At 49.8% G+C, this 57,671-nt stretch carries 47 protein-coding genes, 3 tRNA genes, 1 pseudogene and 2 riboswitches (1 of these 53 running past the window's edge); of the genes and pseudogenes, 9 read left to right on the top strand and 42 right to left on the bottom strand.

From position 1 onward, the window contains the following. From tnpA to BLR50_RS08850, 12 genes are all read right to left on the bottom strand, one after another. The coding region (gene tnpA, locus BLR50_RS08795) for an IS200/IS605 family transposase (RefSeq protein WP_143008078.1) at positions 1–204 on the bottom strand (204 nt) is incomplete at its 3' end. A 213-nt stretch (positions 205–417) separates the two neighbouring features. Further along, positions 418–1,410 (bottom strand): ABC transporter ATP-binding protein, encoded by a 993-nt coding sequence (locus BLR50_RS08800; protein ID WP_092640794.1) that lies wholly within the window; start codon positions 1,408–1,410, stop codon positions 418–420. A 134-nt stretch (positions 1,411–1,544) separates the two neighbouring features. Continuing rightward, the gene (locus BLR50_RS08805; protein WP_092640797.1) at positions 1,545–2,519 is read right to left on the bottom strand and encodes an ABC transporter ATP-binding protein; all 975 of its coding nucleotides are present in this window, start codon (positions 2,517–2,519) and stop codon (positions 1,545–1,547) included. A gap of 123 nt (positions 2,520–2,642) precedes the next feature. Next, positions 2,643–3,548, bottom strand: a complete 906-nt coding sequence (locus BLR50_RS08810; RefSeq protein ID WP_092640800.1) for an ABC transporter permease — start codon at positions 3,546–3,548, stop codon at positions 2,643–2,645. A gap of 5 nt (positions 3,549–3,553) precedes the next feature. Continuing rightward, positions 3,554–4,570 (bottom strand): ABC transporter permease, encoded by a 1,017-nt coding sequence (locus BLR50_RS08815; RefSeq protein WP_092640803.1) that lies wholly within the window; start codon positions 4,568–4,570, stop codon positions 3,554–3,556. A gap of 206 nt (positions 4,571–4,776) precedes the next feature. Beyond that, a complete protein-coding gene (locus BLR50_RS08820; RefSeq protein ID WP_092640806.1) occupies positions 4,777–6,327 on the bottom strand; it encodes an ABC transporter substrate-binding protein in 1,551 nt (516 codons plus the stop codon). A 783-nt stretch (positions 6,328–7,110) separates the two neighbouring features. Next, positions 7,111–8,787 (bottom strand): peptide ABC transporter substrate-binding protein, encoded by a 1,677-nt coding sequence (locus BLR50_RS08825; RefSeq protein WP_092640809.1) that lies wholly within the window; start codon positions 8,785–8,787, stop codon positions 7,111–7,113. A 150-nt stretch (positions 8,788–8,937) separates the two neighbouring features. Then, positions 8,938–9,918: an ABC transporter ATP-binding protein gene (locus BLR50_RS08830; RefSeq protein ID WP_092640812.1), complete on the bottom strand. Its 981-nt coding sequence runs from the start codon at positions 9,916–9,918 to the stop codon at positions 8,938–8,940. Beyond that, positions 9,915–10,919, bottom strand: a complete 1,005-nt coding sequence (locus tag BLR50_RS08835) for an ABC transporter ATP-binding protein (RefSeq protein ID WP_092640815.1) — start codon at positions 10,917–10,919, stop codon at positions 9,915–9,917. The genes BLR50_RS08830 and BLR50_RS08835 overlap by 4 nt, the downstream gene beginning before the upstream one ends. A 16-nt stretch (positions 10,920–10,935) precedes the next feature. Continuing rightward, on the bottom strand, positions 10,936–11,979 hold the full coding sequence (locus tag BLR50_RS08840) for an ABC transporter permease (RefSeq protein ID WP_092640818.1): 1,044 nt from the start codon (positions 11,977–11,979) through the stop codon (positions 10,936–10,938). Positions 11,980–11,992: 13 nt separating this feature from the next. Continuing rightward, positions 11,993–12,910 carry an ABC transporter permease gene (locus BLR50_RS08845; protein ID WP_092640821.1) on the bottom strand — a complete coding sequence of 306 codons (918 nt, stop codon included), beginning with the start codon at positions 12,908–12,910 and terminating at the stop codon, positions 11,993–11,995. A 189-nt stretch (positions 12,911–13,099) separates the two neighbouring features. Further along, on the bottom strand, positions 13,100–14,173 hold the full coding sequence (locus BLR50_RS08850; RefSeq protein ID WP_092640824.1) for a M24 family metallopeptidase: 1,074 nt from the start codon (positions 14,171–14,173) through the stop codon (positions 13,100–13,102). Positions 14,174–14,495: 322 nt separating this feature from the next. On the opposite strand from BLR50_RS08850, the gene BLR50_RS08855 reads away from it, so the two are divergent. After that, the gene (locus BLR50_RS08855; protein ID WP_092640827.1) at positions 14,496–15,842 is read left to right on the top strand and encodes an MFS transporter; all 1,347 of its coding nucleotides are present in this window, start codon (positions 14,496–14,498) and stop codon (positions 15,840–15,842) included. 38 nt (positions 15,843–15,880) lie between these two features. Next, the gene (locus BLR50_RS08860) at positions 15,881–17,770 is read left to right on the top strand and encodes an alpha-glucosidase (protein ID WP_092640830.1); all 1,890 of its coding nucleotides are present in this window, start codon (positions 15,881–15,883) and stop codon (positions 17,768–17,770) included. 53 nt (positions 17,771–17,823) lie between these two features. Here the strand turns inward: BLR50_RS08860 and BLR50_RS08865 are convergent, their stop codons facing one another. The 12 genes from BLR50_RS08865 to alaS form a co-directional block, all read right to left on the bottom strand. Beyond that, entirely contained in the window at positions 17,824–18,585 is a 762-nt protein-coding gene (locus tag BLR50_RS08865) for an EFR1 family ferrodoxin (RefSeq protein WP_092640832.1), read from the bottom strand. Positions 18,586–18,690: 105 nt separating this feature from the next. Then, entirely contained in the window at positions 18,691–18,978 is a 288-nt protein-coding gene (locus tag BLR50_RS08870; protein ID WP_092640835.1) for an ArsR/SmtB family transcription factor, read from the bottom strand. A gap of 114 nt (positions 18,979–19,092) precedes the next feature. Further along, positions 19,093–19,719 (bottom strand): nitroreductase family protein, encoded by a 627-nt coding sequence (locus tag BLR50_RS08875; protein ID WP_092640838.1) that lies wholly within the window; start codon positions 19,717–19,719, stop codon positions 19,093–19,095. Between the two features lie 40 nt (positions 19,720–19,759). Then, positions 19,760–22,096 carry an alpha-galactosidase gene (locus BLR50_RS08880; protein WP_242871728.1) on the bottom strand — a complete coding sequence of 779 codons (2,337 nt, stop codon included), beginning with the start codon at positions 22,094–22,096 and terminating at the stop codon, positions 19,760–19,762. 131 nt (positions 22,097–22,227) lie between these two features. Then, positions 22,228–23,370: a DHHW family protein gene (locus tag BLR50_RS08885; protein WP_092640844.1), complete on the bottom strand. Its 1,143-nt coding sequence runs from the start codon at positions 23,368–23,370 to the stop codon at positions 22,228–22,230. 34 nt (positions 23,371–23,404) lie between these two features. Beyond that, complete coding sequence (locus BLR50_RS08890; protein ID WP_092640848.1) at positions 23,405–24,808, bottom strand: MBOAT family O-acyltransferase; 1,404 nt, start codon at positions 24,806–24,808, stop codon at positions 23,405–23,407. Positions 24,809–24,812: 4 nt separating this feature from the next. Next, positions 24,813–25,418 carry a ribonuclease M5 gene (locus tag BLR50_RS08895; protein ID WP_092640851.1) on the bottom strand — a complete coding sequence of 202 codons (606 nt, stop codon included), beginning with the start codon at positions 25,416–25,418 and terminating at the stop codon, positions 24,813–24,815. After that, complete coding sequence (holA, locus tag BLR50_RS08900) at positions 25,415–26,470, bottom strand: DNA polymerase III subunit delta (RefSeq protein WP_162840381.1); 1,056 nt, start codon at positions 26,468–26,470, stop codon at positions 25,415–25,417. The genes BLR50_RS08895 and holA overlap by 4 nt, the downstream gene beginning before the upstream one ends. Beyond that, a complete protein-coding gene (locus BLR50_RS08905; protein ID WP_092640857.1) occupies positions 26,454–28,730 on the bottom strand; it encodes a ComEC/Rec2 family competence protein in 2,277 nt (758 codons plus the stop codon). Before BLR50_RS08905 ends, holA begins: the two co-directional genes overlap by 17 nt. A gap of 54 nt (positions 28,731–28,784) precedes the next feature. Then, positions 28,785–29,324: a phosphoribosyltransferase family protein gene (locus BLR50_RS08910; protein ID WP_092640860.1), complete on the bottom strand. Its 540-nt coding sequence runs from the start codon at positions 29,322–29,324 to the stop codon at positions 28,785–28,787. A 37-nt stretch (positions 29,325–29,361) separates the two neighbouring features. Beyond that, the gene (locus BLR50_RS08915; RefSeq protein ID WP_092640863.1) at positions 29,362–29,700 is read right to left on the bottom strand and encodes a histidine triad nucleotide-binding protein; all 339 of its coding nucleotides are present in this window, start codon (positions 29,698–29,700) and stop codon (positions 29,362–29,364) included. 36 nt (positions 29,701–29,736) lie between these two features. Beyond that, entirely contained in the window at positions 29,737–32,379 is a 2,643-nt protein-coding gene (gene alaS, locus BLR50_RS08920) for an alanine--tRNA ligase (RefSeq protein ID WP_092640866.1), read from the bottom strand. Positions 32,380–32,811: 432 nt separating this feature from the next. Here alaS and BLR50_RS08925 point away from each other — a divergent pair. After that, positions 32,812–32,898, top strand: a tRNA-Leu gene (locus tag BLR50_RS08925). Between the two features lie 164 nt (positions 32,899–33,062). Here BLR50_RS08925 and BLR50_RS08930 read toward each other — a convergent pair. The 14 genes and pseudogenes from BLR50_RS08930 to BLR50_RS08995 all read right to left on the bottom strand — a co-directional run. After that, positions 33,063–34,211, bottom strand: a pseudogene (locus tag BLR50_RS08930) (Nramp family divalent metal transporter); the annotation flags it as partial. 26 nt (positions 34,212–34,237) lie between these two features. Next, positions 34,238–35,833 carry a recombinase family protein gene (locus BLR50_RS08935; RefSeq protein ID WP_092640872.1) on the bottom strand — a complete coding sequence of 532 codons (1,596 nt, stop codon included), beginning with the start codon at positions 35,831–35,833 and terminating at the stop codon, positions 34,238–34,240. Further along, positions 35,811–35,993, bottom strand: a complete 183-nt coding sequence (locus BLR50_RS08940) for a hypothetical protein (protein ID WP_092640875.1) — start codon at positions 35,991–35,993, stop codon at positions 35,811–35,813. The genes BLR50_RS08935 and BLR50_RS08940 overlap by 23 nt, the downstream gene beginning before the upstream one ends. Before the next feature lie 342 nt (positions 35,994–36,335). After that, positions 36,336–37,817, bottom strand: coding sequence for a MutS-related protein (locus tag BLR50_RS08945; RefSeq protein ID WP_092640878.1), 1,482 nt, complete (start codon positions 37,815–37,817; stop codon positions 36,336–36,338). Then, positions 37,814–39,358, bottom strand: a complete 1,545-nt coding sequence (locus tag BLR50_RS08950; protein ID WP_092640881.1) for a MutS-related protein — start codon at positions 39,356–39,358, stop codon at positions 37,814–37,816. The genes BLR50_RS08945 and BLR50_RS08950 overlap by 4 nt, the downstream gene beginning before the upstream one ends. 39 nt (positions 39,359–39,397) lie before the next feature. After that, positions 39,398–39,472, bottom strand: a riboswitch (Fluoride riboswitch). After that, positions 39,473–40,090, bottom strand: a complete 618-nt coding sequence (locus BLR50_RS08955) for a redox-sensing transcriptional repressor Rex (protein WP_092640884.1) — start codon at positions 40,088–40,090, stop codon at positions 39,473–39,475. It abuts the riboswitch before it with no gap. A gap of 4 nt (positions 40,091–40,094) precedes the next feature. Then, positions 40,095–41,306, bottom strand: a complete 1,212-nt coding sequence (locus tag BLR50_RS08960; RefSeq protein WP_092640887.1) for an MFS transporter — start codon at positions 41,304–41,306, stop codon at positions 40,095–40,097. Between the two features lie 83 nt (positions 41,307–41,389). Beyond that, positions 41,390–41,462: riboswitch (Fluoride riboswitch) on the bottom strand. A 583-nt stretch (positions 41,463–42,045) separates the two neighbouring features. Beyond that, positions 42,046–42,528 carry a metal-dependent transcriptional regulator gene (locus BLR50_RS08965; protein WP_092640890.1) on the bottom strand — a complete coding sequence of 161 codons (483 nt, stop codon included), beginning with the start codon at positions 42,526–42,528 and terminating at the stop codon, positions 42,046–42,048. A gap of 112 nt (positions 42,529–42,640) precedes the next feature. Next, positions 42,641–43,663, bottom strand: a complete 1,023-nt coding sequence (locus tag BLR50_RS08970; RefSeq protein ID WP_242871729.1) for an ABC transporter ATP-binding protein — start codon at positions 43,661–43,663, stop codon at positions 42,641–42,643. Between the two features lie 54 nt (positions 43,664–43,717). After that, positions 43,718–44,320 (bottom strand): ABC-2 family transporter protein, encoded by a 603-nt coding sequence (locus BLR50_RS08975; RefSeq protein ID WP_092640892.1) that lies wholly within the window; start codon positions 44,318–44,320, stop codon positions 43,718–43,720. Between the two features lie 12 nt (positions 44,321–44,332). Further along, complete coding sequence (locus BLR50_RS08980; protein WP_092640895.1) at positions 44,333–44,512, bottom strand: hypothetical protein; 180 nt, start codon at positions 44,510–44,512, stop codon at positions 44,333–44,335. Positions 44,513–44,553: 41 nt separating this feature from the next. After that, positions 44,554–45,354, bottom strand: coding sequence for an ABC transporter permease (locus tag BLR50_RS08985; RefSeq protein ID WP_092640898.1), 801 nt, complete (start codon positions 45,352–45,354; stop codon positions 44,554–44,556). A gap of 185 nt (positions 45,355–45,539) precedes the next feature. Beyond that, a tRNA-Glu gene (locus BLR50_RS08990) sits at positions 45,540–45,614 on the bottom strand. 45 nt (positions 45,615–45,659) lie between these two features. After that, positions 45,660–45,736, bottom strand: a tRNA-Met gene (locus BLR50_RS08995). A gap of 233 nt (positions 45,737–45,969) precedes the next feature. Between BLR50_RS08995 and BLR50_RS09000 the strand changes: the two genes are divergently transcribed. Together BLR50_RS09000 and BLR50_RS14485 are read left to right on the top strand one after the other, a co-directional pair. Next, positions 45,970–46,611: a hypothetical protein gene (locus BLR50_RS09000; protein ID WP_092640901.1), complete on the top strand. Its 642-nt coding sequence runs from the start codon at positions 45,970–45,972 to the stop codon at positions 46,609–46,611. A gap of 29 nt (positions 46,612–46,640) precedes the next feature. Further along, on the top strand, positions 46,641–46,790 hold the full coding sequence (locus BLR50_RS14485; protein WP_162840382.1) for a hypothetical protein: 150 nt from the start codon (positions 46,641–46,643) through the stop codon (positions 46,788–46,790). Positions 46,791–46,876: 86 nt separating this feature from the next. Here the strand turns inward: BLR50_RS14485 and BLR50_RS09005 are convergent, their stop codons facing one another. Next, positions 46,877–47,704, bottom strand: a complete 828-nt coding sequence (locus tag BLR50_RS09005; RefSeq protein WP_092640904.1) for a YhfC family intramembrane metalloprotease — start codon at positions 47,702–47,704, stop codon at positions 46,877–46,879. A gap of 330 nt (positions 47,705–48,034) precedes the next feature. Here BLR50_RS09005 and BLR50_RS09010 point away from each other — a divergent pair, with 330 nt between their 5' ends. After that, entirely contained in the window at positions 48,035–48,505 is a 471-nt protein-coding gene (locus BLR50_RS09010; protein ID WP_423230286.1) for a methylglyoxal synthase, read from the top strand. Positions 48,506–48,627: 122 nt separating this feature from the next. Then, complete coding sequence (locus tag BLR50_RS09015; RefSeq protein ID WP_092640910.1) at positions 48,628–49,101, top strand: zinc ribbon domain-containing protein; 474 nt, start codon at positions 48,628–48,630, stop codon at positions 49,099–49,101. Between the two features lie 145 nt (positions 49,102–49,246). Here the strand turns inward: BLR50_RS09015 and gap are convergent, their stop codons facing one another. Beyond that, entirely contained in the window at positions 49,247–50,266 is a 1,020-nt protein-coding gene (gene gap / locus BLR50_RS09020; RefSeq protein ID WP_092640933.1) for a type I glyceraldehyde-3-phosphate dehydrogenase, read from the bottom strand. A 558-nt stretch (positions 50,267–50,824) separates the two neighbouring features. Here gap and BLR50_RS09025 point away from each other — a divergent pair. Both BLR50_RS09025 and BLR50_RS09030 read left to right on the top strand, forming a co-directional pair. Next, positions 50,825–51,964, top strand: coding sequence for a sensor histidine kinase (locus tag BLR50_RS09025; protein WP_162840383.1), 1,140 nt, complete (start codon positions 50,825–50,827; stop codon positions 51,962–51,964). 289 nt (positions 51,965–52,253) lie between these two features. Further along, positions 52,254–53,864, top strand: coding sequence for a CTP synthase (locus BLR50_RS09030; RefSeq protein WP_092640917.1), 1,611 nt, complete (start codon positions 52,254–52,256; stop codon positions 53,862–53,864). Positions 53,865–53,933: 69 nt separating this feature from the next. Here BLR50_RS09030 and srtB read toward each other — a convergent pair whose 3' ends face one another. Together srtB and thiI are read right to left on the bottom strand one after the other, a co-directional pair. After that, on the bottom strand, positions 53,934–57,380 hold the full coding sequence (gene srtB / locus BLR50_RS09035; RefSeq protein WP_092640920.1) for a class B sortase: 3,447 nt from the start codon (positions 57,378–57,380) through the stop codon (positions 53,934–53,936). Positions 57,381–57,471: 91 nt separating this feature from the next. Continuing rightward, positions 57,472–57,671, bottom strand: partial view of a tRNA uracil 4-sulfurtransferase ThiI gene (thiI, locus tag BLR50_RS09040; protein ID WP_092640924.1) — the final stretch only. It continues 973 nt past the right edge of the window; only the last 200 of its 1,173 coding nucleotides appear in the window; the start codon falls outside the window, past its right edge; the stop codon is at positions 57,472–57,474.

Here is a 57,671-nt window from a genome sequence, read left to right on the forward strand (position 1 = left end):
TATGCTTACCATCATGTGTATATGGTCGCGGCATGCCTGTGCCTCTATTATTTCCACCCCTTTTTGTTCGCATAATTTCCTAAGTATCTGCCCTATATCCACCTTGATTTGTCCATATATTTCTTGTCGTCTATACTTCGGTGCAAATACTATATGATATTTACATCTCCATTTCGAATGTGTTAAACTATTTATGTCATCCATTGACATGTCCTCCTTTGTTTTTTGATGCGGTTGGTGAACCTTCATCATTCTATCACTGGAGGACCTCTTTTCGCTATAAGCGTTCTAATTCCACCAGCAGAGCTGGTGGTTTTTTGCGCTGAAGCTACAACAGAAACCCTCCGCTTTTAGGTTTAAGCGGAGGGTAATATTTTATCGATGGTGCCTGTTCGGTAAATATATAAAAGAGTGTTATTATGCGTCTTTCTTGATCTGCCCTTTATCGTAGAGCCTGCAGGCCACGCAATGGCCGCCGCCCACGTCGCTAAGCTCGGGGCAGATCTTGTCGCAGCCTTCAAACTCCTTAAAGCAGCGGGAGGCAAAGCGGCAGCCCTGGCCCGGGTTGATGGGGCTGGGCACATCGCCTTTTAGGATGATGCGCTCCTTCTTATGGGTAACATCGGTAACCGGAATTGCCGAAAGCAGCGCCTGCGTATAGGGGTTTAAGGGGTTCTGGTACAGCTCTTTTTTATCGGCAATCTCCATGAGCTTGCCGAGGTACATTACGCCTACGCGGTCACTGATGTGCTTCACCACATTCAGGCCGTGCGCAATGAACAGGTAGGTTAAGCCGAACTCCTCCTTCAGGTCATCCAGAAGGTTGAGCACCTGTGCCTGAATGGATACGTCCAGCGCCGAAACCGGCTCGTCGCATACAATCAGCTTGGGTTGTACGGCAAGAGCGCGCGCTATTCCCACGCGCTGGCGCTGGCCGCCAGAGAATTCGTGCGGGTAGCGATTGCGGTGGTGGTTTGCAAGGCCTACACAGTTTAACAGGTAGTTTACCCTGCCCTCCACCTCATTGGACGGCATCAGCTTGTTAATACGGATAGGTTCCGCGATGATATCGCCGATGGTCATACGCGGGTTGAGCGACGCATATGGGTCTTGAAAGATCAGCTGGATGTCCCGGCAGTATTCACGGCGTTTGGTATCGCTTAGCTTGGTAAGGTCGGTGCCGTTAAAAAGGATGCTGCCGGACGTAGGCGTATAAAGGTTTACAAGCATCTTGCCTATGGTAGTTTTTCCGCAGCCCGATTCGCCAACAAGCCCAAAGGCCTCGCCCTTATAGATATCAAACGAAACATCGTCCACCGCCTTCAGCACTGCGGTAGGGCGGCCAAGCAGGTCTGTTTCCATGGTGAAGTATTTCTTTAGGCCCTTTATTTGAACCAGTGGTTCACTCATGATTGGATCATTCCTTTCAGGCGCTTGCGCCTGAAAGGCACAAAACGTCATTCACTATCTAAAATTGCGGTGCGGCTATGCCGCAGGAGCAGTAATGCTCCGACAGCAATTCGGAAGTTTGAAAGATTTAACTTTCAAACTTTACCCTCCTCTGCATCACTGTATAAGAAGCACCTTACCTTAGCACCGTTTACCTCGATAAGGGCGGGTATATGTTCCTTGCATTTCTCCATGCACTTTTCGCAGCGGTCGGAGAACGAGCAGCCCTTGGGCATCTTCAGCGGGTTGGGCACCATGCCCTTAATCATATAAAGGCGCTCGCGCTCATCGTCCATCTTGGGAATCGACTCCAGCAACCCCACCGTATAGGGGTGCTTCGGGTCGGTGAACAGCGTTTTTACGTCTGCCTCTTCCACAATCTTGCCGCAGTACATTACAATCACCCGGTCTGCCGCTTCGGCCACCACGCCAAGGTCATGCGTAATCAGCAGCACCGCCATTCCAAGTTTCTCGCGCAGACTGTATAACAGCTCGAGTATCTGCGCCTGTATGGTAACATCAAGTGCTGTGGTCGGTTCGTCGGCAATCAGCAGCTCGGGGTGGCAGGCCAGCGCCATAGCGATCATCACCCTCTGGCGCATACCGCCGCTCATCTGGTGCGGGTAGTCGCCTGCTCGCTTTTCGGGGGAAGGAATGCCTACCAAATCAAGCATTTCCACCGTGCGCTTGAGAGCCTCTTCTTTCGAGAGCTTCATGTGGGTCATAATGCTCTCCATTATCTGATCCTTCACGCGGTATACGGGGTTTAAGGAAGTCATCGGCTCCTGAAAGATCATCGAAATCTGGTCGCCGCGAATCTTTTGCAGCTCGCTTACGGGCAGCTTGGTAAGGTCGGTTCCCTTAAAGAGAATCTCACCGCCCGCTACCTTTCCAGGTTCGGCAATCAGCCCCATAATCGAAAGCGAGGTAACGCTCTTGCCGGAGCCGGATTCTCCCACAATGGCTAAAATCTCACCCTTATCAACCGAAAAGCTGATATCATCTACGGCGTTTACCACGCCTTTTTTAAGCTTAAATTCAGTTTTTAAGTTCTTAACTTCAAGCAGCATATTGATGATTCCTTTCTTCAACTGCCGGGGAATTGCGCGGTTTCGGCGTAGCCGAAATTTAGGTTATATACCTAAAAGTGCAAAACCTAAGTTTGAAAGATCTATCTTTCAAACTACTTCCCCCTAAATTTTTCTGGACTTGGGGTCAAGCGCATCACGCAAGCCGTCGCCCAGCAGGTTAAACGCAAGCACCGTAATGGTGATGGCGATACCGGGGAATATCAGGGTGTAAGGGGCCGAGAAGATAAACCCGCGCGCACGCCCGAGCATATCACCCCACTCGGCGAAGGGGGGCTGTACGCCAAGGCCTAAGAAGCCTAATGCTGCGGTATCCAGCACCGCGGAGGAGATACCCAGGGTAGCTCTTACCACGATAGAGGAAAGAACGTTTGGCAAAATATGCTTAAACACAATGCGGAAATCCTTGTTGCCCACTACCCGTGCTGCCTGCACATAGTCGTTTTCCTTTACCGAAAGGATGCACCCGCGTACGATACGTGCATATTCCGGAATGCATACAAGGCCGATGGCGATAACCGCCTTATCAATACCCTTGCCCAGTGCCGCCATAAAGGCGATAGCAAGCAGGATGGAGGGGATGGCAAGCATCATGTCCATGATACGCATGATTACGGTGTCGATTTTGCCGCCGCGGTAGCCCGCAATGGCACCCAGTATAGTACCGATGGTAAGCGAAAGCGCAACCGCAGAGATACCAACAGTGAGGGAGATATGCGTACCGTCGATGATTCTGGAGAAGATATCTCGTCCCAATTGGTCGGTGCCGAACCAGTGCGCGGCACTCGGGGACTGAAAGCTGATGGTCATATCGGAGTAGTTCGGGTCGTACGGCATAATAAAGCGTCCAAACACCGCAACCAAGGTAAGCAGAAGAATGATGACAAGGCCCGCCACAGCGCCCTTGTTGGCGATTAGCGAGAACCACATCTCCTTGAGCTGAGATTCGGGCTTTTCCAATACCACCTCGGAGGCTTGTTCATTAACAACGGCATCCAGTTCATTTTGCATATCGGTTAAGCCTCCTTCTTGGAATACTTGATACGCGGGTCAACCATCGCGTAGATAATATCCACCACAAGATTGATTAGTACAAAGGTGATGGCTACGAGCATTACCACGCCCTGCACCACGGGAAAATCTGATTTCAAGATACAGTCAACCGTGTAGGAGCCGATGCCCGGCCATGAGAATACCGTTTCGGTAAGCACCGCGCCGCCCAGCAGTGAGCCTAGCTGCAAGCCGATTACCGTAACAATCGGAATCAAGCCGTTGCGAAGCGCATGCTTTCTGATAACCTTGCCCTCGCTCACACCCTTGGCACGGGCAGTGCGGATATAATCCTGCCCCAGCGTTTCAAGCATGCTGGAACGTGTCATACGCGCAATAATCGCCATAGAGTACATGCCAAGCGCACTGGCAGGCAGTATCAGGTGGGCAAGCGTATCGCCTATCGACTGAATATTGCCGGTCAAAATACCGTCGAGCAAAAAGAAGCCCGTTACCTTCATGGGCTGCATCAACGGGTCGCCTCTGCTGCCCGAGGGCAGAATGTGTAAGGTTCCCGAAAAGATAATAATCAAAATAATACCCAGCCAGAAGATTGGCATCGATACACCAATGAGTGCGGTAACCATACCGGCGCTGTCAAAAATCGTGTTCTTCTTTACCGCCGAGATGGTGCCGATGATAATGCCAAAAACCGAGGCAAGGATGATCGCCGCGATGGCAAGCTCAATGGTTGCGGGGAAACGGCTGAGAATCTCTTTTAGCACCGGTGTTTTGGTGTAATAGGAGGTACCTAAATCCCCCGTAAAGATACCCTTGATAAAGTTGAGGTACTGGATATAGAGGGGGTCGTTCAGGCCGTTGGCCACACGCCACGCATCAATCTTATCCTGTGTAGCATGCTGGCCCAGCACGATGGGCGCCGGGTCTGGCGAGAACACGCGCATAATGACAAACACAATAATTGAAACACCGATGAGTACCGGTATCAGCATCAGCAAGCGCTTAATGATATATTTTAGCATCTGCAACAAACCTTTCGATGGATTTTGAACATATCAAGTTTTGCATGTGCCGGAGCTTCCGGCATATGCAAAGCATAACATGAACTTTGCCTGCTTATATTTGATTTTGTCTCAAAATCAAATATCAAACACCGGAAAACAAAGCTTAGGCCGAAAGCCGAGAATTGTGTCCCGGCTTTCGGCTGTCGGCTTCTATTGCTTCATTGTTATTTCGTTTTAGACATGCCGGAGAGGAATATGTTGCCGGTTACATGGTAGTAGTAGCCCTGAACAACCGGCCTGTAAGCGGAAAGTAGCTTGGAGTGAGAGATCGGCAGCCATACGCTGTTGTCTACCTGATTCTGCTCAAGCTGCGCATAGATGGCATCACGGTCAGCGCCTTCGGCAGCAGCCTTGCCCTTGGCAATAAGGTCAAGGTATGCAGCGTTGTCGTAACGGGAAACGTTCATGGAGGGATCCTTATCAGAGAGCAGCGACATGAAGTTATCGGGGTCGCCGTTATCACCGGTCCAGCCGTAGAAGCAGATATCAAAGTCGCCGGCCTTAACCTTTTGCTTGTAGGTGGTCCAGTCAAATACTTCGATGTTGCAGGTTACGCCAACCTTGGAAAGGTAACCCTGAACTGCCTCGGCAAGAGCCTTACCGGTAGCGGGGTTGTACGGTCTGGGGTTGGAGTATGTAATCACATGAACAGTGGTTACGCCGGCCTGAGCAAGCGCAGCCTTGGAAGCAGCTTCATCATAAGCAACCTGCTTAATGTCTTTGGAGAAGCCGGGAACGAAGCTGGGCAGGATGGTGTCTGCGGGGGTAGCATAGCCCTGATAGAGGCTCTTTACCAGCTCAGGAACATTGATAGCCTGAGAAAGGGCCTTGCGAACCTCGGGCTTGCCGCAGATAGAAGACTGGGTATTATAAGCCATGTAGTTGATGTTCATACCGTCGGGCTGGTCAACTGTATTGCCTGCCTTGGTAATCTCGTCCACTACGGTGGCATCGATTCCGTCGATCATATCAACCTCGCCGTTATTGAGTGCTACCACTCTGGCAGAGTTATCCTTGATAATACGGAAGATTACGTTCTTGGTCTTGGCCTTCTCGCCCCAGTAGTTATCGTTTCTGGTAAGAACAATAGACTGTTCTTTGTCCCAGCGAACAAACTTGTAGGGGCCGGTGCCAACAGGAGCCTCGTTTACGTTGTTATTATTCTTCTTGAGCGCTTCGGGGCTAACCATAGGCGCAGCCATGCTCATTGCAAGGTTGTATAAGAAGGGGGTACACTTATCCTTTAAGGTAATTACCACAGTGTTGGCATCCTTCGCCTCAACCTTGGTAACATAGCCGTACACGAAATCAGCGTAAGGCATATCCTCGGTAGCATTACCCTTCATCTGGCGCTCAATGTTGAACTTTACAGCATCAGCGTTAAAATCGGTGCCGTCCTGGAACTTAACGCCCTGACGGAGCTTGAAGGTGTAGGTCAGGCCATCGTCGCTTACTGTCCAGGATTCTGCAAGGCAGGGCTCCAGCTTAGTGGAATCCTTGGCATACTTAATGAGGCCTTCGTAGATGTTAACGATAACCTTGGAAGATTCGCCGTCATCTACGAGTGCGGGGTCAAGGCCGCGGGGGTCTGCACCCTGTGCAAAGATGAGGGTATCCTTGGGGTCGTTGGATGCGCCCTGTGCGCAAGCCGTTAAGGTTAGGCACAAAAGTGCAGCGGCAAGCACAACAGCAAGAACTTTCTTTACCGTGTTCATTGTTTTTCCTCACTTCATATATTATTTTGAAATAAAAAAGGACGCTAGCCATAAGATGGCAAGCGTCCTTGCTTGTAATGGGTATTAGAATACCACATAATAAGCTATTACGCAATTGTGAAATTGCATAAAAATGACGCCTGTTCGCACGAAATCAATTTGTGTAAAGCGTTTCATCTCATCTATTCAAGAGAATTTATTCCCTTAGGCAACAGATCGGAGATGATCTCATTAAACTTTATTGGATATGTAAAACTCACAACGATCTCGTTGTGCGGAAGTCGTTTCTTGGTTTAAAGCAGTAAAGGTTTAAAGTAAAAGCCCTTTAAATTTGTATAGTTTTAACTTGGTGCTCTTATGATAGCAACTTTTATGCTTATTTTCAAGAGTGGTTGTTAATAAAATAACCGCCGATTACCGAATTTATTAAATATGTCTGTTGTGGTTATGGTATTTTGTGAATGTATACAACACAATTTCGATTACATCTGTAGTGCGTTCGATAAGGCGCCGGTTACCATAATTGAGCAACCGGCGCCTTGTTATCAATATATTATGTGTACAGCCTGAAGCGTTAAAAAAAGCTTCAGGTAATACTAATCTCTGAAAATAGTATTGAATAGTCTGCGTCAAAACCCATATTTGAAAGGTTTTGATTCATTTCTTTTATTTGATATAAGTATAAGGTGCAATGCCTTTACCTTTATTGCTTAGGCGTCTTGTGCCTTAGTAAACCAAAAAGGCCGCTGCGCAGCGGCCTTTTTGATTGGTATATGGGGGTTATTACTCAGTAACATCTGCATACTGGAAGTACCAGTAGCTGCGCGGAGAGTACCAGGAACCGGTGATCTTCGGGCTCTGCAGATAGAATTCCTCTTTGTTGGTTAAGGGGATGCAGCCCATATCCTTCATCAGGATATCCTCGGCCTGATGCAGGTAGCCAAAGCGGGTCTTGGGGTCAGTTTCTGCGGCGGCCTTCTTCATCATGGCGTCGTAATCGGCGCTAGTATACTTACCGTCGTTGTTGCCGTTAGTGGTCATGAACAGATCCAAAATATTGGAGGGGTCGTTGTAGTCGAAGCCCCATCCGTTACGGCTGGAAATATAGTCGCCGGCGCGGCGCAGGGGGGTAAAGGTTGCCCACTCAACAATGTCAACCTTCACAGTAATACCAAGCTTCTGCCATGCCTGCTGGAGGTACTCGGCAACAGTCTTGTTATATCCGGCGTCATTGGTGGAGTAGGTGATAGCGGGGAAGTTCTTGCCATCGGGATAGCCGGCCTCTGCAAGCAGCTTCTTGGCCTGCTCCAGATTCGCTGCGGGGTCGCTGGAATCGATGTAGCCCTTGCCGCCGTTTGCATTGGCGGGGAAGCTGCTGCCGTCCCAGTCGGTGATACCGGTGCAAACGATACCGGTAGCGGGCGTATGAATACCGTTGAGCAGGGTTTCAGCCAGATACTTACGGTCAATGGCCAAGCTCAGCGCCTGACGAACCCTCGGATCGGAGAACTGCTTAAGGGTATCGTTTAGGCTGATATAGGAAACGCTCAGGGAAGGATCAACATGGAATTCGGGGTTGCCCTTCAGCGAAGGAATCTCAGCGGCGGGAACATACTTAATCATCATAGCCTCGCCGGTCTTATAGGCTGCGTAGGCTGCGTTGGAATCTTCAATGAGCAGCAGCTTGATGGAATCAAGCTTAATGGAGGCTGCATCCCAGTAGTTGGGGTTCTTTGCAAACAGGATGTAGGAGCTGGGAACCCATTCCTTGATGTAGAAGGGGCCGTTGCAGATGTAGGTTTCAGGCTTGGTAGCCCAGGCATCGCCGTTCTTCTCGATGGTGGCCTGGTTTACGGGGCTGAGTGTCTGGAAGGCAGCGAGCTTGTCGAAGTAGCTGCAGGGGTGATCCAGCACAACCACGAAGGTGGAGTCGTCGGGTGCAGAAACAGCGAGTGCATCGGGGTTACCGCCCGCAGCCTCTGCAAAGCCCTTTACCATACCCAGTACGGTCTCACCGTAGGGAGCGGCGGTTTTGGGGTCAGCTACACGCTTCCAGCTGTAAACAAAATCCTTTGCAGTTAAGGGGGAGCCGTCAGACCACTTAAGGCCCTTGCGCAGGTGGAAGGTCCAGGTCAGGCCGTCTGCGCTGGTTTCCCACTTTTCAGCGGCACCGGGGATAATTTTCTCACCCTTGTCGATGCCCAGCAGGCAGTCATAGGCAAACAGCAGCATGTTGCCGCCGTCTACCGAGCTGTTTAAGGCGGGGTCAATGGTCTCGGGGTTTGGGCCGAGCTGGGCAACCAGCTGCTTGCCGGCAGCGGTGTTGCTCACACTGGGAGCGGCACTGCTTGCGCCGGTGGCGGCGCTGCTAGCGCTGGGTGTGGCGTTACTGCCACAAGCGGTAAGAACTAATGCGAAGATCATAGTGAGTGATAACAAAAATGCGATTTTTCTTTTCATCAGTTGTTCCTCCTCTGATTGTAATATATTTACATTCATCGTGCGGGGTTGCACAATGAGTTGTAACATGTTTAACGCATTTCCTGCCGGTTAAGCCGATAGGTTTGGCTGTTAACCTCGGGAACACGGTGACAGTTTCACTAATATCTGTTATTTCACCCTGTCCAGATGGTGGCAGGCCGCGAAATGACCGGAAGAAATCTCTTTAAACTTTGGCTCTTCAGCGGCACAACGCTCGTCCGCGTAGGGGCAGCGGGTGCGGAAGCGGCAGCCGGATGGCGGATTCACTGGGCTTGGTACATCTCCCTCCAGTACGATGCGCTGGGTATTGCGGGAGGTTTCGGGGTCTGCAACAGGGATCGCAGAAATCAAGCTTCGGGTATACGGGTGTACGCTGTTAAAGGTCAGTTCATAGCTGTCGGCCAGCTCTACCAGCTTTCCAAGATACATTACGCCGATACGGTTTGAGATATGCTTAACCACGCTCAGGTTGTGGGCGATAAACAGATAGGTAAGCCCCATACGCTCCTGAAGCTCCTCGAACATATTTACCACCTGCGCCTGAATGGATACATCCAAGGCAGAGATGGGCTCGTCGCAGACAATGAACTCCGGGTTTACGGCCAGAGCACGAGCAATACCCACACGCTGGCGCTGACCTCCGGAGAACTCATGGGGGTATCGGTTCGCGTGCTCAGTGTTAAGCCCTACCAGACTCAGCAGCTCTACGATGCGGTCACGCCGCTCGTTTTTATTGGCCGCCAGATGGTGGATGTCAATAGCCTCCCCCACAATGTCACCTACTGTCATACGAGGGTCAAGGCTGGCGTAAGGGTCCTGAAATACAATCTGCATCTTACGGCGGTAAGGCAGCATATTCACATGGGTGATGTCTGTTCCGTCATAGATGATTTTACCGCCGGTGGGCTCATAGAGGCGTAGTAGCGTACGGCCGGCAGTGGTCTTGCCGCAGCCGGACTCGCCCACAAGGCCCAGTGTTTCGCCTTTGTTTATATAAAAGGATACATCATCTACAGCCTTTACAACCTTTTTTTCAAAAAGCTTTTCGCCGTTTACGGGGAAATATTGTTTTAAGTGCTGTACTTCAATTAATTTCTTGTCCTCCATCATGCCTGTACATCCCCCTGACTTTCAAATTTCGCCTTGTCAAGAAGCCAGCATGCACTGTAATGAGTGTCACTCAGCTGCGTGTAGTCAGGCATCTGTTTAAGGCAGATCTTCATGCAGGAGCCGCAGCGCGGCGCAAAGGGACAACCCTTCGGGGGGTTGAGCATGTCCACCGGCATACCCTCAATGGGCACCAAGCGTTTATGCTCACGTTCGTTTAAGTTCGGGATACTCTGAAGTAAGCCCTTGGTATACTCATGGGACGGATGATAGAATATCTCGTCTGTGGTACCGCACTCCACAACCTTTCCCGCGTACATAACGGCAATACGGTCGCACATGCCGGCCACAACACCCAAATCATGAGTGATGATGATAATGGACATACCCAGCTTCTTCTTTAAATCCATCATCAGTTCCAAAATCTGCGCCTGAATGGTTACGTCTAGCGCGGTGGTAGGCTCGTCGGCGAGCAGCAGCTTGGGCTCGCAAGCGAGGGCAATGGCAATCATTACACGCTGGCGCATACCGCCGGAAAGCTCATGCGGGTATTGTTTTAAGCGCTTATCCGGCTCGTTGATGCCCACCAGCTGCAGAAGCTCGCGCGCACGTTCGTGAGCCTGCTGCCTGTTCTTATCGGTGTGCAGCAGAATAACCTCCACAATCTGATTGCCAATGGTGTAAACCGGGTTTAAGCTGGTCATCGGGTCTTGAAAGATGATAGAGACCTCATTGCCCCTCATCTTTCGCATATCCCGCTCCTTCATCTCGTTGATATGGTGACCGTTGAAATAGAGGTCGCCGCCGACTAAACGGCCCGGGTGCGCTGTTAGCCCCATAAGGCTGTATGCGGTAACCGATTTGCCGGAGCCGCTCTCGCCAACAATACCCAGAACCTCTCCTTGGCGTACAAACAGTGAAACATCGTTGAGCGCCTTAACCTCGCCGGCGGGGGTGAAAAAGGAGAGCCGCTCATTGCGAACATCAACTAAATACTCGTTCATTGTGCTATCTCCTTTCTCAGCTCTTCATCTTGGGATCAAACGCATCCCGCAAACCGTCGCCGAACAGGTTAAAACTGAGAATGATTAAACAAATAAGCAAAGCCGGCGCAAGCAGCAGGTAAGGGTAGGTATTCAGGCCATTAAGACCGTCGCTGGCCAGTGAACCCAGTGACGGCAACGGAACAGCAACACCTAAGCCAAGAAAGCTTAAAAAGCTTTCGGTAAAGATAGCGGAAGGAATCTGCAGGGTGGTGGTGACAATTAATGTACCGATGCAGTTGGTGAGCAGGTGCTTGCGTATAATACGACCGTTGGAAGCGCCCAGCGCTCTGGCGGCAGTAACGTATTCGTTCTGCTTGAGCGTGAGCACCTGGCTGCGGACAATACGCGCCATCCCCACCCAGTACAGCAGGGCAAACACAAGGAAGATGCTGATAAGGTTGGGGCCTAGTATCTGAAGCCATTGAAACCCCTGCGTTTCAGCCAAATTCTCAAGGGGCTTCTTGATGGAAAAGGAGATCAACACTATCAGCAGAATATCAGGCACCGTGTAGATGATATCCACAATACGCATCATAATAAGATCCAGCCAGCCGCCGAAGAAACCGGCCACCGAGCCGAAGACAGAACCGATCACCAGTATGATAGCCGAAGCAATCAGGCCAACCAGCAGGGATATCCGGCTGCCCATCATTACACGGATGGCATAATCACGGCCCATATTGTCGGTTCCCAGAATGTGGGGGAATACCTTCTCTCCGGCATCAATGCGGGCCTGCTCCTGAGGGGAATAAACCATAGGCTGAAGGAACTCAGACCCTTGGATCTGCTGCTCGTATTTATAGGGATATATTCCAGGTATAAGAAAGGAAAACACCATAATAACCAAGATAACCACAAGGCTTACCATTGCCACTTTGTTTTTTAAGAGACGGCGCATGGCATCCTTCCAAAAGCCCACGCTCGGGCGCATCTGCACCAGATTCTGCTTTTCCGCATCGGAAGCGGGCAGAAAATCGTCGACAGTCAGTTGAAAACTGATAGGATTTTTTTCACTCATCTTCCTGTCCTCCTCAATTTAACTGGATACGCGGGTCAATAAGCTTATAGGCAATATCCACCAGCGTATTCATCACAATAATGAGCGTCGCCAGGAAAATGGTTGTGCCCATAATAACGGTATAGTCGCGATTTATAATAGAGCTTACAAACTGTCCGCCCAAGCCCGGTATGACAAAGATCTTTTCAACAATCAGGCTGCCGGTCAGGGTATAGGCCAGCATAGGGCCTACATAGGTAACAACAGGCAGAATCGCGTTGCGCAGAGCATGTTTAAACAGGCTCACAAACTGCGACAGCCCCTTGGCTCTGGCCGTACGCATATAATCCTGACCGATTACATCCAGCATGGAGGAACGCATCAGGCGAGTGATATAGGCCATGGGGTAAAAGGAGAGCGCAAAAACTGGAAGAATGTAGTGAATCGGCGTGGTAAGCCCCATGGTCGGCAACCATCCCAGATACACACCGAAAAGATATAACCCGACAGTACAGATAACAAAGCTGGGGAACGCAATGCCGCAGGTAGCGATAACAATAATAACCTGGTCAATCCACTTACCGCGGTTCATTGCGGCAATGCTGCCCAAAGGAATCCCAATCAACAACGCCAGCAGAACGGATAACCCGCCCAGCTTAGCCGAAACAGGAAATTTGCTGGAGATGATTTCAGCTACGGTGCGGCCACGCTGCTTGAGGCTAAGGCCAAAGTCACCTTGAACGGCGTTAACCATATAGTTCTTATACTGAACAATCAGCGGCTGATCCAAACCATACTTCGCTTTGAGGGCCGCCTGTGCCTGCGCACTAATAGACTTTTCGGAAATGAACGGACCGCCGGGCACCAGGTTCATCAAAAAGAATGTGATGGTTGCAACCAAAAAAATGGTGAATGCAGCCAGAATCACACGTTTACCTATGTACTTAATCATAGTTCCAGTACTCCCTTTTTTTTATTGGAAAGCCTGTCTACCGGCATAAAAAAAGGCACTCACCCAAAAGGCAAGCGTCCTTGCTTGTAATGGGTATTAGAATACCACATCAGCAATTTTTAAGCAATCGTTAAATTGCATAAAAATGACGCTGCTTTGCCATAATAGACTGCTTTATAGGCGTAATCATCATAGTATATTAAGGTCACGCGAAATGCAGTTAAGGGTTTCGCAGCCGTTGGCGGTAACCAGCACAAGGTCTTCGATACGCACGCCGCCAATATCAGGCAGATAGATACCTGGCTCGATAGAGAACACCATACCCTCTTCCACCGGGTTCTCATTCACCGACGAAACATCGCCGTATTCATGCACCTCAATGCCGATGGAATGCCCCAGCCGGTGGGTAAAAAAGCTTCCATACCCCGCTTCGGCTATAATATTACGCGCGGCCGCGTCTATATCGCAAAAACGCACACCCGGCTTGATGATTGCGCGTGCCGCAGCGTTGGCTTGCTGAACAAGCCCATAAACCTCACGCAGTTTTTCGGGTACAGAACGGTAAAAATAGGTGCGCGTCATATCGGCGCAGTAACCGTCCTTTTTGCAGCCGATATCAATCAGCACGCAGTCGCCTTCCCTTAACACCGTCTGGTCTGGCGCGTGGTGGCCGATAGCTGCGTTTGCCCCAAAGCCGATAAGCGGTTCAAACGATACCCCTTCGGCCCCAAGGCAACGGTAAGCCGCAATTACCTCAGCGGCAAGCTGCTCCTCGGTAATCCCTTCCCGTACCTTCGCTGCAACCATCCCGATTGCCACATCGTTCATCCGCGAGGCTCGGCGCATCAGCTCAGCCTCGTTCTTATCCTTGCGGGCTCGCACACGGTCGACGCAAACAGAGGCATTTTTGTAACCGGATGCCGCTTCAAGCTCCATCAGCCCTAGCAAGAACCGTGCCGGCATGTTCTTGTCAATACCGAGCGGCTTATCCCTTTCAATACATTCGGCAAGCAGCGCCACCGCGTTCTGGGTATCGCTATACCATACCTTTTGAACGCCAAGCTCCTCCGGAACGGTAAACAGCTCGTTAATCAGCATGCGGTTTTGGCCGTTACTGTTCATGTACAAGGCCAGCAGACGCTCACCCGGGTCTATCCATCTTCCTGTTAGGTAGTAGATCGTTGCCGGATCGGTGATCACCATCTGGGCTAAACCGATTTCGGCTAGGCCTTTTATGGTTTGGTCTAATCGTACATTGTTCATTGTTTGCCTCTTGTCGTGTTTTAGCGTTGTAGCGATTTAGCGTTTTAAAGTAAAAACTAACTAAATTTTTAGTCAAATTGACCTAATGTTCTTATGATAGCAACTTTTATCTGTATTTTCAATAGAGATTGTTAAGAAATAAACTGGTAATTTTGAGTTTATTAAAAATATCTGTTATGATTGTAGTTATTTTGTGAATGTGATACAATAAATGTAAGCAATCCAGCAAAGTATCTATCACCAATGCGGTAAATCTGTTCCATTTATGGCACTTGATACAGCGTCTTAGAAATTGGTTAAGCAGGAAAGGTAAGGTCAGACTATGTCAAAACAAACCTATGAAACCTCACGCTTTGAACGGCTCTCCTACGGCGGCTTCTTTCTTGGCCAGAACATTATCTATGTTATTCAGTTCCAGTTTCTCTCCTATTTCTATACCGAAGAAGTGGGGCTATCGCTCGCTTCCACCACGCTGATGCTGCTGATTGCCCGTATCTGGGACATTATAAACGACCCGATTGTGGGCGCCATCGTGGATAAAAGCCACTTTAAGAGCGGCAAATACCTGCCCTGGCTGCGTTTTGTTACATATACCGTTCCGCTTACGATGGTTTTTGTATTCTTTAACCTAGGCGCTTCGGTGGACGGAGGCATAAAGCTGGCATTTGCCTATATAACCTACATTTTGTGGGGAATGCTTTATACCTGTTCTGATTCCCCGCTCTTCTCGCTGGGTACGGTGATGAGCTCAAAGGTTTACGAGCGTGACCTGCTGATTTCCTACGGGCGTTTTGCCGCGGCTCTTGCGGCTATTCTGAGCGCAGTGTTTATGAGCCTGAAAACACAGGTGGGCTGGACATGGACAGCCGCCATCTATATGATCTTCTCGTTCCTTGTAATGTTCCCGTTGCAGTTTACCGCAAAGGAACGTGTACAGTATAAGCGAAGCGAGCATATTCCGTTTTCAAAAATCTTTAAGTATCTGCTGAAGAATAAATATCTGCTGATTTACTATGTAGGGTATTTAGCCATCGGCATGGTAAACACCCTGCAGCCAATCGCCCCGTACTTCTGCAACTCCAACCTTGGCAATGAGGGTATGCTCACCATTGTAATGGGGCTGAGCGTTATTCCGGTGTTGCTCGCAGCTCCTCTTTTGCCGATGCTCATCAGCCGGTTCGGCAAAAAGAACCTCACTATCTACACCTCGTTGGGCGCTATTGTACTGAGCATAGTACAGTATTTTATGGGGTACGGCAACTTTGTGCTTTTCTTGGTAATTACGGCTATCCGGGTGCTGTGCATGCAGTTCCCGCTGCTGATCTACGGTATGTTTACCGCCGACTGTATTGAATACGGCGCCTATGTAACCGGCGAGCGTACCGAAGCAATTGCCTTTTCGGTTCAAACCCTCGTAACCAAGATGGGCGGCACAATATGCAATACCATCTGCCTGCAGCTGCTGGTGTTCTTTGGTTATGTACAGCAAAGCCCCACCCAAACACCCGAGGCGCTTGGCGGCATCTGGAAGATACTAACCCTTTTACCCGCTGCGGGCTTTGGCGTGATGATTATCATTATGCTGTTCTTCTATAAGCTCTCGGAGGAGGATGTGCAGAAGATTATGCGCATCAACCGCGGCGAATCCAATGAAAAGGTAAATGTATAATACGTTGTAGTAACAATAGAGGAAGGACACGACATTCCATGGTCTATTCAAGAGAGAGCCGGATAAAAGATGTACTGAAAAGCCCTGTGGGACACGATGTAATTGCCAAGCTGCTGATGCAGGCTGGCAAGAGTATGGCGCTGGTGGAAAACCCGATTGTGGGCAATATTAAGCTCAAAAGCCTGCCGAAGCTTTCGCGCGGCTTAGTGGATGATTCATTTGTGGATCTGCTGGCGTCTCTGTTTAACAGTGTACCCGATACCCCGCAGCCGTATGACGGGCCGATACAAAGGGCTTGGTGGAAGGAGGCGGTGGTGTACCAGATCTACCCCCGCAGCTTTCAGGATTCAAACGGCGATGGTATCGGTGACCTGAACGGCATCACACAGCGGCTGGATTACCTAAAGGAGCTTGGGGTGGATGTGCTGTGGCTCTCACCCATCTACGACTCCCCCAATGACGATAACGGTTATGATATCCGCGATTACAAAGCCATCATGAAAGAGTTCGGTACCATGGAGGACTTTAACCGCCTGCTTGACGGAGTTCATGCCCGTGGGATGAAGCTGATAATGGATTTGGTAATCAACCACACCTCCGACGAACACGCGTGGTTTAAAGAGGCGCTCCAAAACCCCGATTCCCCCTGCCGCGATTATTACCTGTTCCGGCCCGCAAAGGATGGTAAAACTCCCCCAAATAATTGGACTTCGTTTTTTAGCGGCAGTGCGTGGAACCACTACCCGGAGCAAAGCTTTTGGGCTTTACATTTGTTTTCTAAAAAGCAGATGGACTTAAACTGGGATAACCCCGCTCTGCGCAGCAGCGTGTATGAGATGATCAACTGGTGGCTGCAAAAGGGTATCGACGGCTTCCGCCTGGACGTTATCAACTATATCTCTAAGGCCGAGGGGCTGCCCGACGGCAACGAAACGGTTGGCAAGCTGATGGGCTTTACGGGCGTAGAGCACTACTTTTACGGTCCTAATCTGCACCGCTGCCTGCAGGAGATGCACGAAAACACCTTCTCGCGTTACGATGTAATGACCGTAGGCGAAACCCCCGGCGTAGGGATAGAGATGGCAAAGCTGCTCACCGATGAGCGGCGCAAAGAGCTGGATATGGTGTTCAGCTTTGATCATCTTGAAAACCCCGGCAAGGCTCGTTTCGACCTCTATCGCTATGACCTGCGATGCTTAAAGGAGATTCTGTGCGACTGGCAGCAGCACTACGGCAACGCCAGCTGGAACAGCCTGTTTTTTGAAAATCACGATAACCCGCGTATGGTGTCAAAGATAAACCCCGACCCCGCCTTTCGCGAGGTAATTGCCAAGCTGCTTGCGGTAATACAGTTTACCCTAAAGGGCACACCGTTTGTATTTCAGGGGCAGGAGCTGGGCATGGTAAACGCGAGTTTTAGCTCGATTGACGAGCTGCGCGATATTGAAAGCATTAATCTATACCATGAGCTGCTGCAAAAGGGCAAAAGCGAGGCTGAGGCGCTCACGATTATTAACGGCGGCAGCCGCGACCACGCCCGTACCCCTATGCAGTGGAGTGGCGAGCCTAACGCGGGCTTTACCGCAGGAGAACCGTGGATTAGGCCCAACGCCTCCTACCCTGCCATTAACGCGGAATCGGAGCAGCAGGATGCACAGTCGGTATTTGCGTTTTACAAGCAGGTGATTGCACTGCGGCACCAAAACCCCGCGCTGGTTTACGGGGAGTTTGCCCTAGAACCCACCCCCCGCGAGCTGTTCTGTTACCGCCGCGTTTTAGACGGTGCGGAGTTTTATATCGAAATAAACCTTACCGAACAGCCACAGAAGCGCAAAGCAAAAGCGTCAGCCTATACGCCGGTGCTGAGTAACTATACAAAACCTTTAGAAATGCTACGCCCGTATGAGGCGACGATATACCGAATATAAAGCAACACCCCATAAAGCCTTTACCTACTGGCTTTATGGGGTTTTCGTTAATACTAAAGCTGCACATGAGGATTGGTATAGCGCGTTCTCTTCTGTGTTTTGTTCCCATAGTTGATTGCCTCAACCGGACAGTTTTGCAAGCATCCTAAGCATAATTCACAGTGATGATTCCATGTAGGCTTATTATTAATCATTGTAATATTACCCACACTACAAATTCTTTCGCATTTGCCGCAGCCCGTACACAAAGCGTTTACCCTGAAATTAATGTCATTCGTGGGGAAGTCTTTAGCCGCCGAGCGGTTTACCGGTTTACCGAACAGTGTATCAATCAGGTACTTGCTCTTAGCGAGGGGCTGTTCTATTTTGTTCAGTACGACTTTACTGATGGCTGATACCTGAAGTGCTTCATCATCAAACCGTTTTTGCTGTTTTTCCTTGCTGCCTGCATCATACTTAACAATATAATTCTCAGGCATTTTAATCATAAAGCCGGAATGAAGCTTAAAATTCTTGGCCCGCAACAGTTCATTGACTTGTACCAAAGAGGCTCCTACTGTGTTTCCGCAGGTTACAACCGCAAATAGATAAGGATTACCGGCAAGCTTGATTTCACTTAAAAATCTCGCGATAATATTAGGGATACCCCAGAAGTACACAGGGAATACAAGCCCGACTCTTTCGGCAGTAATCTCATTGTTCGTATTGTATTTTGCAAGGTTAAGCACCTCACATTCTCCTATTTTTTCTGCAATATCCGTTGCAACCTGCAAGCTGTTCCCTGTCCCGCTAAAATAGAATATAGCGTTCTTCATTGTCATCATCCTTTTACAATTTTATAACTATCGAATTGTTTGAGTATTAAAAAAGGAAAACTGGTGTTACGGTTTCATCTCCGCACGCCGTTCTCCGTTTCTAACTTAAAAATCAAAGGTACCCTTCAACTCTTCAAGAAGTGCTTTATTTACATGCGCCACCAAGTACTTGCCCTCTTTTTGGGTTTCGATTAATCCGGCATTGCTAAGTTCTTTTAAGTGATGAGAAATCGTAGGGGCGCCGATGCACAGTTTCTGCATTACTTTCGTAATTGTACAGTCGCAGCCCGGCTCGAAGTTCTTTTCATCACTATTTAAGATGCTAAGGAAAATCTCCAGCCTGTTTTCGTTCGATAATGCCTTATAGATTTTAGCCAACTGATTTGTGGTCATAATCAACCTCAATTCGATAGTTGTCGAACTATCGCAATTTTATCACATCAAATAGTTCATGTCAATAGCCGCTTAGTAAGCACTTCCATGGCTTTTCGGTTGCGTCCCTTTAGCTTACCAATGGTTTCTGCGGATTCTGTCTTTTGCGGCAAAATGGTACTGCTCGTTGATTACAGCGCCCTTTTTGGGGTAACCCAGTGCCAGATAACAGGGCAGCACATAGTTTTGCGGGTGGCCAATGACAGTGCGAACCTTTTCAAGCTCATTCGAAAACGGTATCCTTGTTACACCAAAGATGCCCTCGGAGGCGGCTGCCAGCAGGATATTCTCAATACAGCACCACATCGAGGCAAAGCCGTTAAGGTCGTTAATGGCCTTGGGCGCAAGCAACGGGTGTTCCTGCTTAAAGAAGGGAAGCACCAGCGCCCCCGCGTTGTACAGCATGGCATACTGCTTGGGGATCGCGTCGTAATACATCCTGCGCTGGCCTTCGTCTTTTAAATTCCACGCAGCAAGAATCTCATCAATCTGTTCCCTGCTCACGGTTTTAGGAATAAGCTCCACCATCTGTGCGCGCACGTTCTTATCGCTGATGACTACGAATTCCCAGTTTCGCATGTGGTCGTTGGTGGGTGCCTTCAGGCCCGCGTCCAGTATCCGTTCCAGCGTATCGTCCTCTATCGCTATATCTTCAAACTCACGAATGGTTCTTCTGGCGGCTATTGCTTCATAGATGTCCATATTCCTTGATTGTTCCTTTCACATTGCCTTTGGCTTAACTTTATTCTCTTGCTTTCAGCTCATACATCCGCGAGGAATAATCGCCGAAGATTTTAACATTGTCGTTGTAGCCGGTGCCGGAAAACTGGTGCTTGAGCTTGATGCCGTAGCCGTTTAACAAATCTCCTCCTGCCTCGAATACCTCGTCGCACATCGCAAGCATGTAGTGCGAGGAGAGCACCGTATGTATCACACCGTCGCCGCGAATCTCCACCGGCAGCACATTGTTTACAAGATCGCCGAGGGTTTTGAGGTTCACATACTGTCTGCGTCCGGTTACGGTGTAGTCAAGATGGTCATCCAACCCCGTAAGGCGCAAAAGCTCGTTGCCGCGGCCGACAGCGGCGGTTTCTTGAAACAGCGCGGCCACGGCCTCCCTCTTATCCGGCGATACACACAGCCAGATGCGTTTATCCGGGTTAAACCCGCCGCGCAGGCGGTAGAACCGGCCGAACTGTATCACCCTGCGGTGTGCCTTATAGTAGGCTACCTGTTCCTTGATGGCCTTTTTATCAAACTCAAACAGCTTGGAAAGGTCGAGCTCATACCCAAAGCAGCCGAAAGCCGCCACGTTAAAGCGGGTTTCGATGGGGGTGTTGCGCAGCGTGGCAAAGCAGGGGCTTGCCGAAACATGCGCACCCATCGTCGAAATCGGGTAGCCGTAGGAGGTGCCCTCCTGAATGGCGATGCGGCACTGCGCGTCGGTGTTGTCGCTGGCCCAGGTTTGCGGCATATAGCACAGCATGCCAAGATCAAACCGGTTGCCGCCCGAGGCGCAGGACTCAAACAATATCTTCGGGAACCGCTGCGTGAGCGTCTCCAGAACCCCGTACAGCCCCAGCACATAGCGGTGGAAGAACTCCCCCTGCCGCTCGGGCGGGAGAGTTGGGGAATAGATGTCGCTGAAGTTACGGTTCATATCCCACTTGATATAGGTAATGTTGGCACTTGAAAACACCTTGCTGAGCGTCTCTGTCAGGTAATCGCAGATCTCCTTGCGGGTAAGGTCAAGGATAAACTGGTTGCGTCCCTCACTGGGGGTGCGGTTCGGTGCCTTGATGGCCCAGTCGGGGTGCGCACGGTAAAGGTCGCTGTCTTCGTTCACCATCTCGGGCTCCACCCACAGGCCGAAATCCAGCCCCAGCGCGTTCATCTTTTCGGCAAGCCCCTTCAACCCCGACGGCAGCTTCTTTTCGTTTACATGCCAGTCGCCCAGCGAGGAGGTATCGTCGTTACGCCTGCCGAACCAGCCATCATCCAGCACAAACAGCTCGATGCCCATATCGGCTGCCTCTTTGGCAATGGAGAGCAGCTTACCCTGCGTAAAGCTGAAGCTGGTGGCCTCCCAGTTGTTAATGACAATCGGGCGCTCGCGGTTCTGCCACTCGCCGCGCACAATATGGTTGTTCACAAAGCCGTGCAGGTTGTGCGAAAGGCCGTTTAAGCCCTCCTCCGAGTAGGTAAACACCGCCTCGGGCGTATAGAACTCCTCGCCTGGGGCAAGCAGCCACGCAAACGAGGAAGGATTAATACCGGTTAACAGGCGGGTTTTATGGTTAAAGGTAACCTCACAAATTTCACTGTGGTTGCCGCTGTAAACAAGATTCATGCCGTAGCAGCGCCCCGTCTCCTCGGTGCAGCCGTCGGCGGTAAGCATCACAAACGGGTTGTGGCGTGCCGAGCTTACACCCAGCTTGGAATCGTTTACAAAGATGCCCTCACAAAGCCTGCGGCTGTGCATGGTGCGCTCGCTGGCCCAGGTACCGTCAAAGGTTACAAACGAATAGTTGCTGTCAAACAGGTCAAGCTGCGCGCTCATGAGGCGCCGCAGCGTAATTTTCTGCCCACTGTTGTTTTTGGCGCAAACAAAGCGAGTGATTACATCGTACTCGGGGTAAACGCAGTAAAACAGGGTTAAGTCCATACCAATGGCTTCATCCCGAAGTATTACCTCGGTGGTTTCGCAGTTCTGCTCGGTGCCCAGTGCGCTAGGCAGCTTGGGGATTCCCCGCCTGCCCTTATAGGTTTTATGGCAGACGTATTTAAAGTCGGCTACCATGCAGCCGTTTGCGGCGGTAAGCTCAATTGCGGGTTCACGGTAATCACCCTTGCCCAGGGCAGAGTATTCCAGGCACTGGTCGTCAAGGCCGATAGTGGGGTACTCCTTCTGGTACGCCACCATCGAGCCGTAGGGTACCGCATTGGGCTGAGTAAGCACAGCGGCATCCTTCAGCGGGCGGATGCGTCTGCCGTAATACAGGTTTTGAAGATGCCCCGTGGGCAGCACCGACATGATATAGCTGGTATGCCTTGTGTTTAAGTGGATGATTGTGCTCATACTGATGTCCATCCCTTTCCTGCAGGAATCGGGGAAATGTGCGTTTATACTTGTCACGATTATAAAGCCTCTAAAAAATCGAGCAGCTTTTTTGCGAATTTTTTTAGGAAGGTTTTAATGAGTGATTGGTATTATCCCACGCCGAGCTTGGAGATATCGGAAGACTGTGCAAATGAATCAACATTATAAAGCAGCAGCACCTGATCGTAATCGCTCATGTTAACGAGGCTGGTATAGCTTTCGTTGATATAGCGAAGGTCTACCATCGTGATGGTGGAGTAATAATCGGTTAAGAACGGCACAAACGAGTTTGCGTAGGAATCCTTAAACACCAGGATACGCTTGCTGTTCGTATTACCGGTGTTGTTTGTGGTTATGGTAATCCTGGGCTGGTTCTGCCCCAGGAACACCGAGTATTGATCCTTTTGCTGCAGAAAATCCTTGAAATAGAGAGAGGAGTACTCGGCTGTCTTCTTGCCGTCGAACACTTCAACCTTTGCAATCTCCGCCGCGTCGCGCTTTGAGTAAAGGCTGATAATATCCGGCTGAATGCTGCGGTAACCAACCTTGGAATAGAGCGTGCCGTAAAAATTGTGCGAAATGTTTGCAATATCATAGTCCTTGGTACCGGAGGAATAGAGCCCGAGCCGCCCCGCCGCCTCGCCGAAGGCGTAGCATGCGCCCAGTGTCGTCCAGTGGTGGTCGGTTCTGTAATATAGATATTCCGACCGGTGCTCGTACAATGCCTTGTAGATATCTATTTCGTTGGCAATACCGGCAAGCTGCTTTGCAACCGTCTCCTTGATGTATTGGTGCTGGTCCCAGCTGGGGTAGCCATAGGGTAGCTTATCACGATAGATTTCCGATGCTGTGGGAACCAGCATCAGATAGGTGGGCAGCTGGTTTTTCTTCACAAACTTCTTAACGGCATCGATATTCTTCTGGGTTTTGCCCATATCCGGCTCGGGGATATCCTCAATCAGGCGGTCACCACAGATAAACACCTTGTTGTTTTCACGCTTGCCGCTGAAGTATTCAAGGTAGCCCTTTACCGCAACCCAGCTGTCACGGCCAAAAAAGTGGTCGGAGAAATAATCCTCCACCCCGTTCATAAAGCTACGGTCTTTTATCGTTTGCAGCGAAGGTACCGGTGCCTTGGCAAGCATACGGTTTTCCATCTGTGAAAAATCGGTCTTGGGCCAGAGCAATGTTACCACCGGTAAGGCCAAAAGGATTAGTGCAAACAGCACCGTCGATAGTATCTTTGACTTCATATTTATCTCCACGCCCTTCGGTCAGCGTTGTATACTAAAACCTAAAGTATAAAAACGGGTTATAGGTAGCGTCCACCAGATAAGCCGTACATACCAGCATGGTAATAACCTGCAACACCACGGCGGCAACCTTCACGAAGCCGGGCCTGGAGCGATAGATTTTAAATACCAGCTTCTTCGCCCAGTCGGTGGCGAAGATTACGCAAAGCGCGAATATCAGCCCGTAAGACATCAGCAGGTAAACAAACTGGGCATCGGTGCCCTTGCCGTTTGCGCCGAACAGGGCACCATAATAGCGAAAGGCCATGCCGACATCGTCAAACTCAAACAGCACCCATCCCATCACTACGCAAAAGAAGGTGTACAGGCGCGTGATGGTAAACGGTATCTTGGCAAGCACCTTGGAAAGGAAAAGCCGTTCGATAATCAGCAGTATGCCGTAATAAAGCCCCCACAGCACAAAGTTCCAGCTCGCCCCGTGCCATAGGCCGGTAAGCATCCATACAATCAACAGGTTCAGTACCGTTCTGAGCATACCCTTGCGGTTACCACCCAGAGGGATGTATACATACTCCCGAAACCAGGTGCCCAGCGTCATATGCCAGCGGCGCCAAAAGTCAGTAACACTTTTTGAGACATAGGGGTAATTGAAGTTCTGCGGGAAGTGGAAGCCCAGCATCCTGCCCATGCCAACCGCCATATCGGAGTAGCCCGAAAAATCGAAGTAAATTTGGAAGGTGAAGGCGAGAATACCGAACCACGCCGTAGCGGTGGAAAGGTTTTCAATAGGCGTTGACTTAATCAACGTCCAAAGCGTACCGATATTGTTGGCCAGCAGCACCTTTTTGGCAAGGCCTTGAATAAAAATGCCCGCGCCGTCGCCAACATTCGTGATGCTTGTGCTGCGTTTAGAGAGCTCTCGCTGTACGTCGTTGTAACGAACAATCGGGCCCGCAACCAGCTGAGGAAACATGGATACGTAAGACGCATAGTCGATGAAATTCTTCTGCACAGGAACCTTGCGCCAATATAAATCAATAGTGTAGCTCATGCTCTGGAAGGTATAAAACGAGATACCGATGGGCAGCGCAATCTTTGGGTCGCTGATTGTTAGCCCGAATAGTGTGTTAATATTCTGCACCGCAAATGAATTGTATTTAAATATTGCAAGAATACTAAGGTTCACTACGATAGACGATATCAACAAAATCTGCCTGACTCTTTGTCTTTCATCAAACCGTGCCATCAGGCGGCCGCAGGTATAATCCAGCAGAATCGTTGCGCTCATCAGCAGTACATAGACCGGCTCTCCCCACGCATAAAACACAAAGCCTGAAACAAACAGCACAAAATTCCGCGCCTTCTTGGGTACGGCAAAATAGCAGATTAGCACAATGGGCAGGTATAGGTATATAAATGTTAGGCTGGAAAATACCATGGGGTTATTCCTGTCCTTCCTTTTGACGTGTTAGGGCTGCAACGGCCTCGCGGTAACGCTGCAAGGGTACTGCTGCGTTGATGACGTCCAGCATGGCATTGGTGCTCAAACGCTCGGGCAGATTTAAGCTTTTTAAAAGCCTTCGGCGCAGCTCGGCACTGTTAGGGGCACCGGTAAGGCCGTCGGCAAACAAATCCGCCTTGGTAATATATTCGCGGTGGCGCTCGCTTTCGGCGGCGGTAACGCCCGCCTTCTTTAACGCCTCCAGAATCGCCTGTTTCGAGACGCCCTCTACCCCCAGCTTGCCCTCCTTGGAGGGAAGGGCCTTTCTTTTCTCCTTACCGAGGATATCGGGAATATAGGCGTGCAGTACCGTTCCCTTCTGTACGGCTCCTTTAATAAAGCTTCGTATCTGAAAGCCTGCCCGGTCGGAATCGGTAAGCACCAGAATACCGGTGGTTTCGGCCAAGGCTCTTATCATCTCAAGCTGCTCCTCGTTCTTGAAAATCGAGAAGCCACCCGTCTCTATAATCACGGCGTCGATGATGGAGGATAGCTTTATTTTATCATACTTTCCTTCCACAATCACGGCCTGTTTAATCGTAATCAATTCTTCTCCCCCGCTCTCAGGCTGAGCAGCCGTGTAACGGTCTCCTCCAGCAGGGTAAAGCTGTCGACCTTACTGCTTTTCATATCATAGTCGCAGCGCAGCAGGATGTCAAGCGCGCCCGAAAGGTAGCGCGGGGAAAGCCTTTCGGCGTCCTTTTCCACATAATAAAACCGGTTGGAGTTGCCCTTGTAGTTAAAGTCCTTAAATACATCCTTCGCCTGCCTGCCCGCAGTGCGTCCGCATTTAATGCGGTAAAAATCGATGGTGGCGGCAGAAAGTGCTGCCAGCACCGCCACCGGCTCCTCGCGATTATAGCGGTAGACGCTTATCAAAGACATTGCCTTTTCAAAATTTCCTTCTGAAATCGCCTTGGAAAGGTCGTACACCATTGCGTCAAGCTGCTTAACGCACAGCAGCTCCACGTCCTCCTTGGTAATCTCCGCCTTTGGGCGATAGGCGCACAGCTTATCCAGCTCCAGCAGCAGCTTATCAAGCTTCCATCCGCTGCGTTCACACACCTCGCGCGCCGTGCTGTTCTCCATGCGGCTGCCCTGCTTTTCGGCATAGTTGCGGGCATAGTTTACAAGGTTGCCCTCCTCGCGCTGCCCAAGCTCCGCCACCGCGCCGGCCTTATCGGCAAGCTTGATAAAGCGGCTCCACTTGGCGGGCAGGCCCTTTTTGCCGCCCGATTCCTGCGAAAGCGTGGTGAAGATGAGCACCGTGGTATCGGGCAGCTCGTCAAGCAGCTCCTGCAGCTTGGCAAAATCTGCCTCAACGAGCGCCTCGGGGCTGAAATCGTTCACCAATACGCATCGGCGCGGCTCAAACAGGGGCAGCGCCATAGCCGCGTCGGCAATCGTATCAATATCGGTCGTCTTGCCGTCGAGCTTCATGATATTAAAGCCGGAGGGGTCGTCAGGCACCGCCTTATTCACCAGCCGGTCAACATACTGCTTTTTTAAAAAGCTCTCTGCCCCATAGAGGAAGTACACCCGTACGCAGGGCTCATTTTTAACATGCAGGCAAAAAGTCTTTTCATCCGTATAGGTCAACCGTACCTTCCTCCAGTCGTAAGGTTTTATTCTGTGAGCAGCTGAATACCAGCCTTTTGCCCTTTGCTGCACAAAAGAGGCTTTTGCCTTTAAACTGCTCCTTGTTCTTTTCTATACAAGCGTCGTTTGCGATGTAATACCGCGCCGAGATGCGGTTAAAGCCCTTGGGCAGGTAGCCGCTGAGTACACAAACCTCCGCCCGGCAAAAGCGCTGCGGCAGCGCGGAGGCATCCGCTTTGCCGTAAAGAAAGAGCACAGGAACCCCGTTTGGTGTTATGTAAACCGCACTCCCCTTCGGCTGGCAGATGATCTGCGCCATACAGCTGTCCAGCAGGGTAACGGTATTAATCTGATTTGTTGAAAGCTCGCTGTAAGCGCCGGCCCCGGCCGCAAGCTCCTCAAACCGGATGCTGTTGCGGGCAAGAGCTGTCTTGTTTACCGTATAGCGGGAAAGGATATCCTTTGCGGTCATCCATGAGGCATCGTTGAGGTAGGGCACCATAAGCGTCTGTACCTCGCCCAACCCAAGCTTACTGATATAATAGCCCGCTCCGGTTGCGGATTTTTTGGTATCCGTACCCGTAAGCACGGCAGCGGCACTACTGTTATATAACACCGCGGTTTCACTGAGAGCCGGGTTTGGAATTGCTATATAAACGCTGTTCTGCCCCGCCTGCACAATACCGCAGGCAATGCCCGCAACAAGCAGCACCGAAGCTGCCGCCGCAAGCGCAAGCGCATTCTTATACCGCCGTTTTACCGCGCGCAAGAGCGCCGCCACGCCAAGGCAGAGCACCACCAATAAAACCGCCCACAGGATATTGACCGAGACCGCCGCATAGTCAAGGCCCGCAAACACCGCAGCGATTCGCATAATCACAAGGGTTGTCACCTTGGTTACCAAACCGGCGATGCGGGTAAGAAAACCGTCGGGGGAAAACGCGCCGAAAACGCCTGTAAGCAGCGAGGCCGCCATCTGCAGGGGAGCAAGCGGTGTCGCCAGCACATTGGCAACGGGGCCGATGATCGATACCCGCCCGAACATCACCGCAGAGATGGGGTAGGTAAAAAGCGTTGCGGAAAGAGAAAGGGTAACCGCCTGCACCACCCATCTCAGGTGCTTCCACAGCCATGGCAGAAAGCGTTTTACCACTGCGTCCATAGCTGGAGAAAGCAACAGAATGGAAAGGGTGGCGGCAAACGAGAGCAGAAAGCCCGCGTCCAGCAGCACCGCAGGGTTTGCCCCGCATAGTAATAGTGCGGCAAAAGCAATGGAATTCTTCGCGTCGTTCTTACGGTTAAAAAGCTGCGCCATAAACAAAGTGCAGGACATAATGCCCGCACGCACCACCGAGGGGGTAAAGCCGGTAAAGGCTACAAAAAACAGCACCGCCGCCATGCAAACAATCGCGCTTGCCTTTTTAGGCACGCGGAACCAGCCCAGCAGTAGCAGCAGAAACTGTGCAAGGATAGCGGTATGCATACCCGAAACCGCCAGCATATGGCTTAAGCCTGAATCTCGGAAGTTATACTGCACCTTTGAAGAGACTTTCCCCCGCTGCCCGGTGAGCATGGCTGCCGCCACCTTACCCGCTTCACCGCCCACCGCGTGTTCGATTGCCGAATTCACCCGGTCGCGCCATGTGCGCACGGCCGCCATCACCGGATAATTGACGGGGTTTTTGTAGTTTATATCACCGTAGCTGTACGCAAAGGCATAGATACCGTCGGCACGCCACACCGCATAAGGGCTTTCGGAGGCAAGAGGAAAGGGTGGGGTAATGCTCACGTTTGTGGTAAGACGGTCGTAATAAACGGCATCCAGCGGCGCTGTTACCGTAAGCCGCATCTTCATCCGCTGCGGTACACCGGAGCTTGTGTATTGCTCGGTCTGCTCGTTATACAGCGCTACGGCAGTGGTGACAATCTCGTAATCGTACTTACTGCCGCGCTGGCCTTTTCTATCCAGCATCACGGCGGTAATGCGCGCCTTCTGCCCGTAAACTGCCGAGGCCTGCCGCGGCACCTCCACCGTTTTGTACGAGGCTACCATCAGCCCTACGGTAAAAGCCAGCGCCGAAAGCAGCACCACCCGCAAGATGTTCAGCGAAAACCGTTTGATAAGGCAGACCGCGCACACGCTACCGCAGGCGATTGCCCCTATTATCATCGCCCCATCAAGGCTCAGATTAAAACAAAATACGACCGCCAGCGATAACAGATAAGCACATCCGATTATTGGCAGCGGTCGTTTTATCATGCTGTTCTCCTTTGATGTCGAAGAAAACGGCTAAATTACGTCACCTGTTAGCTGTTATTTGAAGAACAGCGGCAGCTTCTCAAGGAACAGGATATCCTTGCGGTCGGCGGCCTCGCCCTCGGCGAGCACGGCCATCCTGCCAACAGTATTGCCGCCCGCCTGCTCTACAAGGCTTTCCAAAGCGTTTAAGCTTTCACCGGTGCTGATGACATCGTCTACAATCAGCACGCGCTTATCCTTAAGGCAGTCGATATCCTCTTTATCGATATACAGCTCCTGAATACGCGCGGTGGTAATCGATTTTACCTGCACACGGATCGGCGCCTTCATATACAGCTTTGCCGATTTGCGCGCAAGGATATACTTCTTGCCAGACTGGCGCGACATCTCGTAGGCCAGCGGTATGCCCTTCGACTCAGCGGTGATGATCACATCGTGGTCGGGTGCTATCTTATTAAGCTCGGTTGCGCAGGCAATGGTAAGCTCAACATCCGAGAACATCACAAACGCGGCAATATCCAGGTGCTCGTTTACCGGGCAGAGCGGCAGCTCGCGTGTAAGGCCCGCCACATGCAGGGTATAGTATTTATCCATCTGATTTCATGTCCTTTCAAGATTCTATAAAGGGGTATCAGCCGGGAGGCCAGGATAGCAGGCGTTTGCCAAGCACATGAAAATGCATATGCTTTACCGTCTGCCCCGCGTCCTCACCCACGTTGGTCACCACGCGGTAGCCGCTTTCCAGGCCCAGCTCTTTGGCAAGCTTCGCAATCACCTCAAAGATATAGGCCACCTCACCGCTGTTTTGCGCGGTAATCTCGCTTGCAGAGGCAATGTGCTTCTTCGGTATTACAAGAAAATGAACGGGAGCCTTTGGGTCGATATCGTAGAAGGCAAGCACCCTCTCATCCTCATACACCTTATTGCTGGGGATTTCCCCCGCGATAATCTTACAAAACAGGCAGTCCATTCGCAGCGCCTCCTTTATCTGTACTATATTATTATATTATTGTCCCAGCGCCTTGTGGATAATTCCGGGAGCTGCTTCAAGGGCTTCGGAAAGCTTCTGGGGCTCCTTTACGCCCGCCATAGCACTGTCGGGGCGTCCGCCGCCAGAACCGCCGGCAATGGCCGCAAGCTCTTTAATCAGCTTGCCCGCGTTTAAGCCCTTGGCAACCGCATTGCTGCCGCAGGCAATCATCAGGCTGCCCTTCCCATCAACAAGGTTGGAGAGTACGGCAACCGCATCGGCGTCCTTCTCCTTAATCTTGTCGCAGAGCAGGCGCAGGGTGTCTACCTTCGCATCGGTAAGGGGTGCCGCAATCAGATGAATGCCGCAAACGTCACAGCTGTTTTTGCACAGGTCATCCACCTGCGAGCCCGCAAGCCTTGCGCCCAGTGCCTCAATCTCCTTCTCCTTTTCACGCAGCTCCGCCATTACAGTGGCGGCACGCGAAACCACCTCGGCAGGAACCGCGGCCTTAAGGTTCTGCGCACAGGCGGCGATGGTAGCGTTCATCTCACCAAACAGCTTCAGTACGCCCAAGCCAGTGGTGCCCTCGATTCTTCTAACGCCCGCCGCAACGGAGGACTCGGAGATAATCTTAAACAGCCCAAGCTTTGCGGTGTTATCTGCATGGGTACCGCCGCAGAATTCGGTGGAAAAGCCCTTTGCCTCCACCACGCGAACGGTATCACCGTATTTTTCGCCGAACAGCGCCATAGCGCCGCGCTTTTTGGCCTCTTCAATGGGCAGCTCCTCGGTGGTTACCGGCAGTGCCTCAAGGATTTTTTCGTTTACAAGGTCTTCGGTTTTCTTTATCTCCTCCGCGGTCATGGCGCTGAAGTGCGAGAAGTCAAACCGCACATGCTCGGGGGTAACCAGCGAGCCTGCCTGATGCACATGGTCGCCCAGCACCGCGCGCAGCGCAGCCTGCAGCAGATGTGCGGAGGTGTGGTTGCGCATGATGGAGGCACGACGCTGCTTGTCTACCTCGGCGGTAACGGTATCGCCGGTTTCGATGGTTCCACTGAGCACGTTTGCCGAATGCAGGTACTGCCCTGCGGCGTTCTTCTTGCAGTCGGTTACCTCAAGCACCGCGCCATCCTTGCGGATGATACCGGTATCGGCCACCTGGCCGCCGCTTTCGGCATAGAACGGGGTTTTATCGAGCGCCAGAATCACGGTATCGCCCTCTGCGGCGCTGCCGGTGGCCTCGTTATCCTTAACAATCGCTAAAATCTTTGCGTCGGTGGCAAGCTCGCCGTAGCCGGTGAACACCGTTTTCGCAACGCCGAGATCCCCCAGCGCCTCGCTGGCCCAGGCGATACCGCCAGACTTTTTGCGGTCTTCTCTCGCGCGGGTTTTCTGCTCGGTCATCAGCTGCTCAAAGCGGGCATCGTCCACCTTCAGCTTCTTCTCCTCCACAATCTCACGGGTAAGATCAATCGGGAAACCGAAGGTATCGTAGAGCTTGAACGCCTCGTCGCCGCTGAACACACCGCTGCCGGACTTTACGGCTTCGTCAATCAGGCTTGCCAGCAGCTCCATGCCCTGATCGATGGTGCGGGCAAAGCGCTCCTCCTCCACACGGATATGCTTTTTGATATACTCGGCCTTCTCGGCAAGCTCCGGGTAGGCAGACTTATTCTCGTTAATAACGGTATCGCAAACCTTATACAGGAACGGCTCATGGATGCCGATGAGCCTGCCGTGACGCGCGGCGCGGCGTAAAAGCCTTCTGAGCACATAGCCTCTGCCCTCGTTGGAGGGGATAACGCCGTCGCCCACCATAAATACGGTGCTGCGGATATGGTCGGTGATTACACGCAGCGAAATGTCGGTTTTCTTATCGTTGCCATAGTGGATGCCCGCAATCTGGCTTACATGCTTCATGATGTTCTGCACGGTATCAACCTCAAAGAGGTTGTCTACCCCCTGCATCACGCAGGCCAAGCGCTCAAGGCCCATGCCGGTATCGATGTTTGGGTGGTCGATGCGGGTGTAGTGGCCCTTGCCGTCGCTGTCAAACTGGCTGAACACCAGGTTCCATACCTCTACATAGCGGTCGCAGTCGCAGCCCACGGCACAGCCGGGCTTGCCGCAGCCCTTTTCGGGGCCGCGATCAAAATAGATCTCGGAGCAGGGGCCGCAGGGGCCGGAGCCGTGCTCCCAGAAGTTATCCTCACGGCCGAGGTGTACCATATGCTCGGGGGCTACGCCAATCTGCTTTGTCCAGATATCGTAGGCCTCGTCGTCCTCTTCAAACACCGAGATATAGAGCTTCTCGGCGGGAATCTCCAGCTTTTTAGTGAAGAACTCCCACGCCCAGTTGATGGCCTCCACCTTAAAATAATCGCCGAACGAGAAGTTGCCCAGCATCTCAAAATAGGTGCCATGGCGCGCGGTTTTGCCCACACGCTCGATATCGGGTGTGCGGATGCACTTCTGGCAGGTGGTTACGCGCTTGCTGGGGGGTGTCTCCTGCCCCAGAAAATACTTCTTCATAGGGGCCATGCCCGAGTTTATAAGAAGCAGGCTTTTGTCGTTGTTGGGAACCAGTGAAAAGCTTTTCAGGCGGGTGTGCGCCTTGCTTTCAAAAAACGACAGATATGCTTCGCGAAGATCATTGAGCCCTTGCCACTGCATTACGTTATTCCTCCATTATTAAAACAATACTGCTGAATCGCAAAAAAATAAAAAAACTCCCGCCCCCTTAAAAAGGGACGAAAGTTACTTTTCCGTGGTACCACCCTGATTGCAAAAAGGATAACCCTTTTGCCGCTTTACCACCCTTAACGCGGGCGCCTCGCCGCGGTTGTTCCCGCAGAGCTCGGGGGCGGCAGACAACGCTTAAAACCGGCAAAACTTCCAGCAGCGGCTAACGCCGTGTTTTGCTCTCTGGTGCGGTTTATAAACCCCTTGCGTATCCTTCCCCGTCATAGCCGTAATACTAATATAATATATATCTGCAAACCGCATTAATTATATAGCGGCAGCAGATAATTGTCAATCAATTCTGATATTGACTTTACCCTCAGATTGTTGTAATATAGTTCTTGCGTTATTTATGCCGTTCATGCCGCTGTGGTGGAATCGGCAGACACAAGGGACTTAAAATCCCTCGGGGGCAACTCCGTACCGGTTCAAGTCCGGTCAGCGGCACCAAGAATAAACACAAGTCTATGTGTTTACTGTAAACAAAGACCCAGCCGAAAGGTTGGGTTTTTGTTTGACCATAATAGAATACTGCTAGACTATATCTGCTCCAAAAGAGGAATCCAGTTAACGCTGAATTCCTCTTTTTCATTTTAGATATACAACCCGCAGCCCTAAACCTTCCCCGTAAACGTTAAATACAGCAGAATAACATTCGCCGCTATAATAACCCCTGCTATCGTCCACCCGATAACGTTTGTGACCGGCTTGTTTACAAGGGAACCCATCAGATCCTTGCGCTTGGTTAAAAGCATCATCGAGATAATCGGCACCGGCAGGATAAAGCTTAATGTAACCTGGCTGAGTACCAGCGCGTTCATAGGATTAACGCCGCACAGGATGATAATCATGCCGGGTATCATGGTGATTAACCGGGTTACGTTATCGTTGATTTTCAGCCCCACAAACCCCTGCATGATGGTCTGCCCCGCCATTGTTCCCACGGCGGAGGAGGAAAGCCCCGACGCAATAAGCGCGATACCGAAAGCACCGCTGGAGGCCGCCCCCAGCAGCGGCGTTAAAGACTGGTGTGCCTGCTCGATGGAATCCACCGCTACCCCGTTTTTATAGAAAACGGCAGCCGAAACAATCACCATCGCCGCGTTAACAATAAAGGCGATATTCATGGCAATGGTGATATCCAAACGTTCCATCTTTAAATGTCTTTTCTTTTCCGCCTCGGTAGAATCCTTGTTGCGGTGCTGAACCAGCTGGGAATGCAGATAGATGACGTGCGGCATTACCGTAGCGCCCAGCATCCCCACCGCAATCAGTACGGCTTCTCCGCCCGGAATCGTGGGTACAAGGGTGTGCAAGCCAGCCGACGCCCAATCGGGCTTAGCAAGAAATATTTCAAGCGTATACGCGATACAGATAATGGCCACAAAGCCTGTGATAATCACCTCGATTACCCGCTGGCCGTATTTGCTGAGATACACAATTAAAAATGTAATAACGGCGGTAAGCGCTCCCGCAAACGCCATCGGGATATGGAACAGCAGGTAAAAGCCAAGCGTTGCGCCAAGAAACTCCGCCAGATCGGTTGCCATGGCGGCAAGCTCGGCGGCTACCCAGAAAAACCAGTTGATCTTTCGTGAAAACACCCTTCCGCAGAGCTGCGGCAGGTTCTGCCCTGTGGCGATCCCCAGCTTTGCCGACATGGTTTGAAGAAATATCGCCATCAGGTTGCTCCACAGGATAACCCAAATCAGGCCGTAATTGAATTTTGAACCGCCGCTGATATTGGTTGCAAAGTTGCCAGGAGCTAATAATATATTAGTACTGTTCCCTATAGTGCCTTAAATGTATAATTAATGGTTATGTTTTTATCGGCAAAAACATAAATTGAATCCACCAATTCAAGCACCGCCTTGCGTGATAGGTTTTCGACGTTTCTATATCTCAGAAGCTTTTTTTTTGCTTCAGCCAGTTCGTCGCAGCTATCAATTTGGCGGTTCTGCTTTTCAAGCCCGGCTAATTCATTTGTCATTACTTCAATGTCTTCTATGTATTTATTGCGGTAATCAAAATATTCATCTATACTTATAATCTCTGCTTTAAAGTCCTCATAGAGCCCTTGCTTCAGCGTTTCTGCTTTATAGATTTTATCTTTCAACTCATTTATCTTTTTTACGTTGCTTTTAATCTTGCTGCTGATTTTGCGTTGAATATCAACATTTTCATAAAGTATTTCAAGATCAGAGTACTTTTCAATTTGTTCTCTGATGCCGTTCAGCACCACATCTATCAGTATATCATATCGAATGGCATGGCTGGAGCACTTGTCTTTTCCATAAGTCCTATACGTCCCACAAATATAGTAAGTATATGACGTCTTACTGCTTGCTGAATTTTTACGAACTGACATAGCCCGTCTGCAATCGCCACAATAGATTAGGCCCGCAAACAAATAGACATTACCCGTTTGCAGGTTTTTTCTTGTATCCGTATTCAATATTTTTTGTGCGAGTTCCCAAGTTCCTTTATCAATAATTGCTTCATGTGTATTCGGCACAATCAGCCACTGAGATTTATCCAATAAGATATTCTGGTGAATCTTAAACGATTTTACTGTTTGCTTGTGTTGAACCATATCACCAGTGTATATCTGGTTTGTCAAGATTAATCGTACGGATGTATCATTCCAATACATCTGTTTTGCGTAATGCTCAGATTGCGAATATCTTTCACCTTTACTTTTCTTGTATTCCGAGGGGCATATTATTCCCTGCCTGTTTAACTCTTTCGCGATTGAACCTTTTGCCATTCCAGAAATAAAAAGCTTATATATAAGTTGTACGTTTGGAGCAACCATTTCATCAATAATCAAATGGTGCTTATCCTTTGGGTCTTTCATGTATCCGTAGCATGCCTGTGAACCGATAAATTCACCATTCTTGCGTTTAACGTCCAGGGCGGAACGCACCTTGAGGGATATATCATGAGCGTATTGCTCATTAAAAATATTCTTAATCGGAACCATTAAGTCATCATTATTGTATAGACTGTCAAAGTTATCGAGTATGGATATAAGGCGGATATCCTTCCTATAATACTGGTCTTGATATAACCCCGTATAGACATAATTGCGTCCCATACGCGATAAATCCTTTACTATAACACAATTAACATAGCCCTGTCTAATATCTTCTTCCATCCGTATAAAGCCAGAACGGTCAAAATCTGTACCGGTTCTGCCGTCATCGATGTACATATCATAAAATTTGAATTCAGGTTTTCCCGCAATATAATCAAACATAATTTGTTTTTGCGTTACTACGGAGTCGCTTTCTTCTTTACCAGGTTCTTCTCTTGACAAACGTATATAAAAAGCAGTATTCCACTGAGCATCTTTTGCTTTCTCATACCTGCTTTTTCTTGCCATTTTTGTCACCTCGTAAAGTTATTGTCTGATTGTTATATTCTCCTTTTATTTCATCGTCAAGGTCTGACAGTACTAACCTCTTTAGAATGTCCCCCAGGTCCTTATCACCATATGTATATGTAACCCGATAACCATGCAGATAATTGACCTTATCATTCATAGGTCCACCTCCCAGGCTTAGCGGTCTTATATAATATATGTAGTGAAATGACACTAGTTAACTAATAGTTTTGAAATAAACCCCGTAAGCCGCACAAGCCAAAGGAGTTTTGCCGCGCTTTTTTCTGCGTCCACTTTAAAGATACAGCCTTTCTAAACAACAAAAAACGCCTGCAAAATTGCAAGCGCTTTGTATATAATCGTCTATTTTGTCTCGGATACTTATGCGGGGGCTGATATTTCCGGTATAAACACAAAAAACGTGTGGGGTTAAATGGTATAACTAACAAGTACATCGCAGCCAGCTTAGGCAGAACGTTTGGCTATATATTTAAGCTTTCTTCTACACCCTGCTTTTTGCAGCAAAAATGCGTTCATATAAATCTTCGCCGAATGCTGTCTGCAAGGGCTTGCCTTCTATTAAGCGAAAAGTACGCTCACCGCTGTCTGTTCTCTGCGCGCGCCAATATTGCGTGCGCTCGTCTTGAAGAAAAGCTGCCGCATATGGATATAGGTGCGTGACGGAAAATACCTCAATTTCATTTTCAATCAGTGCCGAAGTGATCTGACGACAAATTTCCGAGCCCTCCCGTTCATTTGTAGCCGCAAAAGACTCATTGAACAGTATCATCGAATTCGGTTTTAATTGCGCTACAATACCGCTCATGCGCACGAGTTCTTCATCCAGCTTTCCGCTTGTCATCGAACCGTCTTCTTCTTTTTTAAAATGCGAAAAGATCCCCGCCCGAATCGGAATAGAACAGCTTTGCGCGCCCACAAACATTCCGCATTGTGCCATAATCTGTGCTTGCCCCAAACTGCGAAGAAATGTTGATTTTCCGCCTTGATTTGCACCTGTAATCAAATATAGGTGCTTGTTATCTCCCCGCAGCGAGTTTCCAACGGCAGCACCTTGCTTTATAAGCACAAGGCTGACGTCATACAATTCCTGCCATTGGCGGCTTCTGCTCTCCATCTGCTGTAAATCAGGAATGCATATCAGCTTTCCATATTGGTGCAGTGTATCGGCTAAATTCAGACAACCCACATAAAACGCAAGCTCTCTGCGCAGCATGGCAAAAAAGCCGGAAAGGTGCTCTGCCGATTGTGCCAATGCGTTTGCGGATTCGTTGATTGCCCGGTCTCGGCGTGCGCCCAGATCTCTAGCACCTGCATCATCCCGTGCGGCAATGGTAAAGGACGGTGCAAACATCCATCTGCGCCAGAAGTTTTTGTGGTCTTTTTGGCGCAGCATATAGTGAACTCCTTGTAGCCGATTCCCCATTGTTGCACTGATTAATACGCTTCGATCCTCTTTCAGGTCGTTCAATTCGTCCGTTACGGTATGAAAGTAGTCATCTGAAAGTTCCTTTTGCAGCATAGTCAGCAAATTACGAAAACCTTCGTACCGGAAATTGCTAAGCGATTCATCTGCAACCGCACGGAGCTTCATAAGCATTTCCGTGTAAATCTTGAGTAGATTGACGGCTGAGGAAAAGGTGCTGGAAATATAGTGGGAACCAAGCCATGACCACGAACCGCTCCTGCGCTTTTCGGTTTCAAGAGTAACCGCGTAAAGCTGGCGTACGGCAGAAGCATTGCTCAGTGCATCGTTCAAGTTTTCCTGACGATAGCGAAGTACGTCCAGATCTGTAAGCGGGTGCGAAAGAGCTGCTGTGCAGGCCTCCTGAATTACCTTGTCGTCTCGGCTCATTGCCGCAAGAATATGCCCCAGCTCCAGATCGGCCGCAAGCGTTTCCCAGCCGGAACAGGCAGTTTCTGCGGTATTAAAATCAGCATCACGATACATCAGATTTGCTTTCATTTTGCGAGCCTCCCACACAGCTGTTCATAAGTAAGCCCATGTCTCTGCGCGATTTGCAGGGCATACGCCAAGCCGTCTGCTGGTTTCCGCACAATTTTAAACGTGCGGCTGTTTTGGTCTTTATCATTGACCGTACTCATCATACTTACCGTTTCCGGGCCATGCGATGCAAGCTCGTCCAGGAATGTAACAATTACACCCGGCGCACCAAGCGCTGCAAATGCGTCCATCATTTTCCCGCCCAGCAGCAGTGCATCTGCCAGTGTTGTAGAAGCAAAGATTTCATTAACGATAATAATGCTTCTTGGGGTGGCTTTCTCCAAGAGATCATGAAGACGAACCAAATCGTCCTGCAGCTTTCCATTGAGCGTGTCGATGTTTTCCTCTCGGCCAAAGTGCGTTAGAATATTGTCAAAGTAATAAAGTGCTGCCTGCGTTCCCGGCACACACAAGCCAAGAGACGCCAAATAGTGAATTTGCCCAAACGCACGGGCAAAAGTTGTCTTTCCGCCCTGGTTCGGACCGGTTATCACCAAAAAACGCTCCGGTGTATCCAACGAAAAATCATTGGTAACCGTATTGCTGTGTTCCCGTATCGCCAGCGCCAAATTAAAACAGTCTCTAGCGTACAGATGATCCGCCATAGGGCAAAGAGTGGGGTAACAAAACGGCAGCCCTTCCCGCTGCAACGGTTCAATCATGTCAAGCCAAGACAGGTAAAACTGAATCTCGTTTGAAAAACGCAGGATTACAGGATCATCAAAGTGAAGATACTCTGAGCAAAAATCCTCCAAGCTTCGGAACACATCCGGATAAACTTTTGCCAGCATATCCAGCACCGCCACTTCAACATGATCCGCCGACGGTTCTTCCGACAATTTGTGACGATAGTCTTTTACCTCTCCCTGCCGGAACTTTTCAAAATTTCTTAGGATTTCAGCTGTATAGTCAGATTGATTCTCATATTTTCGAACACGAATTGTCCCATCCTTGATGAGCATACAGTAATTAATCTGTGAAAAATCTTCCCGCAGCCTTTTTACGCCCATACAAAGGGATTGGAAGGATGGCCGAGCACAATATTCCTTTAAATATGCAGAGAAATCGCTTAGCCCTTGCGCCTTGAATTGTATGGCCTTTGCTCCTTCGCTAAGCGTTGTTACCGCCTGACAATAACGGTCGGCATAATCCAGCATTCGGCCGCGGGTTAGATAGTTGTTGTCCCAGTGTTCCTTAGCTGACAGCAATTCGCGAGTGTTCTCCATGTAATGCGAGATTGCATATGCTTTGGTTGAGAACTCCTCAAACAACAACCGAACAGTTTTGTTTTCCAAATCCTGCATAACATCCTGCCGGTATTGAATGATGCTTGTATTATGCGCAGGCGTATAAAAGAACCTTTCCAGTTCAAATTCTTTCTTGGCTTTTAAAATCGGGTAAAAAATCTTATCCAAGTTTAAATCGTGAAAGCACTGCGGTTCTTGATTTTGCTGTTCTTTGCCTTGTTCTTCATCGTGTGGATACAAGATACTGGTAAACATAGCGTGTCCCTTTCCTTATAAAAAGGCTGATGAATTCAGCCTTTGGCAGAAGTCATCAGCCTTTTTTGCGGTTTCGGCATTACGCCGCGGGAGAACTTCATTCCCGGCTGAACACTATTTTATATGGTCGCTGAGCATACGCAGTATTTCCGGCATATTTTCGTTGCGTATCATAACGTGAGCAGGAGCCTTGAGCGTTTTTGAGGTGAAATTCCAAATTGCGGTTATTCCGCACTGTACCAGAAGGTCACAGCTTTGCTGTGCGCAAGCTCCCGGAGTAGTAATAATGGCGGTTTTAACGTCCAGCCTGCGGCATACCGTTTCCATTTCACTGATGTGATACACAGGCTTTCCGTAGGCGCCCTTTTTAATCACCTTGGGATCAATGTCGAATCCCGCAAGAATCGACAGATCATAGGCAGAGAAGCCGGCATAGCTCATAAGTGCTGAGCCAAGCCTTCCCGCTCCAACCAGCACAACACCCGTCACCTTACGATTGATTGTCAGTTTTGAGATGGCAGCTAACAGCGCAGCCGGAGCCTCTTTGCTGATTCGGTCTTTGCACAACAGTTGCTTCATATCCATGCGGATGATCTGCGGGTCGATCAGCAGGGCTTGTGCAATTTCCTGAACAGCCACAAACTCCTTTGTGGCTGGCAAATTATTCAGATACTTTTGGTACAGATGCAAACGTTGCATTGTGCCAGAGTCGATGTTTGCTGCATGTTCCATGCCTTTACTTAGTCTGGAATCCGTGTGTACGGTCCGACAGCCAAAAGAACGGAATGGCAATTATCTGCATTATAACAGAAAAGGCGACCATCCAAGCCGGCGATACATCATACAGCGCGCCCATGAGCCAACTGCCTAAAAACCAGCAGACACCGAATGCCGTTTGAAAAATACCAAAGCCAGAGGAGCGATTCTGTTTGGGAACAATTTCGGTAACAGCAGCTTTGAGGATGGATTCCTGCGCTCCCATGCCGATACCCCACAGTGCAACACCCAAATACAGAGCCCAGCGCGAAGTAAACATAAAAATAAAAATACCAAACGGCATGGCTACCAGGGTGGAAAGCATCAACACCCGGATGCCTTTTTTATCAAACAGCCAGCCAAAAAACAACGCGGCAAATGCATCCACCGCCATCGCACCCGCATACAGCAGCGAAAGCGCATTTTCTGATACCAGACCGGTTTTTACTGTGTGCATAGTGATAATGGAAAAATCAAGAAAACCTGCCCCGAATAAGCTAATTGCCACAATATAAAAGATGAACGAGCGGTTCATTCGAAACGCGGGGGCGGATGCTTTTGCAGGGGGCTCAAACTTTTCCGGCTCAGGAAAATGCCGCATGGCTACCAAAAGCAGCACAATTGTTACAACGGCAGGGATACCGAGGATTGCGAAGCAAATGGTATACGCATTATACAAGTCTTCCCGCTGTTTGAGCAGCATTACAACAAAGAGCAGTACCGGGCCAAGAAAGGCACCAATCTGATCAAGAAATTCCTGGATAGCAAAGCTCTTTCCCGTGCCTGTCTGCGACGCTGCAAAAGAAAGCAGTGTATCCTTTGCGGGCTTTTTAACGGCTTTGCCCATTCGTTGGATTACAATCAGCGCACAGGCCCATATCCAACCACCCTTTGGCACAAGCGCCAACGCAGGAATGGCAATACAGTCTACCACATAGCCCGCGACGGTCATTGCCCAATAATGCTTTGTTTTATCCGTGATATAGCCTGTCACAAGGCGCAGAGAATAGCCGATACATTCACCAAGGCCAGAAACAAAGCCGATTGCGGCAGCCGATGCTCCCCCAAGGCTCAAATATGCGCCCATAATACTGGCTGCCCCTTCGTGGGTCATATCGGAAAACAAGCTGACGATGCCCATTAGCAGCACAAACGAAAAAGCTGCGCGTTTCAACGCATCCTTTTTCTGCATGACAGTTCCTCCTTTAATATTATTCATACTGTTATGGCATAGACGTCGGAAAATTACAAAAATATAAAGCTGACGTCACTACCATAATGGCAGAAGTCATCAGCTTATAAAGCAGTTTCGGCACAGCCGCGGGAGTACTTCTTTCCCGACAGAATTATAACACATCTGCTGTTTGTGTGCAACAATCTTATTGGCTGCCGCATAAACACTTTGGCATATCACTTGAAATAGTGTGTTACCAGTAAGCAGCCCTATTCGTGCCTGCCGTGTGTATTATTATGTTATTATCTGGATCTATGTATGCAACACTGACAATAAAAGCCGGGCCGATAAATTGTAATAGGGTTCTTATACCGCTGAAAGCTTTGCGTTTTCTTCTTAGTCTTATTAGTGGCTCTGATAACGAACCGACTAAGGCATCTGCCGTTGGGGTATAGCTGTTATCAACCATTGTTCATCACTTCTCTACATTATTTCATTCAGGCGTTTGTAAAACCAACGCATATGTATTGCGATTAAGCCCCGCAAAAGGTCAAACCTCATCCAACCGTTATTACACCATAGTCATCACGCCTGGCTCAGGTTTTAATAATACTTATGAACAGCTAAGAATCTTAGTGGTGCCTAATTTTGACCTAATACCAAATTATGTAGCAGCAACAAAATGTGTTCCGCATTTCTACACCTATGAACCGGATTAGACAAAAAATAAGAAGCCTTCATCAAGCTTCTTAAATAACTACTGATCCTTATTCATTTCTTGAAACCGAGCGTAGCTTTGCAAAACTTCGGGGTGCTGCTTTAAAAAGGCATTAAAGGTGTTGATTGCCTGAAGCGTCGCGGTTGAAATGTCGTGTTCTATAAGCTCGGTAGCCGCCAGCACATCTGCCTTCACGCCCAGATTCTTTAAAAGCAGTTCTATGGTCATATGCCGTTTTAAAAGGTATTCCCCTGTTTTTTTACCGCTCTCGGTTAAAAATATGATTCCATACCTCTTATAATGAACAAGGCCCAGCTTGCTAAGGTTCTGAACCATACTGGTTGCCGAAGGGGCGGCGACATTCAGCTGCTCCGAAAGTGTATTGATGCGGATATACCCATCGTCCAGGCTGCTCCGGTAGATCATCTCCAGATAATCCTCCATGGCCGGGGTTAGCTGCCGTTGCTGCTTTTCCATGCGCTGATACCCGCGGACTGTATGAAAATTTGAGGATTCTTCCATAAAAGCCTCCATTCCGCCGCGCAGGCAGCTAAACCGGCAGCAAAAATAGCAACTTATTTAAAGCCAGCCTTTCCATAATATATTCAACATCAGTATTTTATAAAACTCCTTGTTACTGTTCGGTATAGATATGCCGGATAACCTCTTCAATGCTGACACTCTCGATGTTGATGTCTGCGACCGGCAGGCACTCGAACATGCGGTTGACGGCGGTTTTTACATCGCACTCTGAGAGGTCAACCTCAAACTCCGCCTTCATCCTGTTATACGACGTCGGATGAAACGGCTCAAGGGCGTGGTAGTCCACCGGGGTTTCGAACTGCACCTTTACCACCTTTCGCTTGGGGAAGTATTCTTGCAGCCCCGCCAGCCCGTCATCAAATACGATGGTGCCGTTGTTGATTACCGTAATGTTTTCGCAGAGATTCTCGATATCGCTGAGGTCGTGGGTGGTGAGGATAAAGGTGGTGTTCTTCTCCTTATTAATAGCGCTGATGAAACCGCGTACCGTCTCTTTTGATACCACGTCCAACCCAATAGTGGGCTCATCCAGAAACACCAGCGGCGGTTCGTGCAGCACCGAGCAGACAAACTCGCATTTCATGCGCTCGCCCAGCGAAAGCTGACGCACCGGCTTGTTGATGATCTCGGCGATATCCAGCAGCTCCTTGAAGTATTCGATATTGCGCTTGTATACCTCGTCGGGGATATCATACAGCTTCTTACGCAGATAGAAGCTGTCGATGGGCGGAAGATCCCATTCCAGCTGCGAGCGCTGCCCGAACAGCACCCCGATGTGCTTTACATACTCCTCCCGCTCCAGCCACGGCTTATAGCCCATGACATCCACCTCACCCGAGGAGGGATAGAGAATACCCGACATAATCTTAATGGTAGTGGATTTTCCCGCACCGTTCGGGCCGATAAGCCCGCGGATTTCGCCCTTTTTAACCGTAAAGGAGATATCATTTACAGCATTTACTGTCACATATTCGCGGTGAAATAAGGCTTTTATAGACGAAAGCAGGCCGCTGTCGCTTCTTTTGGGCACCTTGAAGGTTCGGCAAAGGTTTTTTACCTGAATAATGTCGGTTTTCTGGGCTGTTACACCCTTTTGCATTGTTATTGCATTCATTAATCTGCGCCTTTCCGGCTTATTAATGCCAAGATGTTATTTATATCGTATAAGTCAGCCGCCCACACTGGTATATTGCTTAAGCTTTAAATTCCACACCCACAGGCTCAGGCCAAAGAGCAGTATGCAAACCAGCATACCGGGCACAGCCGAGACGGCAGCCCGGCCCAGCAGTACCTGTGACGGGAAATAAGCGATTACCATAAACGGCAGTACGGTGGAAAGCACCACGCTCATAACGCGCGGAAAAATCTCCATGGGGTAACCCGAGAAGCTGAACAGCGCATTAATAATCTCCTCAACCCGATTATTCTTTGTTACCATAATGAGCAGGGTGCAGTAGAAGATTAAAAAGGCCATGAAGAGCAAAAGTCCGCAGAAAATCCCGGCCAGTACCAGCAGAACATCCAGCGCGTTCACGGTAAGCTTCAGCTCTATTCCGGCACCTGCCGTCAGGCACAGGCCTGTTAGCAGGATGCCGATGCTCCCCAGATCAAAGCCCGAGGAAAGCAGCAGCTTGATGGGCCTGTGCGGCAGTATCAGCAGCCGGTCAAAATCGCCGCGCCACGACATAGTGCTCACATTGGCAAACACGTTGCCGAACAGCATCCCCTTAACACCTGAAAAGATCAGCACCATGCCCTGAAACAGAATCACCTGCGTCAGGTTTCAGCCGGGGTAGCCCTTGGTGCTGGTAAACAGCACAAACTGAAATACCGGCCCGCCCGCCGCATTCAAAACGGTAATCACCAGCCCGATGAAAAAATCCGCTCGGTAGGCCATATTGCGCTGCAGGCGTATTCGGGCATACCATGCATATAACTCTATGGTTTTTCTTATATTTTTCATGTGCATTATGCCTTTCGCTATCCTGTCAACTGCATTTTGTCTTAACCAACCGCACAGAAGTGGCGCGAGGCCTGCCGCCAGCAAAGCCTGCACAGCCCGTATAATACCACAATCCATGCCGCCTGTATCGCAAGCACCCGTATAAACGCCCCCGGCGCGTTGGATGCCGCAGTATTCAAGAAAAACTGTATGGGCCAGTAGAAGATATACTCAAACGGCAGGAAGGCAAGTATCTGCACGGCAAGCTGCGGGTAAAACTCCAGTGGAATATAGCTTCCCCCCAACAGCATCATCAGCATGGTCTTTATCCCCGTTACCGCCGCGTTGCTCTTGAGTATAAACGCGAATAGTCCCGCTAAAAAGTTAATCATATACATCAGCACAAACGCCATCAGCACCGTGCAGATAAACTTGAGCACCGAAGGCAGCGACATAAACGATGGAAAATAGATAAGCGAATAAACCAGCAGCCCCGGCAAAAGCTCGGTAAACAGCGCGGTAATCCGCAGCCCTATCGAAAGCCCGAGTTCATAGGTAAACAGGTCCATGGGCCGCAACATATCCATCGCCAGCTCGCCCGAGAGGATGCGTTCCGAGATGCGGTGGTCGGTAAAGTTAAAGACAATCACCCATATAAAATGTGTGGCTGTAAAATACCATATCATCTGCCCCAGATCGTAGCCCTTAATGGTCTCCGCACCGTTATAACTGTAAAGGCTGGTAAAGAGTGCGATATTAATCAGCATGATGATAGGCTGAACCGCTACGCTGATCATAAAACCGAAGGTATATTGAACGTCTTCCTTAATCTCCAGCTTAATTACCTCAAAAAAGGACTTCATAGGATGTCACCTCCTTGAAACGTTTTCTGATTATAGCACATTCTGGTTATTGCTTCAATATTACTCAACGAAATGTGTGCAATTTTAGCGTTTTGTCCTGTTTTTAGTAAAACCCCAAACACATTAATAGTAAAAAAGTCGGCCAACACCTTCGTGCTAACCGACTTTTTCTACCCAAAACAATATGGTGACCCGGACGGGAATCGAACCCGTGATACCGCCGTGAAAGGGCGGTGTCTTAACCGCTTGACCACCGGGCCATAATAAGCAAGCCAATTACGGCAAGCCGTAATTGGCTTGTAAAGTGGTAGCGGTAGTAGGATTCGAACCGACGACACTGCGGGTATGAACCGCATGCTCTAGCCAACTGAGCTATACCGCCACATCTCACCCGGCCTTTGTGAACACCGAGCGAATTATATTATAATATATGAGATTGTGATTGTCAACATAAATATTTGGGTGTTTGAGCATGTAAATAAACCTTGTTTGTGCAGGGTTTGGGCGAATAAATCTCCTTGCGGCCCCTACTGTTAAAATCCAACAGGTTGTGTTATAATATAGATAAGAGCTCAACGATTGTGGTTTTTTGAAGATACTTAAAGGCCTGTGTCGTTGAACAATAAAGGAATGGTTGACGTTATTATGCAATATAAAATTACCATTATAGAAGATCTTGAGCCGCACAACCCCCAGCCGGAGTGGGACATCCTTCCGGTGGCAAAGCTTACACAGCCGTCTGACGCAACCGAGCAGGGCATCTTTGCGCAGGCCGCTTTGTGCTACCAGCCCGGTCTTGGCATGATGGCAAGGCTGTGGGCGTTTGAGGTTGGCCCCGCACGCGGAGAAACACAAAACGGCGAAAAAAGCCGTTTGGCTCTTGCGCTGGCACCCAACCCCGCGCGTCCTGATGACTACCTCTCGGTTACCTTTGAACCGGACGGCACCCTTACAGCGTATACTGTTATTAATAAGAATACCCTTGCCATAGAAAACACAAAAAGCCTTTCGTTTTTGGCCTTTGCGGGCGGCGACCTGCAGGGAGAGTATTGGGGCGGTACCTTTCTTTTGCCGCAGCAGCTGCTCAACGACAGCTTCGGCTGCTCACCCTACAAAAGCGGTGACCGCATAACCGGCAATATGCTGCATACCGGCATGGTGGAAGGGGCCCAAGCGACTATGGCCTTTTTCCCCATCAGCGGCAAGGAGTTAAGCAATCCGAAGCAGTTCGGCACTTTTGAGTTTATCCACTTTTAGGGTTCAAGAGAGATAAAGGAGGAAACGGTATGAAGGTACTTATTAAGCTGGCACTGATTATAACGGCAGCTTCAGCCCTTGCACTGGTTATCTACGGCCTGTTACTGCGCTTTTATCCGTACACCGTTAAGCCTTATTATACCCCCGCAGGGTTAAATGAGATTAAGCCGAACAACTGATAAGTACATAACAAAAGCTTAAATGGCGGTCGTAAAAACGGCCGCCATCTTCATTATCAGCGATATTTTACCTTCTAACTGTTTAGTTATACAGGTTCAGCAGGGTTTATTGGCTGTACCTGTGCATCCATCCGCGCAAATACCTTGCGGGAGCGTACGATATAAATCGCCGCCGCAACCGCGCAAAGCATCGCATAGGCCTCTGTGCCCCATACGCCGGTCTGCTGCATCAGGAAGATGATCGGGGAATCGACAACTAGGTGCAGCAGCACCGCAAACAGCACATAGATGAATTTGCGGCGGCGGATGGCATACAGCACCAGAATGGAGAGCGCCACCTGAATGGTCATAGCAAAGATGCGCTCCATACCGCCCACCAAAAACATATAGGAAGGGGTATTCACCATGCCGTCAAACAGCTGTTTTGCCTGGTCGGCAGGCAAAGCCTGTTCAATCAGCCCCCAGTTGCCGGTGTTAATCATCAGCGCGTAGACGGCATTGTTCACAAAAGCAAGCCCAGTAAGCGTAACAGCCTCAATACCGCCGTGGCCTAAGCCAAAGGCAAACCCGTCGTTCCATCCGGTTCGCTTCTTAAGGGCCACCTTGTAACCGATAAACCGCCCAAACTCCTCAAAGATACCGGCGGTAAGCCCAAGGAACAAGCCGCCCCAAAGCGGTGTTTGAGTGAATGCCCCAAATTCCGGCGACATCTGCCTTGCAATGGTGAGTGCAGGAATCCTGATGATTAACTGGAATACCGTGAACACCGCAGCACCAATCAAAACCGGAAGGATATGTATCTTCCGTTTGATGCACAGCACTATCACCAGCACAATGGGCATAACAAAAGTGATGAGCAGAGAGATTGATATACAAAGCAAAGATAACGCGCTTACTGTTTCTGTGTTAGCCATAATAACCTCCTTCGCCGTTACCGGCGATTTAACCGCTGCCCTGATAACCCGACAATTGTTAATTTGACGTAATGATACAGCCGCTTACAACAATAATCAATCACCGATTAATTACCCCGCAATGGTTGCATATTCACAACATCAAAGGTATAATTCAACTAGAAGTATATTTGAGATTTTTTCTTTGGCTTCAGGCTGCAGTATTAAAATTCTATTTAGAAATATTTCTAAATAACACCCACATCATAACACTATCACCATGTATATGCAATAGGTATTTTGATTTTTTCTAAATAGGCTTCTAAAATAAAGGAGGAAATAAATATGATAATGGACGACTACATCAATTTTACCATCGGCAAACAAAAGCACATCGCACTGATAGCGCACGACCGTAAGAAACCCGAGCTGGTAGAATGGGTTGATAAGAACAAGGATATTCTTAAAAACCACTTCTTATGCGGCACCGGCACCACCGCCCGCCTTTTGGCCGATAAAACCGGGCTTCCCGTGAAGGGCTACAACAGCGGCCCTCTGGGCGGCGACCAGCAGATCGGCTCACGGATTGTAGAGGGTACCATCGACTTTGTCATCTTTTTCTCCGACCCTTTGGAGGCACAGCCGCACGACCCCGATGTAAAGGCGCTGCTCAGAATCGCTGTGGTATACGATATTCCCATTGCCAACAACCGTGCCACTGCCGATTTCCTGCTGGCCTCGGCATACATGAACGAAGAGTACGAGCGCAAGGTGGTCAACTATAACAAAACCATCCTCAACCGTCTGGAAGAGATGAAATAGAAACCTTTGTCCATTATAAAATTCTTGTATTGTATTCAAATAAATAACGATTATAATTGAATTCATACAGTCTGTTTTGGGCATAGTCAAACCTTATTATTAAGATTGGACGTGAAGGTAATATGGAGTTCGAGTTCTTAGAAAAAATGGGGGAAACCATCTCAACCAAAAGCAAGGATGTCGCAAAAAAAGTAAAAGATATGAGTGATGTCTCAAAGCTGAATTCGCAGATTGCGGACGAGGAAGGGCGTAAAAACGGGCTCTTTAAAAAGATCGGTCAGCTGTATTTTGAGAAATACAAGGATAATGAATCCGACCAGTTTATTGTGGAAATCCGCGAAATCATAAAGGCACAGCAGCAGATTGAGGAATATAAGAAGGAAGTCAATGCTATCAAGGGCGTTACCCTCTGCCCCGGGTGCGGTAATGAGGTGCCCGTCAGCACCACCTTCTGCGGGAAGTGCGGCGCTAAGATACCGGCAGCCGAGCCCGCTGAAGCGCCCGTGGCCCAGCCGGAAGGTAAAACCTGCCCCGCCTGCGGCAAACCGGCAGGCGCCGATGATGTATTTTGTGGTTATTGCGGCGCTAAATTTTAATAAGCTCAATTCTGCATCGTTTGCGGTACTTATTATGTTATTTCTGTATGAATTCGTGTTATATCAATGATTATGACCATAAAGCAGACACAAAAGCCGGAGAGGTTTCGTACCTCTCCGGCTTCTATTTGAATATACTGTACTATTACTTGTGGTCTACTTCGCTCATGTGCTTGATGAGCATGAGAACCTTGTTGGAATAGCCCCACTCGTTGTCGTACCAGGAAACGAGCTTGAAGAAGGTGTCGTTAAGAGCGATACCGGCCTTGGCATCGAATACAGAGGTTCTCTCCTCGGTGTAGAAATCGGAGGAAACAACATCGTCTTCGGTGTAGCCGAGGATGCCCTTCATTGTGGTCTGGGAAGCCTCTTTGATTGCAGCGCAGATATCATCGTAGGTTGCGGGTTTTGCAAGCTTAACGGTGAGGTCTACAACCGATACGTCAAGGGTAGGTACGCGGAAAGCCATACCGGTGAGCTTGCCCTTTAACTCAGGGATAACAAGGGCGCAAGCCTTTGCGGCACCGGTAGAGGAAGGAATGATGTTGCCGGCTGCGGCACGGCCGCCTCTCCAGTCCTTCGCAGAAGGGCCGTCAACGGTCTTCTGGGTAGCGGTGGTGGAGTGTACGGTGGTCATCAGGCCTTCAACGATGCCGAACTTATCGTTAACAACCTTAGCAAGAGGAGCTAAGCAGTTTGTGGTGCAGGAAGCGTTGGATACAACAACCATATCCTTGGTGTACTTATCAAGGTTAACGCCGCAAACAAAGGTGGGGGTCTCCTTATCCTTAGCAGGAGCAGAGATAACTACCTTCTTGGCGCCGCCCTTTAAGTGAGCAGAAGCCTTCTCGGTGGTGCAGAATACGCCGGTGGACTCAACAACATACTCAGCGCCGCACTCGCTCCACTTAATGGCCGCAGGGTCCTTCTCGGCATAAACGCTGATTGCCTTGCCGTTTACAACGAGCTTGCCGTTCTCAGCCTTTACTTCACCCTTAAACTGGCCATGGATGGTGTCGTACTTTACCATGTAAACCATATAGTCGAGATCAATAAAAGGATCGTTGATGCCTACAACCTCATAGATATCGGGTTGTGCTACAGCTGCACGGAAAACCAGTCTTCCGATACGGCCAAAACCATTGATACCAACTTTAATTGCCATAGCTTTATACTCCATTCTGCCGCTTTGCGCCGGCATATAATAATGATGTACGCCGCCCCTGCCCGCAAAGTTTTAAGGCAAAGGTAAAGACATAACCGGCAGTATAACGATAATCAATTCTCTATTACACCGCCATGCATTCGCCAGATTTTTAAGACCTTAGACGAATGTTAGGAAGATAAAAATTATCTTTCCATTCAATAATTATTTTATAACAAAAAGCAGAAACATACAAGAACTTTGACAGATATTTAACTAAAAATTTTATTGCGCAGAAGGTCTTGTTTTTAGCGGTTTTTACCTAAGCTTTTACTTTTCCTTCTAACTTAATCTCCTCAGTTTCTGTTAATAGCATTATTTTTCGATTCCTTAGCAATTAATACATATTAATGTGCTAAATATTTCTATGGGGCATCTAGCATTTTGAGGCTGTTTTATGTTAATATAGTGATGGTATGCTTACATCATTTAAACTGATGATTCCTTAATTTGAAGGTAATTAATATGCTTACAGATGCATTACAGTCTCCTTTTCCTGATCTCATGGAGGTGCGCTGCATGAACGACCGTGCTCTTCTTGATAACGCTATTGCATTCTTTGAAAATCTCGAACTTCCAACCGTCATTCTAAACGAAGAGTTTGAGCTGATCTGGTTAAGCGATTATGCCGCGAAGATTTACCCCCAGTTTACTCTCAAAAACGGGTTTTCCTCGGTTTTTATGCCTGAACGTGCCGCAGCTGTAAAGGCTATCTTATTGCAAAACAAGCGCTACGCCTTTACCAGCGAGCTGCTTCCCACCACAAATATCACCTGCACCCTAACCCCGATTATGAAGCACGGCGAGTTTTTATTTGTAATCGCCTCGCTTTCCCAAGCCCCCAAGGTTTCCCCCTATGATAACGAGGATGTATCGATGGCGATTGCATCCTTTTCAAAGAATATCCGCGAACCGCTGTTTTATACCTTCAGCGCGCTCGCAACCATCAGCCACCGCTTTGAAAGTAACGAGGATTACACCTCATTAAGCTATGTCAATGCCGTTTACCGCAACTGCTATGCCATTCTGCGCACCGTTACGCACCTTTCGGACTACTTAAAGGATATCAATGGCCTTCAATCTTTTAACCCGCGCGCCATGGTATTCCCCTCGTTTGTGCGCGATTTGTATACGGCGGCCGAATCCGCCACCCGCGGCGTGGGTATTCCGCTATACCTGAACGTTGAAGATGCTCCGCACTTTGTGGTAAGCTTTGATGAAGACCGGCTCTCGATGGCTATATTGAATATCCTGTTAAACTCGTTTCTCTATACTAAGGAAGGCAACGAGATTACCATGACACTCAAGCGTGTGGGCAACAGCGCCGTACTCGTGATCTCCGACAAAGGGGTGGGCATTGCGCAGGAGAATTTGAGCAAGGTTTTCAACTCACTGTATTCTGCGGATTTCGGCAACGAGCCGCTTCACCGCATCGGCCTTGGCCTTACGCTTGCGCGCAGTATCGTGATGCAGCACGGGGGCACTATCACCATTGAAAGCGAGGAGCATGTGGGCACAAATGTCACCATCCGCCTGCCGGTTGTAGAGGATGCCGAAACACCCGACTGCTTCTGCACGGCACCCACCGGATATTTAAAGAACCGCTTCTCCCCCATATTTGTTGAGCTTGCTGAGCTTTCTTCTTCGTTAACCGTATAATTCTTATAGCTAAGTTTTTACAAGGGGAAACTACTGTCGAACAAGTCGCAGCCAGCACCCTTTTTCATTTTCCCGCATAAAAACTTCTTCTGCCCCGTAGATTATTCTTGGACAAGCTCTGTTTTTTCACGCTTTTATGATTTCACCATATTTTCTCGCAAATCCCCTTAAATTATTTATAATAAAAATGTCCGTTCGCCTTGACCTCCCGCAGCAAAGATAGTAAAATTATAAATTAGTGGTTTTTTAACGCCTAAACATATAATGTATTTTTCGTGGGGGTATTTTTATGGCAGTAAAATATATTTTTGTAACCGGAGGTGTCGTTTCCGGCCTTGGCAAAGGAATAACGGCAGCCTCTCTCGGTCGCCTTTTAAAGGAACGCGGCTACAGAGTGACGATTCAGAAGTTTGACCCCTACATCAATGTAGACCCCGGCACCATGAGCCCTTACCAGCATGGTGAGGTTTTTGTCACCGACGACGGTGCCGAAACCGACCTTGACCTCGGCCATTACGAGCGCTTTATTGACGAGAACCTCTCGGTGAACTCCAATGTTACCGCCGGTAAGGTTTATTGGACGGTTATCAGCAAGGAGCGCAGAGGCGACTATCTGGGCGGTACGGTGCAGGTAATCCCGCACATTACCAACGAGATTAAGGAGCGCATCTACCGCGTGGGCAAATCGGGCGCCGCAGATGTGGTAATCACCGAAATCGGCGGCACGGTGGGCGATATCGAGAGCCTGCCGTTTTTAGAGGCCATCCGCCAGCTTTCCACCGAGGTGGGCCGCGATAATGCGTTGTTTATCCATGTAACGCTGGTACCCTATATTTCGGGCTCCAACGAGCTCAAGAGCAAGCCCACGCAGCACAGCGTGAAGGAGTTTCTCTCGCTCGGCATCCAGCCCAACATCATCGTTTGCCGCAGCGAGTATGAGCTGCCGCAGGATATGCGCAACAAGATAGCGCTGTTTTGCAACGTTCGCCCCGAGGATGTTATCGAGAACCTTACAGCCCCCACGCTTTACGAGGTTCCGCTGATGTTGGAGGACCAGGGCCTTGCCGACGCAGCCTGCTACCACCTGAAGCTTGAAAACCGTGAACCCAACCTGGCGGCCTGGGCCGATATGGTAAGCCGTTTTAAGCATACCAGCAAAACCGTGGAAATCGGCATCGTGGGCAAGTATGTTGAGCTGCCCGACGCCTATCTCTCCATTGCCGAGTCCCTTCATCACGCGGGCATTGCAAACGACGCGAAGGTGCATATCCACTGGATTCAGTCGGAGAATATCGACCGAGGGAATGTAGCAGACAAGCTCAGCGGCATCGACGGCATTCTGGTGCCCGGCGGCTTTGGCGACAGAGGCATCGACGGTATGATCGAGGGCGTGCGCTTTGCACGCGAAAACAATATCCCCTATTTCGGCATCTGTCTTGGTATGCAGATGGCTGCTATCGAGTTCGCGCGCAATGTTTTAAATCTTGAGGACGTTAACTCCACCGAGTTTAACGAGGATTGCAAAAACCCGGTAATTGATATCATGGCCGAGCAGCGCGAGATTACCGATAAGGGCGGCACCATGCGCTTAGGGTTATACCCCTGCAAGCTGAACGCCGAGAGCCGCTGCCGTTCCCTTTACAGCGACGAGGTGATCTACGAGCGTCACCGCCACCGCTACGAGTTCAACAACGAATACCGCGCCGCCTTTACACAGGCCGGTATGCTGCTTGCGGGCATCTCCCCCAATGAGAAGCTGGTCGAGATTATCGAATACCCCAAGCACCCGTGGTTTGTGGGCGTACAGTTCCACCCCGAGTTTAAATCCCGCCCCAACCGTCCTCAGCCCATTTTTAAGGATTTTGTGCGCGCGGCAATTGAGTATAAAGAAAAGCACTAAACAGTAAGACACGAAAAGGCCTTCGGGAGCTATCCCGAAGGCCTTTATTGCTTTGCCGTTATCTGAATTCTATTGTACGGTCACTCCTGTATAGTAATGCTGCAGTATCTGGTCATAGGTCCAGCCCTCGTTGCGGGCGTAACCATCGGCGCCCATCTGGCTCATACCCACGCCGTGGCCGTAGCCATAGGTGGTAAAGCTGAAGCTGGTACCGTCACAGGTAACATCAAACTTGGTGGAACGCAGGTCAAACACGCCGCCGTTCACCAGTACCTTCTCGCGCAGGGTTCTTGCATCGGTAGATATCCCGCCGATATCCAGGTCGTCATTGTAGCCGCCGCTGGTGTAGCTGAGCACCTGGAACCAGGAGGATGGGTCCCCCTGCGGCTCGCGGTTGAAATAGGAAAGCAGCTTGCCTCTTACATAATCAACAGTAAGTGTTTTGGTTCGCTCATAACCGGAGGCATTGCTGTCATACGGGCTGTCAACACTCACCAGATGTGAGCTGTAACCGCCCCAGACATCCTGTGAGGAGTTTGTTTTCCCCGCCGCAATAGCAAAATAGGGGGTGTAGGCGATAGAGCCGTTGACATATACCAGCTTATCCACTACCTCTTTTACGGCGTTCTTAATCTTCGTGGTTGGGGTGCGCATACCCACATAGGCTTTACTGCCCTTCTGCATATAATACCTTATAAAGCTGTGGGCTGCCACCGTTTGCGCCTTGATGGCCTCGGTGGCAATGGTGTCATTCATTTCGTTTGCCACCACCTGGCACAGGATGGTATACGCATCGTTGGTAATTGTGTTTCCGCCAGAAACAACGGTAAGCTGTTCGGTGGATACACCCAGCGCACTGGAGGTCTCTTTATCGGCCTCACTGCTGGTACGGGAAGAAGTCGTCTGATTGTTTGGAGTGCTGACAGCGGAAGGCTCCGCGTCGACGCTTGAATCGGATTGTTTGGAGGAGCTGGATTGCTTGGAGGAGCTCTCCTCAGAAGATGACGCTTTAGAAGAGCTGGATTCCTTGGAAGAGCTCAACTCCTCGGAGGAGCTTGCCTGTTCGGAGGAGGATTCCCTCTGTGAGCTTGCTTCCTCGCTGGAGGCCTGAGAATCGGTAACACTCGTGCCGTCATCGGGCTGGGAAACCAGCGGCGGGGGGGTCTCGCCGTTTTGCATCTCGCTGCCTGTGCCCAATACCGGAAGCTCCGGCTTGGTGCCGCCGAACAGGGTATACCAGATATCGGGGTAGAGCGGCTGCGGGTTTTTACCGGCCTTGGAAACATCCACGGTGCTGTTTTCACCGTCGCGTACCTTACGCGCAACAATGACAAAACGTGCCTCGTCAAACTCATAGGTACAGGTGGAAAGGGTTAAGAAGCTGTCGCCTTTCTTGATATCCACCGGCGTATTGATAATGGAACGCGCCTTAACCTGCGCGATAAAATCGTCGGTTTCCTGCTGGGTTTTGGGGTTGATAAACGAGGTGTAATAGAATACCTCGCCATGCGCGGGGTTTACGTTGGTAATAAACGCGCTGACAATCTTGTATTCGCCCTTGCCGTATACCGTATTAAAGGTGATGACCGGATGTTCTTTATAGAAATCAAGGTTCTTGTAGTTTACAAGCTGGCCAAACATCTGGCCATCCTTCATATTATGCCCGTACACCACAGTGTTGGTGCTCTTGCTCACCTTCACGCGATAATCAATAAAGGGGATGCCGTGGCGGTTGTGTGCCTTGGTAAAGTCGCGTCTGAGATAGTAGTCGTTGTCGCCTGCCTGCACCACAGGTGATTTCACCCCGGTGCCCGCAATCTCGATAAACGCCTTTACGTCCTGATTCTTCGCATACAGTGCCGCAAAATCCTCTATGTAATCGGACGGGTACCCTTCCGGCGTACTGCCCGTGCCATACAGTGTATTTAAATCATCCAGCTGAACCTTGTTTAAATAGGCGCTGCCGTAGTAGTAGCCAATGTAGGATGCCGCTGCAATGAATATCACAGCCAGTACCAGCGAAAGAATTTTTAAAAATACCTGCTTGCCGGTATCGCCCTTTACGGGGAACATATACTCCACAAAGCGCCTGAACAGCGGCTTTTTCTCACCCTTGGGCATCTTGCCCGGCCTGCCCTTTTGCCTTTCGAGCGTTTGTACAGGCTTTTCACTTAACAGCCCCGTTTCCTCGGTTTCATACTGCGCGCGGGCAGCCGCGGCGGCATGAACATAGCTTTTGGTGCTGCCTAAGGAGAAGGGCACCATCTCCGGCGGCAGGATGGGCAGGCTGTCTAAATACCGGCGCGCCATATCAAGTGCCGTAAGTGCCGCGATATTGCGAATCGCTTCGCGGTTGTATTTCTGTGGGTTTAAGGTAAGGCGTTTTACCCAAACCCCCTTTTTGTCGCACATCGAAACATATACAAGCCCTACCGGCTTACCGTTGTTATCGCTGTTGGGGCCAGCCACACCCGTGATACCGATGCCGATATCGGCGTGGCCCTGTTCCATCACCCCTGCCGCCATTGCCACAGCGGTCTCTTCGCTTACCGAGGTAAACTGCTTGATGAGCTTTGGCGAAACCCCAAGCTTTTCTTCCTTTACACTGTCGGCATAGGCCGAAACCCCGAACTCGAATACGGAGGACGAGCCCGAAACCTCTGTAATGCGTTCCGAAACAAGCCCACCGGTGCAGGATTCGGCAGTGGATATCTTCATGCCGCGGGTTTTAAGCTTATTCACCACTACCTGTGCCATGCTCTCGCTCTCGTCGCCGTAGATATAAGCCCCCAGCGGCCCCGAGGCTACCACCTTCGCGGCGCTGTCCGCCACAGAAAGCGCCTTGAGCTTGGTTTCATCCACACAGAAAACGCGTATAAGCAGCTCTCCCCCGGTCTCGAGTACCGAAACGGAGGCGGGTATTGTTAAATGAACTGCCTGAAGCATCCGCTCGGCTTCTTCCCTTTCCAGCCCGAATGCCTTTAGGGTGTGTACAGCATATTCGCCGCCGGTGCCGCTTTTGATATAGGGGCAGATAAACTGCATGAACATCGAGGCGTACTCATCGGCGTTATCAGGTAGCATGATGATGGCCTGCCCCTGCGATTCCAGCGAAAAGCCCGATAAAAAGCCCACGGTGTTCTGAAAAACCCGCGCCCCCTCCGGCACCAATGCCAGACGGATATCCTCCTCCACAAACTGTCTGCCCTGCTTTTCAAAGGCTTCTCTCAGGCGGAGCACGCTGGGGTTGTGGGGAAGCAGCGCTACATCCAGTGCGTCGCACAGGATCTCCTTTGCTAGCGGGCGGGTAAGGTCGGTCATACCGCCGACAATCAGGATGATATCGCAGTTATCAATGCCGTCTCCCACGGCATCCAGAAATCCGTCTGGGTCATCTATAGAAACGCCCGAATAGCTTGTTTCGATATTAAACACACCAAGCTCATTAAGGATGAGCCGGATATTGCTTTCATCGCTGAAGCCGGCGGATTGTACAAATACTACCTTGGCCTTCAAAGCAGTTCCCCCTTTTATTTGAACCGTGCCAATCTGCGCGGTGCAAACTTGTATAGAACAGGCATCGCGTATTGAGAATAGTGGTGAAACGTCAACCCTCGATATCCTTGTGCTCGGCGCCGTCGATGGCACGCTGTATCAGCTCGCTCCAGTCAACGTGTTCCTCGGCCTTCAGCACAAAATCCAACCGTGGGCGGGTGCGTGGATGTTTGGGTGTAAATACGGTGCAGCAATCCTCATAAGGAAGGATTGAGGTTTCAAAGGTATCAATTTTACGCGCAATGGTGACAA

Source organism: Acetanaerobacterium elongatum (assembly GCF_900103835.1).
GTDB classification, from domain to species: Bacteria; Bacillota; Clostridia; order Oscillospirales; family Ruminococcaceae; genus Acetanaerobacterium; species Acetanaerobacterium elongatum.

Coding starts and splice junctions, on each gene's coding strand:
- BLR50_RS08980 (WP_092640895.1), bottom strand. CDS start 44,512: ATGAAAAATATAAGAAAAACCATAGAGTTATATGCATGGTATGCCCGA.
- BLR50_RS08960 (WP_092640887.1), bottom strand. CDS start 41,306: ATGCAGAAAAAGGATGCGTTGAAACGCGCAGCTTTTTCGTTTGTGCTG.
- BLR50_RS08940 (WP_092640875.1), bottom strand. CDS start 35,993: ATGAATGATAAGGTCAATTATCTGCATGGTTATCGGGTTACATATACA.
- BLR50_RS08815 (WP_092640803.1), bottom strand. CDS start 4,570: ATGCTAAAATATATCATTAAGCGCTTGCTGATGCTGATACCGGTACTC.
- BLR50_RS08885 (WP_092640844.1), bottom strand. CDS start 23,370: ATGAAGTCAAAGATACTATCGACGGTGCTGTTTGCACTAATCCTTTTG.
- BLR50_RS08850 (WP_092640824.1), bottom strand. CDS start 14,173: ATGAACAATGTACGATTAGACCAAACCATAAAAGGCCTAGCCGAAATC.
- BLR50_RS08835 (WP_092640815.1), bottom strand. CDS start 10,919: ATGAACGAGTATTTAGTTGATGTTCGCAATGAGCGGCTCTCCTTTTTC.
- BLR50_RS09025 (WP_162840383.1), top strand. CDS start 50,825: ATGAACGACCGTGCTCTTCTTGATAACGCTATTGCATTCTTTGAAAAT.
- BLR50_RS08845 (WP_092640821.1), bottom strand. CDS start 12,910: ATGATTAAGTACATAGGTAAACGTGTGATTCTGGCTGCATTCACCATT.
- BLR50_RS08950 (WP_092640881.1), bottom strand. CDS start 39,358: ATGTTTACCAGTATCTTGTATCCACACGATGAAGAACAAGGCAAAGAA.
- BLR50_RS08970 (WP_242871729.1), bottom strand. CDS start 43,663: ATGAATGCAATAACAATGCAAAAGGGTGTAACAGCCCAGAAAACCGAC.
- BLR50_RS08860 (WP_092640830.1), top strand. CDS start 15,881: ATGGTCTATTCAAGAGAGAGCCGGATAAAAGATGTACTGAAAAGCCCT.
- BLR50_RS08875 (WP_092640838.1), bottom strand. CDS start 19,719: ATGGACATCTATGAAGCAATAGCCGCCAGAAGAACCATTCGTGAGTTT.
- alaS (WP_092640866.1), bottom strand. CDS start 32,379: ATGCAGTGGCAAGGGCTCAATGATCTTCGCGAAGCATATCTGTCGTTT.
- gap (WP_092640933.1), bottom strand. CDS start 50,266: ATGGCAATTAAAGTTGGTATCAATGGTTTTGGCCGTATCGGAAGACTG.
- BLR50_RS08805 (WP_092640797.1), bottom strand. CDS start 2,519: ATGCTGCTTGAAGTTAAGAACTTAAAAACTGAATTTAAGCTTAAAAAA.
- BLR50_RS08880 (WP_242871728.1), bottom strand. CDS start 22,096: ATGAGCACAATCATCCACTTAAACACAAGGCATACCAGCTATATCATG.
- BLR50_RS08810 (WP_092640800.1), bottom strand. CDS start 3,548: ATGCAAAATGAACTGGATGCCGTTGTTAATGAACAAGCCTCCGAGGTG.
- BLR50_RS08935 (WP_092640872.1), bottom strand. CDS start 35,833: ATGGCAAGAAAAAGCAGGTATGAGAAAGCAAAAGATGCTCAGTGGAAT.
- BLR50_RS08945 (WP_092640878.1), bottom strand. CDS start 37,817: ATGAAAGCAAATCTGATGTATCGTGATGCTGATTTTAATACCGCAGAA.
- BLR50_RS08985 (WP_092640898.1), bottom strand. CDS start 45,354: ATGAAGTCCTTTTTTGAGGTAATTAAGCTGGAGATTAAGGAAGACGTT.
- BLR50_RS08840 (WP_092640818.1), bottom strand. CDS start 11,979: ATGAGTGAAAAAAATCCTATCAGTTTTCAACTGACTGTCGACGATTTT.
- BLR50_RS08890 (WP_092640848.1), bottom strand. CDS start 24,808: ATGGTATTTTCCAGCCTAACATTTATATACCTATACCTGCCCATTGTG.
- BLR50_RS08870 (WP_092640835.1), bottom strand. CDS start 18,978: ATGACCACAAATCAGTTGGCTAAAATCTATAAGGCATTATCGAACGAA.
- BLR50_RS14485 (WP_162840382.1), top strand. CDS start 46,641: ATGAAGGTACTTATTAAGCTGGCACTGATTATAACGGCAGCTTCAGCC.
- BLR50_RS08865 (WP_092640832.1), bottom strand. CDS start 18,585: ATGAAGAACGCTATATTCTATTTTAGCGGGACAGGGAACAGCTTGCAG.
- BLR50_RS08915 (WP_092640863.1), bottom strand. CDS start 29,700: ATGGACTGCCTGTTTTGTAAGATTATCGCGGGGGAAATCCCCAGCAAT.
- BLR50_RS08825 (WP_092640809.1), bottom strand. CDS start 8,787: ATGAAAAGAAAAATCGCATTTTTGTTATCACTCACTATGATCTTCGCA.
- BLR50_RS08965 (WP_092640890.1), bottom strand. CDS start 42,528: ATGGAAGAATCCTCAAATTTTCATACAGTCCGCGGGTATCAGCGCATG.
- BLR50_RS08955 (WP_092640884.1), bottom strand. CDS start 40,090: ATGGAACATGCAGCAAACATCGACTCTGGCACAATGCAACGTTTGCAT.
- BLR50_RS09005 (WP_092640904.1), bottom strand. CDS start 47,704: ATGGCTAACACAGAAACAGTAAGCGCGTTATCTTTGCTTTGTATATCA.
- BLR50_RS08910 (WP_092640860.1), bottom strand. CDS start 29,324: ATGGATAAATACTATACCCTGCATGTGGCGGGCCTTACACGCGAGCTG.
- BLR50_RS09015 (WP_092640910.1), top strand. CDS start 48,628: ATGGAGTTCGAGTTCTTAGAAAAAATGGGGGAAACCATCTCAACCAAA.
- BLR50_RS09030 (WP_092640917.1), top strand. CDS start 52,254: ATGGCAGTAAAATATATTTTTGTAACCGGAGGTGTCGTTTCCGGCCTT.
- BLR50_RS08830 (WP_092640812.1), bottom strand. CDS start 9,918: ATGATGGAGGACAAGAAATTAATTGAAGTACAGCACTTAAAACAATAT.
- BLR50_RS08855 (WP_092640827.1), top strand. CDS start 14,496: ATGTCAAAACAAACCTATGAAACCTCACGCTTTGAACGGCTCTCCTAC.
- BLR50_RS09010 (WP_423230286.1), top strand. CDS start 48,035: ATGGACGACTACATCAATTTTACCATCGGCAAACAAAAGCACATCGCA.
- BLR50_RS08820 (WP_092640806.1), bottom strand. CDS start 6,327: ATGAACACGGTAAAGAAAGTTCTTGCTGTTGTGCTTGCCGCTGCACTT.
- BLR50_RS08800 (WP_092640794.1), bottom strand. CDS start 1,410: ATGAGTGAACCACTGGTTCAAATAAAGGGCCTAAAGAAATACTTCACC.
- BLR50_RS08905 (WP_092640857.1), bottom strand. CDS start 28,730: ATGATAAAACGACCGCTGCCAATAATCGGATGTGCTTATCTGTTATCG.